This is a genomic window from Sphingopyxis sp. 2PD, assembly GCF_005503695.1.
GTDB lineage: Bacteria > Pseudomonadota > Alphaproteobacteria > Sphingomonadales > Sphingomonadaceae > Sphingopyxis.
Map to the genome: position 1 here is coordinate 1 of NZ_SCMU01000016.1, position 57671 is coordinate 57671.

A 57671-nucleotide genomic window follows, 5' to 3' on the forward strand; every position below is an offset into this window, starting at 1 on the left:
TCCTTCAATATCGCGATGATCTGCTCTTCGCTGAACCTGCTTCGCTTCATTCTGTCCGACTCCTTCGTGTCGGACTCTACTCAAAATCGGTCACATTTCAGGGGAGCACGTCATGATCTTAATATGATCGCCAGCAACGTCATCAACTGGAGCCGGGGACAACCTGAAGCCCTCAAGCAAAGGCCCCTCGCATACATTGATTGCCTCCTCAGTCAGATGGCCGAGAATGGCGACTTTACGTTGGAAAGCCTGCCGGAGGAGGTCAATGGGCTCGTTCCGTGGCTGGCTCTGGAGGACTGTGTGCCCTTAGTTGGCCTGTACCTTGATGGCCTGAAGAAACCAGCCTGACGGACCTCATACCCCCCGCCAGTTTCGACTGGCGGGGTCACCATGCGCTTGGCGCCGCTTAGCGAAGCGCCGACCATCAACATCAAAATGGAGTAACGGAAATGGAGCATCCATTGCCGGACGCCTTCGCTTTGCCCGTCGAAGCGGACGTCTCGATATCCTGGACAACCCTCGGGTTCGATCCATCAACCACCACTGACGGCAACCTGCAGGGCACGGTCCCTTCGGGCGTAATCATTGTGGCCGCCAAGACGCCGGACGCCAACGGCGCCCTCAGATCGGTGGGCGAATTGATCATTACAGCCATGCCGTTCAGCTTTGAGCTCGCTGGCTGTCGTCATCTCGCATACGCGCTGAACGAGGGCTCGACCTTACCAGAAACGATCTATCTGCCTGAAGGAGTCGCAGCGTTGGCGGCCGGGGCACGCGTGTCATTACCGAGCGAACCACCTCAGCACGCGTTGCCGTCGATCGGTCAGGAGGAACTTGCAAAACTGGCTTCGCCGCGGCCTGACCCTGCCATCACCGACAGCCCGCTCGGTCGATTTTCGCTTCGCGGAAAGGCCGAGGAGTTCGAAAAACTCGCCGTCAAAGCCACGCCTTTGCTTGGCGATCTGTGCCTTGCCGGACAGGCGACGGTCTGGTTCGCACCCCCGAATGCCGGGAAAACCCTCATTGCCCTCAAGCTCTTGGGCGATGCGATCGCGGACGGCAAGATCACGCCCGACAACGTCTACTATATAAATGCCGACGATAGCTCGGAGGGGTTTGCTACCAAGATTAGGCTGATGGACGATATGGGCGTCCATACGCTGGCGCCCGGCTATCAGGGGTTCACGGCTCGTATGTTGCCCGAGTTGTTCCACGCGATGGCCGAGGGCAAGAAGGCAAAAGGCACCTTGGTGATCATCGACACGATCAAGAAGGTGGCCAGTATCATGGACAAGACCAAGGCCAGCGAATTCACCCACGCGTGCCGCAGCGCGGTGATGGCGGGGGCGACGATCGTTGGCTTCGCGCACACTAATAAGCAGCCGCAGGGCAACGGCAAGCTGCAATACGGTGGCACCACCGACCTTCGTGATGACTTCGATGCGGCGTATGTCATGGGGCCGATCGAGCTCAACGGGTTCGTCGGTGACAAGGTGGTCGCTTTTGAGTCGATCAAGGCGCGCGGGGCAAATACCAGGTCGGTTGCCTACGTCTACGCTGACGGTGAAGGCGTTTCCTATACCGAACGGCTCGCGTCCGTCCGCAAGCTCGACGACGAAGAACTCTCCGGGTTCCGGAAGATCGAAGACGAAAAAGCAGACGCCGATATCATCGAAGCAATCACAGCCTGCATCGATGAGGGTGACTTTGCCAAAATGGCTCTGTCGCGAGCGGTGGCAAAGCGCATTGGTATCAGCGAGCGAGCGGCTTTGCGCACGATTGATAAATATACCGGTACCGATCCCGAAACGGCAAAGTGGCATTATCAACGCAAGGCGCGGGGTGCCATGATCTACGCGCTCCTGCCCTCGCCCGCCGAAGTGCCAATCTTGGCGACCTGACGGGAACAGCGCCTCAGGTCCTCAGGGTCGCGTCGGGGCACAGCATCGCAGGGTAGCAGCTTTCCAGTTTCGCGGGGGTGCATCACAACGCCTCGCGTGGCGCGGCGCTGAAATTCTGCGGCGCTGCCGAACCGCCTCTCGAACCTGCCCCGGCCCCCGCGCCCGAACTGCCCGAACTTTGCCGACAGAGCGCGAAGGGGAGCCTCCCCCGACCGCCGCCTCACCTGACGCTCGCCGGGCCGGGGCGGTGCTCTGCGACCTCAATCCTCCATCCTAAAGATGAGAAAGATAATCACCATGTCGAATGAGAAGAGTATTTCCGCCTTTCCCCGCCGCGCAGTGGAAACTGCCTCATTGTCGTCCGATGCGCCTGACGCTGATGTAAATGCCATCTTCGAACGGCTCCGGGGGCTCATGAAGGATTGCGGACGTCCGGGCGCAAACAAGCATGACCGCATGCTCGTGCTCATCGCCGCTTGTATTGACGAAGGAATCAATACCGGACCGCGGATCGTCGGCGTTGCGAAGCGCTTGAATTTCGACGGCCAACACGCCGGGATCACCCTCAGTACCGGCGTCGGAAAATACTGGGAACGCGGCGAGAACGGAACATATCGCAATCTGATCTGACGCGATTGCTGCTGCTCAACGCCCGCGATTCCAACCTCAAATCATCCAGACAAAGGAGACCGCAATGCCGGTTGTTAAACTTGATGCCGCCTTCTGCCTGACCGCCCGCTGCGAACCGGGCAAAGGCAAGACAGTCTACCGTGACAAGGCCATAACCGGCTTTGCGCTTGAAGTTCGCAGCTCTGGGGGTGCGACCTACTATTTCATCTATCAAGATCCTTACGGCAAGCTCCAGACAACGAAGATCGCCCGATATGGCGACATCACGTTCGACCAAGCGAAAAAGGAGGCCAAGCGGCGCCTGTCCGAAGTCACTCTCGGTGGCGACCCGGCCGCAAAGAAGAAGGAGAAGAAAAACATCCCGACCTACGCATCACTCGCCGCGCAGCATGTTGAGTACGCCAAGACCTACCAACGCTGCCCGAGCAATACGGAATCGGTCCTCCGGTGCCACGTTCTACCCCGCTGGGGAAAGCAGAGGCTGAATGAAATCACGACCCAGGATATCGCCAAGTGGTTCGCGGAGAAGATCGCACATGGTCTTGCCCCTGCCACGATCGAAAAGATCAGGGTTGTGTTCAGCCGCTCATTCGAACTCGGTCGGCAGTGGAATATCCCCGGCGCCGATCAGAACCCCGTCCGCAATGTCCCGCGCCGCAGATTCAAAAATGCGCGGACAAAATATCTTACGACCGACGATGCAAAACGCCTGTTGAAGGCAGCGGGCGAATCCAGCAACCCACAGTTCCAGAACATAATCGGTCTCTTGCTCCTTACCGGTGCACGGAAGACCGAACTGCTTCGGGCGCAGTGGCAGCACATCGACCTCGAACGGAAGTCTTGGCACATCCCGACGACAAAGACCGGAGTGCCGCGCTACGTCCCGCTTTCCCAAGCTGCCCTCGACATCATCAACGAACTACCTAGGTGGGACGGGTGCCCTTGGTTGCTGCCGAACCCTCTAACCCGCAAGCCCTATGCCGATCTCAAGCGGCCGTGGGATACGGCAAGAGATGCTGCGGGGCTGGCCGATTTCCATATCCACGATCTCCGGCATTCGGCAGCATCATTTATGATCAATGCCGGGATTGATCTCTATGCTGTCGGCCGCATCTTGGGCCATGCCGACCACCAATCGACCATGCGCTATAGTCATTTGGCAAACGAGACGCTGATGGCGGCGGTCGAAGCGGGAGCGGCCAAGATGTTGGGGGCAAGGCTGTCGATCCCTAACCTTTAAAGAACAACTACGTCGCCGGGTCTGAGCTTCAGTGTTCTGACCCGGCGAAACGCCCAATTTTTTCGGTTCGTGACGCGCTTTCGGTCTAGCGAAGTTGGTTGTCACTCGCCCGGCATGGTGTTGGTCGATGAATAATCTTTGAACTTGTCCGTGAAGTTCGCGTGATAATCGTCAACCTGCATTTCGGCGTTGTCGGCTGCATCGGCAGCAGAGTCCCCGCCAGCACGATTTGCAGCGGTGACCGCCGCTTTGAATGCGTTCTGCTCCGTCTCACAGGCAGACTTGACCGACAGCGAGAACTCACCCTCACTGACTTTTGCCTCAAGTTGCTTCTTCAGATGGTCACGCAGGCATTTAGTGAACGCGGCACGGGTGCTGTCGACGTTAGCGGCCGGTGCGGGCGCCATAGCGATCATGAGAATTGAAGCGATAAACATCCTGCGACTCCCCGTTTGCAGTTGTGTTGTCCGGCGAAATTATCCCACGCGATAGAAAAATGGGAGTATCAATTTGTTGGTCTCGTTTTGGTTCGCCCCGCACCTCCCTGTGCACATTGCAACCAATTGCCGATCCGCGCGATGATAGCTGCGAGACCACAGATTTTAGGAAATTCGACGTCAGCCAAATCGGCCGACGCGATGGGCGCCCGGCATCATGCTTCTAACCCCCTTTCGGAGCTGGGCCGGGTGCCAATCCTATTTCGTAGGGAACCGAGGAACAGGGGGTTTCCTACAATATTTTGCGATGGCATCGATCGCTACATGAAGAGAGCAGATTCAAGATCGCTAGAACTCGCGCAGGCCATCGAGTATTGGATTGCGGCACTATTTGTGTCGGGCGCGTTCATTGCAGGCATCGTGGAAGGATTCTCAATTCTAGCGGGCGGCTGAAGGACGCTGGGAGGACCCCGCAGAAATTTCACATCATCTCATCGAGCGAAGCCAGCATGTCCGTGAGTAGGCGCTTTAGCGAAATCAGGCTTGCCCCTAGCGACATTTCCGGTCTGTCAGCAACGAGCATTAGCGCCTTGAGTATCGCGTTGGATTCTCGCGCCAGGAGCACGAGATGCGCGCCGCTTGGAGCATGGGTTCCGTTCAGCCAATTCTTGGCGGTGCGCTGGCTGGCACCCGTCCACTTCATGATTGTTTTTGCGCCATGGCGCGTCGAGCCAAACTCGATCTTCAATGCCGAAGCGATGATCTGAGCAAATTCCGTGTCGGTTAGGATGTCCCTTCCGATTGGAAACGAACTGCCCTTCTTTGGAAACATGTTGCCTCTCCTTTGCTGTTACGTCGGGAGGCCACGCCGCCAGTGACATTTTGCGGGCTTTCCCAAGGCGCTCCGATGGTCATCGAATGGACGACAGACGACGACGGCCAACCCGGCAAACCGCCGAAGAAGCGGGCAGCCGAATATGTCCGTATGTCCACCGAACATCAAAAATACTCGACTGATAATCAGGCGGCCGAGATCAGAGCCTACGCCGCGCGTCGCGGGTTCGAGATTGTTCGCACCTATGCCGACGAGGGCAAGAGCGGGCTCAGCGTTGACGGCCGGGCGTCCCTGCAACGCCTTTTAGCCGACATCGATTCCGATAACATCGATTTCGAGGCGTTGCTGGTGTACGATGTCAGCCGACTGGGCCGGTGGCAGGACACCGATGAGGCCGCTTATCACGAACTGCGGTGCAAGCGCGCGGGCATCACGGTCCACTACTGTGCCGAGCAGTTCGAAAACGACGGCACCATAGGCTCCTCAATCATCAAGACCGTCAAAAGGGCAATGGCTGGCGAGTATAGCCGCGAGCTCTCGGTGAAAGTGTTCGCCGGACAGTCCCGCCTGATCAGCTTGGGCTACCGTCAAGGCGGCGCTCCCGGCTTTGGTCTGCGGCGTATGTTGGTGGATGAGCAGGGCCAGCAGAAGGGCATGCTTGAGCGGGGCGAGCACAAAAGCATCGCAACCGACCGGGTCGTACTCGTCGAGGGACCGGCCGAAGAGGTCGCGATTGTGCAGGAGATCTATCACCAGTTTGTCGAAGGTCAGCGCTCGGAGCGCACGATCGCCGAATGGCTAAATTCGCAAGGAATTCTGTCGGACCTCGGCCGTCCATGGACACGCGGCGCGGTGCATCAAATCTTGATCAACGATAAATATGCGGGCCATAACGTATGGGGGCGCACGTCGTTCAAACTGAAATCGAAACATATCCGCAATGATCCGGCCGACTGGATCAGGCACGATCAAGCGTTCCCCGCGATCGTGTCGCAGCTGCAGTTTGATCGAGCGAGGCTCATTATCGAGCAGCGGTCGAAGCGGCTAACTGACGAAGAAATGCTCGCGCAGCTTGCCCGCATTCTTGACGCCAGTGGGTACCTGTCAGGCCTCATAATCGACGAATTTGATGAGAGTCCTTCGAGCAGCGCGTACCGATCCAGGTTCGGCAGCCTGCTCCGCGCTTACGCCCTCGTTGGTTTCGATCCTGACCACGACTACCGCTATCTGGAAATCAATCGGGCGCTTCGCCAACTGCATCCCACGATGGTGAAGAGCGTCATTGAAGGCATAATCGCCGCTGGCGGCACCGCGGTGCAAATGCTGGAAAGCGATGCACTTCTGATCAACGATGAGATATCGGCATCGGTCGTAATCGCACGGTGCAAATTGACGCAAGGGGGTCGCAGGCGCTGGAAAATTCGGCTCGAACAAAGTCGCCAGCTCGACCTAGCAATCTGCGTCCGAATGGACGCGGAAAACGCGAAACCCCACGACTACTACATTCTGCCCCGAATGACGCTTGCCGAAAGCGTGATGAGACTGGCTGAGCACAACGGGCTGTCGCTGGATGCCTTTCGATTTGACACCTTGGACGGGCTGTTCGCGTTAACGGAACGCGTACCGATCCGGCGGCAGGCGGCTTAGCCATGGCCCTTCCCGCGCAGCGTGTTGAAATGATCCCCATCGATTGCATTACAATCGTCAATCCGCGGTTGCGCAATAAGAAAGGGTTCAAGGACATTGTCGACAACATCGCGGACATCGGCCTCAAACGACCTATTACCGTGACAGCCAGACAGGGGCCGGACGGGCCATTATACGACTTGGTCTGCGGTCAGGGACGGCTAGAAGCCTTTCGCCAGCTCGGCCAGACCGAAGTGCCCGCGCTGATTGTCACGGCCGATGCCCAAGACTGCCTCGTCGCAAGCTTGGTCGAAAACTGCGCGCGCCGCCAGCATCAAGCCGTCGATCTGCTTCAAGACATAGTGGGGATGAGAAAACGCGGCCACTCCGACAGCGACATTGCGGAAAAGACGGGGCTTACTACCTACTACGTCACCTCAATAGCGAAGCTTTTGGAACAGGGCGAACGTAGGCTCGTTGCTGCCGTTGAAGCGGGGTATTTGCCGATCTCCGTTGCCTTGGAAATCTGCGAATCCGACGATCAGGGTGTCCAGGCTGCATTGCACAAGGCGTATGAAGGCAAGCTATTGCGCGGCCGAAGCTTGATCGCGGCCCGCCGTCTCGTGGAGGTTCGAAAGCGATCGGGCAAATCGACTAATCTTGCGAAACAATTACGCAAGCAATCTATGACGCCCGAGGCGCTCGTGAAGGCTTTTCAGGAAGACACCGAGCGAAAGCGCATGATCATCAAGAAGACCGAGGCGACCCGTAATCGGCTCGTTTTTGTCGTAGAGGCGCTCGGTCAGCTGGCAAACGACGAAACCTTCGTCGCCCTCCTGGAGGATGAAGGGCTGGAGACCATGCCCAAACGACTTGCCGAACGCATACAAAATACGCGGGTCATAGCGTCGTGAAGTCGCCCACCTTGCATCCGAAAATTCGGTTGGCCTTCGAGGAAACCAGTTTGCGGATTGCGCTTGCCGATATCGAGCCATTGCGAGAGGTGACGGCGGCCGTCAGAAACTCCAAAAAGTTCGCGCAGATTGCAGCATCAATCCGGGAGGTCGGAATCATTGAGCCGCCGGTCGTCGTCCGGCTTCCAGGAGCAGACGATCGATATCGGCTTTTGGATGGCCATTTGCGCCTCGACATTTTGAAAGACCGTGGCGACGTCGACGTGGTGTGCATAGTGGCGACCGACGATGAGGCGATCACGTACAACAAGCGGATCAGTCGAATAGCGATCGTTCAGGAACATAAAATGATCCTGAAAGCGATTGAAAAGGGAGTTTCGGAAGAGCGGCTTGCACGCGCCCTCAATGTCAACATTGCCAGCATTCGGAACAGGCGTCGCTTGCTCGACGGGATTTGTGATGAAGTGGCCAAACTGCTTGAGGAACGGATGGTCCCGATCATGACGTTCCAAGAGTTGCGGAAGCTGCGCCCCATGCGACAAATCGAAGTTGCCGAGACCATGATCGCCATGAACAGGTTCTCTTGGCCATACGCGCAGTCGCTCGTCGCAGCGACGCCACAGGGTCAACTCGTTGACGAGCAGCGGAAGGCGATCCGCGGTCTGACCGACGAGCAAATTGACCATATGGAGCGTGAGGCTGGCAACATCGATCGCGAGTTCCGAATGGTCGAACAGTCTTATGGGACCGATCATCTCGATCTGGTTTTAGCGATGGGCTACGTTTGTCGGCTGATCGAGAATGTACGCATCGTCCATCATCTGGCAAAATGTCACCCAGAGCTATTGGCTGAGTTTCAGCGTATCGTTCTATTGAGAAACGCGGCTTAGTGCAGGCCAGAGTGCCGCTAAACCTGGTTTTCCTAATTGTTTCAAACGGGTCTGGCCGGGGTCGTTTTTCCGAACTTAATCGGACCAAAGATCGTTCGAAAGGGAAACACCAAATCCCGAACTCCATTGGGTTTAGGAACCGTTTGGGTCGAGCCCAATTTGGGGGTTTTGAATTGGCCTAACCACCTAGTAAAGATTGAATTTTGTTCATCAGTAAAAGGTCTTCGTAATGATGGGGTCACAGGTTCGAGTCCTGTAAGCGGCACCATTTTTCCTTTGCGGGGATTCCGCAAATGCCCGAAAATCGAACGTCCTTTGCGGGCATTGTTCAACGCCTTCGCCGACGTGGTCGCTGCTCGATCGCGGCGATGCGTTAACGGCCGCGGACCGCGTTGGCCTCGTGTTTTCAGAGACCGGGAATCGTCGCCTGGTTGGCGCGCGCACGGCGTTTCGACGCCCGATATTCTGGCCGACAAAAGCGGTCTGAATCTATGCGGTTAAATCCCTCAACTTATATGAACTAGCACATTTCCTTTCCTAGTGGTGCGGCGTCCCCGCTCCTAGGGTCCGCCGCGGGCGGTCTTGGTCATTTGATGGACCCCGTGGGGACGGAATATTATGAAACTGGCGGTTTTGCGCGTGGCGATGGCGCGGTGGATGGCGATTGCGGTGCTTGTCGTGCTGGGCGCGTTGTTGCCGCAGTCGGCGAGCGCACAGCATACGTCGGCGGAATGTCCGCCGCAGAGCGCGACCGTAACGAGCGGTGGTACAGTTTCGATCAATATTTCCGATTGCCAATTTCAGAGCGGATTTGGGGGCATTGGCGATATAGATGGCGGGTCTTTCGGTCCTGCAGACTTTGAGGATCACGGCACCGCAACGACGAGGCATACGGGCGGGCAATGGTTTCTGGACTATAGCCACAATGGCTCGACCGGAATCGGTTCGACCGACGTCTTCGAACTTGCCGACGGCTCTTTGGCCGGGTCGGGCGACGTTCAGGTTACGATCACGATCAACGCATCGGCATCGCCGATCACGGTAACCCCAGGTTCCTTGCCGACTTTGACGGCCGGCACCCCATTTTCGCAGACTTTGTCCGCAAGCGGGGGGCTTGCTCCCTATAGCTACAGTCTGCAATCAGGCGTCCTCCCGCCCGGCCTGTCGCTCACGACGGGTGGGATATTGTCGGGGACGCCAACGCAGCGCGGCGCCTATTCGTTCAGCGTGCGGGCCACGGACAGCACGTCGCCGACGGCGCAATTCGTTGACAAGGGATACACCGGAACCGTCCAGAACCCCAGTCTATCGCTCGCAACGCCGACGGTCACGTTGGTGTCGGGGCAGGCGGCATCGGCGCAGCTCGCGACCAATGGCGGCGTGGCGCCCTATATTTATGCAACCGAGCCGCCGGGGACGCCCATGCCCTTCGGGCTCAGCCTGTCATCCGGCGGTCTTATCTCGGGAACGCCCAGCAGCACCGGCACGGCCAACATCCTGCTGCGCGTGACCGACGCCAGCACCGGCCCCGGACAATATTTCGAAGCGGAGACGCTGACCATCAACGTCATTGCGGCGCCTACCGTCACGATTGCGGTCGCGCCTGCGTCGGTGTCCGAAGATGGCGCGACCAATCTGGTCTATACCGTCACGCGCAGCGCCGCGAGCGCCAGCGCGCTGACCGTCAACCTGACGACATCGGGAACGGCGACCAGCGGGACCGACTATACCGGCGGCGTGGCGTCCGTCACGATTCCGGCCAATGCCACGACCGCGACCGTCACCATCGACCCGACGGTCGATGGCACCGTGGAAGCCGATGAAACGGTCACACTGACCGTCGCGGCGGGGGCTGGCTATGTGGTCGGCGTCCCGGCATCGGCGACCGGAACCATCCTGAACGACGATGTACCGACCGCTTCGATTACAGTTTCGCCGGCAAGCGTCGTGGAAAATGACGGGCCGAACCTGGTGTACACGATTGCGCTGAGCTCCGCGGCCGTATCGCCGCTGACGATCAATTACACGATCGGCGGGGACGCGATTAACGGCACCGACTATGGACCGATAGGAACTTCTGTCGTCATCGCCGCGGGTGCGACCAGTCAGACGATCATCGTCAATCCCAACAACAACGGCACCATCGAACCCCACGAGACGGTGATCCTCACCCTGGCGGCGGGCGCCGGTTACACGATCGGCGCGCCGAACAGCGCCACCGGGACGATACTGAACGATGATTTCCCCAGCGTCGCTGTGAGCAGCGTCACGGCAAATGAAGGCAACAGCGGCACGACGAATATGGCCTTTACGGTCGACCTGTCGGCGCCCGCCGCGACCGGCGGCGTGACTTTCGATATCGCGACCTTCAACGGTACCGCCACCGCGGGTCAGGACTATGTCGCGAACAGCCAGACCGGCGTCGTGATCCCCGCCGGGGCGACGTCGGCGACGTTCACCGTCCTCATCAACGGCGATATGCTGAACGAGGCGAACGAGACCTTCTTCGTCCGCATCGCCAATGTGACCGGCGCATTCGTCAACGGGTCGCAAGGCACCGGCACGATCACCAACGACGATGCGCAGCCCACGCTGTCGATCAGCAGCCCGTCGATCGTCGAGGGTAATATCGGCACGCGGACGCTAAACTTCGTCATGGCGCTCGACGCGCCGAGCGGCCTTGGCGTGACCGTCAATGTGGCGACCGCCAATGGCACCGCCACCGCAGGCAGCGACTATGTTGCGGCGAGCGGAGGATTCTCTTTCGCGCCCGGCGAAACCAGCAAGACGTTTCCGGTGACCGTCAACAGCGACACCGCCCCGGAAGGCGACGAAAGTTTCACCGTCACCATGTCCGGCGTGACCAACGCGACGATCGGCGCCAACCCCGGCACGGGCACGATCACCAACGACGATGTGCCGCTCGACATCCAGCCGGTCAATCTGCCCAGCGGGACCGTCGGCATCCTGTACAGTGCGATCCTGACCACCAGCGGCGGCGTTTCGCCCTACAGCTATGCCGTGACCGCGGGCGCCATTCCCACGGGGCTGAGCTTCAATCCGAACGGCACCCTTTCCGGCACGCCGGTGGCCGCGGGCAATTTCAACTTCACCATCACCGCGACCGACAGCAGCGGCGCACCCGGACCCTATACGGCCAGCCGCGCCTATACCGTGGCGATCGCGGTGCCGACGATCGTGCTCGATCCGGTGACGCTGCCGAACGCGACCTTTGGCGTGGCATATAGCCAGACGATTACCGCCGACGGATCGATCGCGCCCTACGGCTTTGCGGTGACCTCTGGATCGCTGCCGCCCGGCCTGACGCTGGCGCCCGGCGGAACGCTGTCGGGCACGCCGACCCTCAGCGGCAGCTGGGGCTTCACGATTACCGCGACCGATGCGACGGCGGCGCCCGGACCCTATGCCGGTGCGCGCGCCTATTCGATCACCGTTGAGCGGGTGCCGCTTGTCCTGCCGCCTACCACGCTGCCCGACGGTGCGACCGACGTCGCCTATTCGGCGCAAATCGCTTCGGCCAGCGGCGGCGTTGCCCCGTACAGCTATGTCGTGACGTCGGGCGAACTGCCTTACGGCCTGACGATGTCGGCTTTGGGTGTGATCACCGGAACCCCGACGACTGCCAATCTGTTCAGCTTTGTCGTCACGGCGACCGACAGCGACGGCGGCGTCGGGCCGCAGGTCGTCCAGCAAAGCTATTCGATCAACATCGTCAACACGCCGCCCGTCGTCGGCGCGGTTACGGCCAATGTGGCCTATGGCGCAGGGTTGACCCCGATCCCGCTCAGCATCACCGGCACCGCAAACTCGGTCGCGGTGGTCACGCCGCCGACCAACGGGCGCGCAATTGTCGACCGGATGACGATCAGCTATATTCCCGATACCGGCTTTGCCGGGACCGACAGCTTCACCTATCTCGCCAGCAACAATGGCGCCAATTCGGCACCGGCCACCGTGACGATCAGCGTCGCCAACCCGGCGATCACGATCACTGCGGGCGGACCGCTGACGGCGACGGTCGGGGTGCCTTATGGCGACACCTTTACCTTCAATGGCGGGACCCAGCCGTTCACCAATTATCAGGTCACCGGCCTGCCAGCCGGGGTGCAGGTCGGGAGCAGCGGCGCGAATACGGTTGCGATCATCGGAACGCCGACCAGCGCGGGCAGCTTCCCGATCACCGTATCGGCGACCGATGCCTCGACCGGGACGGGGCCGTTCAGCACGAGCCAGGTCTTCACGCTTGTCGTCGCAGCACCGACGCTGAGCATGACTCCCGGGGCAGGGACGCTGACCGCCGCCTATAACACCCCGTTCACGCAGGCCTTTACCGCCAGCGGCGGGGTCGGGCCGTTCACTTATGCGCTCACCGGTGCCTTGCCCGCCGGGCTGACCTTCGCGGGCAACAGCCTCAGCGGCACCGCGACCGCGCCGGGCAGCTATCCGGTAACCGTCACCGCGACCGATACCGGATCGACCGGCGCCGGATCGCCGTTCACCATCGCGCAGAATTACATCATCAACGTCCCCGCGCCGACGATCATGATTTCGCCGGAAAGCCTGCCGAACGGCACCGTCGGTGCCAGCTACAGCCAGACAGCGAGCGCGTCGGGTGGGGTTGCGGCCTATGGTTATGCCGTAAGCGCGGGCGCGCTGCCGCCCGGGCTTACCTTGTCGGCTGGCGGCGTCATCGCGGGTACCCCGACGGCGGGTGGCAGCTTCAATTTCACGCTGACCGCAACCGACGCCAATGCCCAGACGGGCAGCCGTGCTTATACCTTGACCATCGGCGCCGCGGTGGTGTCGCTGCCCCCGACGACGCTTGCGGGCGGGCAGGTCGGCTTTGCCTATAATGCGCCGCTCAATCCCGCGAGCGGCGGCACCGCACCGTACAGCTATGCGGTGACAGGCGGCGCATTGCCGGGCGGGTTGACCCTGTCGGCAGGTGGAACGCTGTCGGGGACGCCGACCGCCTTTGGCACCTTCAACTTTGCGGCGACCGCCACCGACAGCAGCACAGGCAGCGGGCCTTATGCGGCGACGCAGAATTACACGCTGTTGGTCGAACAACCGGCGCCGATTGCCAACCCCGTATCGGCAACGGTCGCTTATGGCAGCACCGCCAACCCGATCGCGCTCAACCTGACCGGCGGCGCGGCGGCGAGCGTTGCGATCGTGACGCAGCCTGCAAACGGGACCGCGGTCGCCAGCGGCACCAGCATCACCTACACCCCGAACGCCGGTTATGCGGGCGGCGACAGCTTCACCTACACCGCGACCAACGCGGGCGGGACATCGGCACCGGGAACGGTGACGATCGCCGTCGCCAATCCGGCGATCGCGATCACCGCGGACGGGCCGCTGACCGCGACGGTGGGGACGGCCTACAGCCAGACCTTCACCTTCAGCGGCGGTGCACAGCCCTTCTCGGGTTATCAGGTCACGAACCTGCCGAGCGGGCTGGCGATCAGCGGCAGCAGCGCGAACAGCGTGACCATCGCGGGTACGCCGACGGCGGCGGGCAGCTTCGCGCTCGCGGTGTCGGGCACTGATGCCTCGACCGGCAGCGGGCCTTTCAGCACCAGCCAGACCTTCACCCTGGCCGTCAGCGCGCCGACGCTCGCGCTGACCCCCGCAACGGGCAGCTTCACCGCCACCTATGCGGCGGCGTACAGCCAGGCGATCACCGCGACCGGCGGGGTCGGTCCCTATAGCTACAGCCTGACCGGCAATCTGCCGGCGGGCGTTACCCTCAATCCGTCGACCGGACTGCTTTCCGGGTCGCCGACGGCGTCGGGGAGCTTCAACTTCGCGGTGACCGCGACCGATACCGGATCGACCGGGGCAGGGGCGCCGTTCACGGTGCTGGGCAATTACAGCCTGACCGTCGCGGCGCCGCTCGTCACGGTGACCCCGACCACCCTCCCGGTCGCAACCGCCGGCGCCGCGTACAGCGCGACGCTGACCGCTGCGGGCGGGGTCGGGCCATATCGCTTCGTGTTGAACGGCGGCGCGCTGCCCGCTGGACTGGCGCTGTCGCCAGGCGGCATCGTGTCGGGAACGCCGACGGCGGCGGGTGCCTTTGCCTTCACGGTCAACGTCACCGACGCCAATGGCCAGACGGGCGCTGCCAGCCTGACGCTGAACGTCGCCAATTCCGCGATCACCGTCACGCCGGTCACGCTGCCGGGCGGCACGCAGGGGGTCGCCTATAGCCAGCGGATCACCGCAGCGGGCGGTATCGCGCCGTACAGCTTCGCGGTCAGCTCGGGCGCGCTGCCTGCGGGCCTTGCGATCAATGCGACCACGGGTGTTATCGCCGGGACGCCGAACGGATCGGGCGACGCGACCTTTGCGATCACCGTCACCGACAGCACCGGCGGCACGCCATCGACCGCGACGATCACTTACACTTTGCGTATCGTGGCGCGGCCCAACCCGGCGAACGATCCCGAAGTGCGCGGGCTGGTCCAGGCACAGGTCAATTCGGCCCGCCGTTTCGTCGATATCCAGATCGGCAATTTCAGTCGGCGGCTCGAAGGAATGCGCCGCGGCGGTGGCAGCGGCGGGTTCAGCAACTCGCTGCGGATCAGCGCATCGGATCATTGCATCGACACGGTCACCGCATGGACCAATCCGATCTGCGCCAATAGTGGCGGCAACGCCATGGGCGGGGGCACTCGTCAACCGGGCGGCTTTGGCACCAACCCGCACGGCGGTCCGGTGACCGGCGGCACGATGGGCGGCGGGCTGCTCGGCGGCGGGGCGATCGGCGCGGCGCCGACTGGCGACGGCAGCGACGCGGCGGCCAACGCCAATGGGTCGGGGGGCAGCGCCCCATCGCCGCTGACCATCTGGGCGGGCGGCACGATCCGCTGGGGCGACCGTGACGAAAAGACCGGGCGCCCCTCTGAACGCTTTGAATCGGAAGGCGTGACCTTCGGTGCCGACTATCGCTTCAACCCGTCCTTTGCCGCCGGTATCGGCATCGGCCTCGGGCGTGAGACGACCGATGTCGGCCGCAACGGGTCGCAGAGCGAAGGCGAGGCGAAAACGCTGGCGATCTACGGCAGCCACCTGCTCGGCGGCGGGCTCTATCTCGACTGGCTCGCCGGTTATCAGTGGCTCGATTTCGACCTCCGCCGCTATGTCACGCTGTCGGGTGCGATGGTCAACTCGTCGCGCAGCGGCCGCCAATGGTTCGGCTCGGTTTCGGCGGGCGCCGACATCGAAAGCGGCAACTGGCGCTTTACGCCCTATGCGCGGATCGATGCGCAGCGCGGCACGCTGAACGGCTATACCGAAAACAGCGGTTCGGTGTTCGACCTCACCTATCGCGATCAGGACGTGGCCTTCACGTCGATCGGGGCCGGGGCCAAGTTCGATTATCGCATCGCGGTCGAAAACGGCTTCTTCCTGCCGCGGCTGCGGCTGGAATATCAGCGCGACATCGAACGCGACAGCGAGGCGTTGGTCGCCTATTTCGACCAGCTCTCGGGACCGTTCAACGCTGTGCCGCTGACCGGCTACGCCCGCAGCCGGTTCCTGATGGGGCTGGGGGTCGAAATGATGATCGGCGATCGGACCGCGGTCGATGTCGAATATTCGCGGCGCGACAACAGCGGGGCGGGGGTCGATCATGGCGTGTTGATCAACCTCAAGCAGGCGTTCTGATCCGCAGCCATGATGGCGCAACGGCGCCGCGATGATCTCGCGGCGCCGTTTCCCCGATCGCGGCAAGCCTCAAGCTGTGCAGCCGCATCGCACCCGCCTGTCAGCGCCCGCAGCCATGCAGGACGCTGCTGGACGGACCCCACCGCACCGCCGCGGCAAAATGTCATGGTGCATCGGAACGCTTGCGCCCGCCGCTCCCGCACCGGCACATTCGTTCGCTGCGGCCGGGCATCGCTTGGCGACTAAATCCAGAGACGGGTCGTAGATGCGATACGGGCAAATCGCCGCCGACATGGGTGCAGGTGTGCGGGGGCTGTTCCAGCGCGCGAACAGCACGCCGCTAGAAGACGCGCTGGAAGGTAAACAGTCGTGGATCCGCCTCGCGCTGCTGGTGCTGATTTCGACCTACGCCACCGTCGCCAGCATCATCGTGTCGCCCGATCACCGGGTCGAGCCTTGGGCGGTCGCCGTGCTGGGCTATTTCGCGTGCTACACGCCGCTCGCGATCGGCCTGCTCTACGTCATCCGGCGCTATCCCGGCCATTATCCGGCACGCCGTCTGTTCTCGATGGCCAATGACTATGCCGGACTCGGGTTCGCGATCATCGTCGGGTGCCAGGTGATGCTGCCGATGTATGCGATGATCATGTGGGTCACGGTCGGCAACGGGCTGCGTTTTGGGTCACGCTACATGATCGTGGCGGCGGTCATGGCGCAGATCACGCTCGCGATCATCACGATGCTGACCCCCTATTGGCAGGCCAATCCGCCGCTGGTCGTCACGTTGTCGCTGACCACGCTGATCGTCCCACTGTATATCCGGACCCTTCAGCGCAGCACCGAACAGGCGCGCCGCGACGCCGAGGAGGCCAACGCCGCCAAGTCGCGGTTCCTGGCACAGGCCAGCCATGATTTGCGCCAACCCGTGCATGCGATCGGGTTGTTCCTCAACAGCCTGACGCAGACCGGGCTGGCCCCCGAACAACGCGGCATTGTCGATCGCATCGACCGCTCGCTGCAGGGCGTCGCCGAACTGTTCCGATCGCTGCTCGACATCTCGACCCTCGACAGCGGCGCCGTGACGCCGACGCTCGAGCCGGTTGCGATCCGCCAGCTGTTCCGGCTGCTCGAGCAACAGAATCAGGCGAGCGCCGAATGGGCGGGCGTCGATCTGCGCTTCGTGCCGTCCGACCAGGTCGTTCTGGCTGACAAGACGCTGTTGCTGACGATGCTGCAAAATCTGGTATCGAACGCGATCAAATATGCGCCGCGCAGTCCGGTGCTGATCGGCTGCCGACGCCGCGGCGCTGCCATGTCGATCTGGGTCATCGACCGCGGCCCCGGCGTGGCGGCGGAACATCTGCCGCGGCTGTTTGACGAATTTTACCAGATCCGCAAACTCGGCGGTGCCGACACCCAAGGGGTCGGCTTGGGACTTTCGATTGTTCGGCGGCTAGGTGCGTTAATGGGGCTTGCTGCGGAAATTCATTCGCGGCCCGGCTATGGTACGGCGGTGGCGATCCACGGGCTGACACCAACGTCCGTCGCGGTGCGCGAGACGGGCGGCGATAGCGGCTATGCGGCGCCGCTGCACGATTTGCGCGTCCTGCTGGTCGAGGACGATGTCGACGTGCTCGATGCCACCGCGCATCTGCTCCGTTCTTGGGGCGCGGTCGTGACGGCCTGGTCGACCGTCCCGCCGCAGGCTCAGCCGTGCGACCTGATCGTCACCGATTTCGATATCGGCGGCGGGCTGACCGGTGCCGATTGCATCGCGCTGCACCGGCACCAAATGCCGCGGCCGATGGCGATCGTGATGACGGGGCATGACGAAATGGCGATCGAAGAGATCATCGCCGACACCGCGGTGCTGATCCTCAAAAAACCGGTGCAACCCGCCGCGTTGCGGTCGGCGATCGCAGCGTTACGCCGCCGTGGTGCGCAGGGTTAGAGTCTGCCCTGTTCAAGCTGATCCGTAGCCCTGAGCTTGTCGAAGGGCGCTTATCGGCGCGAAGAGCCCTTCGACAGGCTCAGGGCTACGGTGATATGATTCAGCCTGAGCAGGGCAGAACTCTAGTGCAGCCCGAGCGCGCTGGCCTTGGCTGCGGCCTCGCTCCGCGTTTGGGCACCCAATATTCGTAGCAGCGCCGACACATGGATGCGCACGGTGAACGGCGATATGTCGAGCTGGCGTCCGATTTCCTTGTTGGTTTTGCCCATGGCCAGTTGCGTCAAAACATCGCGCTGGCGGGGTGTGAATTCCTGGATGCGGCGCGGCCATGCGGGCTGCGGAACGATGGAGGCGGTCGTGGGAACCAGCACCAGCGTGTCGCCGCCGCACACCGCCTTGATCGCCGACAGCATCGTCTCGGACGGCATCGCTTTGCCGATGAACGCGTCGGCGCCCTGCTGCATCACCCGCGCGATCGTTTCGGTGTCGTCGGTCATCGAAATGATGATCAGCGACGATGTGGGAAACTGGCCGCGCAGCGTGGCGATCGTCGTCTGCGGATCCATGCCGGGAAACAACAGGTCGAGGATGAACAGCGTCGGCGCTGCGCCGCCACTGACCAGTGCCAGCATTTCATCGACGCTGCCCGCTTCGACGATCTCGGCATGCGGAAACGCGCCGCCGACCAGGCGGCACATCCCGTCGCGAAAAATGGGGTGGTCGTCGGCAACCAATATTCGTTCGGCGGTTGGCATCTGCATCGGGCGCTGAAACTCCGCTGCCATCACGATCACGGCGGCAGTGGCGGCTTGGTCGCGCAATGCGGGAGCGGATGCCAGCCCGATTAGGTACCGGTTCGCCTTTTTTGGTGCAAAAGGAAGGGGCCTGCATTGCTGCAAGCCCCTTCGCCACCAAGCGACCCTTTGGCGGACTTGAGCCTCTGGTGCCGCCGCGCTTGCAAATGCAAAAAATGCCAACAGAAATGCGCAATAGCGGGACAACAAGCCGATGCGCCAAATAGCCGCCAACGGCGGCGCGCTGCAACCGATGCGATGGGCTAGCACGTCAAGGCGGCGCGGGCGGGTTGCGAAGGCAAAACGGCGTACCAGTGCATCGTTCGATGTTGTCTTTGGCAGGCCAAAGGCGCTTGTCGGTGGGATGGCGATTTTGAACAGGATGGCCGCGAAACCAGCGCGCGCTGCGCTCGAATGCTGCGCTTTCCTGATTGCCGCGTCGGCGACCGATCGCGCCCCCGCCGATCCGCCGACCGTCGCGATCGCCAGCGAGCAGGATGAGCGAAGCGTCGCGACGTGGATCGCTGCAGGATCGAACCTCGAAGGATTGCGCGTGCTGCTCGATGCCGGGCGCGATCCACTGCGCCCAGATCGCGACGGCGATACCGCAGTTCACGCTGCCGCGATGGCCCGCGATCCCGCCTATCTGGAATTGCTTCTCGCGCGCGGACTGAGTCCCAATGTCCGCAATGCGCGCAGCCAGCGCACTCCGATCATGTCGGCCATGATGGCAGATCGCGACCGGCAGTTCGCCATGCTGATCGCCGCAGGCGCCGATCTCGTTCAGGCCGATGCCATGGGCAACACGCCGCTGCACGTCGCGGCGCAGATCAACCAGCCGCATTATGTGTTGGCGCTGCTGCGCGCGGGCGGTCCCCCCGCAGCGCGAAATGCGCAGGGACAGACGTTCCAGCGCTACCTGTTCATGACCCCGGGCCATTTGCTGACCGAAGAAAACTGGCGGGCGCGGCGCGCGGTCGCGGACTGGCTGCGGCGAAGCGGTATCGTGTTGGAGGTGCAGGTGCCATGATCGGAAAACTGGGCCTGTCGTGTCTCGTCATGCTCGGCCTGCTGTTCACCGCGTCCGCGCACGCGACACTGCCGCCGCCGACCCCGCCCGAATATGGCGCCTATGGCCCGCGGGTCGTTTGCGAAGGCGACCTGTCGATCGCGGTGCGCGAGGACGAGGCGGTGCATCTGGTCGGCCCGATTTTTCGGATCATCGGCGATGATCATCTGATCGCCGCCACCCCGATGCTGATGCCGCCCTCGGCGCTCTCGCTGTTCAATGGGCCGGTCAGGCACGGGATTTTCGCGACCGGCGGTCTGCCGAACAATCCTGCGATCGCCTTTCGCTATTCGGGCGACTTGCCGCCTGCCGCGGCGTCCTATGCGATTTTCGCGCGCGATGGCTTCGGCAAAGACGCGGTGCGTTATGCGATCGAGACGCGCGTCGGCGCGGCATCATCCGCCGACATGCTGCCGATGCTGATCGTCGCGTCGCCTTCGTTCGACGGGACCGACGCCGACAAGGCGATTCTGGCGCGATTTCAGATGGGTGCCGCTGCCGTTCCCGACTGCGTTCGGCCCGCGGACCTCGGCGCAGGCAAGGCCGATTATCGTGCAGCAGGTTTTGAACGATCGTTCGACAACCCCTATTACGCCGGGCTGTACCCCGCGCAGCCCGATGTCGGGCCGGGCTATCATTGCCTGGGGGGCATCGGTTTTGCGGTTGCGGCGGGGGAGCAATTGCGCCGCCCCTGGAAGTCGCAGCGCGCCGGGCAATCCTATCTGATCAGCGGCGGCGTGACATTGACAATATGGGGGCCGGTCGCGCCGATGCGGCCGATCGATCCCGACGATCGCGTCGAGCACCCCGCGGGGCAATTGCACCGCAGCGCGCTCACCTTTTACCCCAGCCGCGGTGTCGGGCCGCCTAATGCGGCGCCGGGGGTGCGCGAAGACGGCAGCTGGCTGGTCGAGCTGGGTCAGGACAGGAATAGCAGGCTGCAAATCCGCTTTCCGGCGGGCGACAAGGCGGCGCTGGGGTTTTCGCTGATCGAGCGGCTGGAATTTGTCGCCGACGATGACCCGCGATGCGGAATTTCGCCGCGCTGATGCGAGCAGCGCGAAGGCGCCTCATGTACCGGTTCACGCGGTCGATTGGGTTCGCGGTTGCCCTCCGCTAGGGTGTGGACGTCGATAAATTTCCACGGGATTGCATCGATGCAGGGGCTGAAATTTCATCATCTTGCGCTCGGGCGAGCGCCGGATCCGGGCGATCATGGCCGACGTTCAGGCGCGCGCAGCCTATGCCGCCGCGCCGTCGGTGCGGTTCGTCACGGCCAAGCCCGCTGGCGGCTACGCGGCCAGGGTGTTGGGATATGTCGGCGCGGTACGCTCGGGTGTCAGCGACCGCCGCATCGCCCGGCGGCAGGGATAACCCAGAATGCGCAGGATGTTGGAAACATGGTTGCGCACCGTGAAATGCGACAGCCCGAGCTTGCGGCCAATTTCCTTGTTCGACAGGCCGCGGAGCAGATAGTCCAGAATCTCGCGCTGGCGATCGGTGAGCGGGGAGGGCGGTGCCATGGGGCCGGGCGTCGTCGCCCTCGCGTCGCGATCGACGTAGAGCTGCGACAGGTTGATGATGTCCGAGTCGGGAAGCGCGGACTTTATCCTCGAAATGATGTCGTCGCCGCAGTGCCGCGATATGGTGACCAGCACGATGGTACGGTCTTCGGGGGCGAAGCTATCCGTCGCCGACATCGGCGCGGGATAGACTGACGGATTGATAGGTTTCATGGCGCAGCGATGCTATCGCAGTGTCGGCGAACGATGAGGGGGGAAACCGGCGATTGGCTTATTGGGGGCAATGAACGGGTGGGGTTTTCTACCAATGGCTTGTCGGCGACGACCAGCGTTAAGAGGCAAAAGGCGGAATCGTCGATGACACCGCCCGAAATTGCGCGCCCGCACGCCGGATCGTCGCTCGCCGCGGGGCAGGAGCGCCGGGCGATTACCGCGACGACGGTGAAGCTTGCGGCGCTTTTCTGGTTCTGCGTGTTCGTCACCGACAGCTTCTTGTGGGGTCTGGCGGGCGTCGATCCGATCAAATCGGCGCTCGGCAAATTGATCACCAACAGCTTTGGCGTCGCGCTGACATTGATCGTCACGGCGCTGCTGTTCCGGCTGCACCGCGTGTCGATTTTTGCCAAAGTGGCCATCGCCTTCACCTTTTCGATTCTGGCGGCGGCGATCCTCAGCGGGATCGATATTCTGGTTTATATCGCGTTCGTGCGACCCGCCACTTGGGCGTTTGACCAAGTGGTGTTCGGACATACGATGATCTCTGCCACCGGCATGTTTTTCGGCTGGTCGTGCCTGTATGTTGCGCTCCTTTACAGCTTCGAGGTCCGCGACCGCGAACGGAGCCTTGCCCTGGCGCGCGAAGAGGCGCTGTCGGCGCAAATGCGCGCGCTGCGATACCAGATTAATCCGCATTTCCTCTTCAACACGCTCAATTCGGCCATGGGGCTGGTCGAGGAGGGCGCGACGGCGCGCGCGCAGCGCATGATGATGTCGCTGTCGACCTTTCTGCGCCAGACGCTCGAGCTCGATCCGCTGAAGGATGTGACGCTTGCCGCCGAACTCGAATTGCAGGAAGATTATCTCGAGATCGAACGTGAACGCTTTCCCGACCGCATGCGCTTCACGATCGACGTAGAGGAGGCGGCGTTGAAGGCGCTGGTCCCGAACCTGTTGCTCCAGCCGCTGGTCGAAAATGCGGTAAAGCACGGGATCGAACCATGCACGGGCGAAGTCGGCATCCGGATCACCGCGTGGCGCGATGGCGACCAGCTGTGCATCCGGGTCGAAAACGACCTTTGCTCGATCGATGAGGGCTCGCCGCGACCGGGGAGCCGGATCGGGCTGCGCAACGTCGCCGAACGGCTCGCGGCGCGCTTCGGGACGCGCAGTTCTTTCGAAACCAGATTGACCCCGGCGCTGTTTCGCGCCGAGATCAAGCTGCCATGGTCGGTCTGATGCGGGAATTTGCGATCCTGGTCGTCGATGACGAACCTTTGGCGCGCCGCCGCGTGGTGCGGCTGGCGCAGCAACTGCCGTGGGTCGGCGACGTCGCGCAGGCGGGCAATGTCGCGCAGGCGGCCGAGTGGCTGGCCAGTGCCCCGTGTCACATCATCCTGCTCGATATCCGGATGCCTGGGGGCAGCGGCTTCGACCTGCTCCGCCATTTGCCCGACCCGGCTCCGGCGGTGATCTTTGTGACCGCGTTCAGCGATCAGGCACTGCGCGCCTTCGATGCGCAGGCGGTCGACTATGTCACCAAGCCGATCGAGGCGGGACGATTCCAGACCGCAATGGAGCGCGCCCGCATGGCGGTCGAGCAAAAACAAAGCGCCGACCGCATCCGCGAACTGGAAGAGGTCGTCGCGACGCTGCGCGCGGCAGAGCCTGAAACGCGCAATCATCTGGGCGAATTATGGGTTCGCGCGGGCGGCGAATATGTCCGGATCAAGCCCGAGAGCATCTCGCACATCAGTGCCGAACGCGACTATGTCCGTGTGCATGTCGACGGCAACAGCTATTTATACAACGAAAATCTGGCAACGCTTGAGCGGCTATTGCCGGCCTTCCAGTTTCAGCGCATCCACCGCAGCACGATGGTGCGTATCGACGCGGTCGATCGCGTCAAGGCCGGGCAGTTTCACTCGCTGATCGCGGTGCTGAACGATGGCACCGAATTGCGCGTCGGCCGCACCTATACCGCGGCGATCCGGGCTCGGCTCGCGCGCCGCGGCTGACGCGGCCGTCGGTTCCCAGCCTCCGCAGCGCGAAGTTTTTCTTGCCCGCGTCGCAGGGCGAACCGCCTTGTTTCCGTTACGTCGCCGTGCAAGGGACGCGCTTGAAAAGCGGGAGAGCGAGCGATGCATTTTGACGTGGTGATTGTCGGGGCTGGCCATGGCGGAGCGCAGGTCGCGATCATGCTGCGTACCCAGAAATTCACCGGCAGCATCGCGATCATCGGCGACGAGCCCGAGCTTCCCTATGAACGCCCGCCGCTGTCGAAAGAGTATTTCGCGGGCGAGAAGGAATTCGAGCGCATCCAGTTGCGCCCCGCCAAATATTGGGACGAGCGCGAGGTGACGATGCTGCTCGGCAAGCGCGTCGTCGCGGTCGATCCGGCAGCGCATACGGTTACCACCGATGGCGGCGAGACGATCGGCTATGGCAAGCTCGTCTGGGCGACCGGCGGATCGCCCCGGATGCTTCCCATCCCGGGCGGCGACCTGCCCGGCGTACAGGGCGTGCGGACCCGCGCCGACGCCGATGCGATGAAGGCCGCATCGGAAACCGCAAAACAGATCGTCGTGATCGGCGGCGGCTATATCGGGCTGGAAGCGGCGGCGGTGCTGCGCAAGGCGGGCAAGAAGGTCGTCCTCCTCGAAGCGCTCGATCGCGTGTTGGCGCGCGTCGCCGGGACCGAGCTGTCGCGCTTCTACGAGCGCGAACACCGCGATCATGGCGTCGACCTGCGGCTCGGGGTCGCGGTCGAGGCGATCGAGGGCACCGATCATGTAACCGGCGTGCGGCTGGCGGATGGCGAGGTCATCGCCGCCGATCTGGTCATTGTCGGTATCGGCATCATTCCCGCCGTCGAGCCGCTGATCGCCGCGGGGGCCGAGGGGGGCAACGGTGTGCTGGTCGATCGCCTGTGCAAGACCAGCCTGCCCGATATCTATGCCATCGGCGACTGCGCCGCGCATGAAAATGATTATGCCGAAGGCGTCGTGATCCGCCTGGAATCGGTTCAGAACGCCAATGACCAGGCGAATGTCGTCGCGAAGGGCATCGTCGGCGACGAAGCGCCCTATCACGCGATCCCGTGGTTCTGGTCGAACCAATATGACCTCAAGCTTCAGACCGCAGGGCTGTCGACCGGCCACGACCGCGCCGTGATGCGCGGCGACCCCGCGACGCGCAGCTTTTCGGTGATCTATCTGAAGGCGGGCAAGGTGATCGCGATCGACTGCGTCAACGCCACCAAGGATTATGTCCAGGGCCGGATGATCGTCACCGCGGGACTGGTGGCAAGTGCCGAGCAGCTCGCTGATACCGAAACGCCGCTCAAGCAATTGTTGCCGGGCGCCGCCTAAGGTTTGGCCCAGAGGTTCGTCCCGAATAGACGGCATTATTCGTCGCCGTAGCCCTGAGCTTGTCGAAGGGCGACTATCCGAGAAGCGCCCTTCGACGAGCGCAGGGCTACGGTTCAGTTTGGCCAGAGTTGTCCCTAGGAGGGCGGTCCCCCGTCGGTTCGCGGAGCCTCATCGCCGAGCGCGCGTTTCAGCGTCGCCTTGATGTTGCGGAGCAGGCGGCGCAGCGCGATGATCACGACGACCGCGGCGACTGCCATCACGACCGCGATCAGGATTGCGAGCGGGGGGAAGGCGATCGCCAGCGCGAGCAGGCCGCCGGTCGCGACATCCTCGCCGGTCGAGACCACGGCATTGCTGAAAGGTTCGGGGCTGGCGTTGACGACGGCGCGCGTCGTCGCCTTGGCGCCGTGGCTCAGCAAGGCGCCGCCGCCGCCGAGCAGAAAGGCGATCACCTGCCAGGTCGGATCGGACGCGTCGACGAGCGCAAGCGCAAGCAAGGCGCCGCCGAGCGGGCGGATCACGCTGTGAACCATGTCCCACATCGAATCCACCCACGCGATCTTGTCGGCCAGGAATTCGGCGAGCGTCCCGATCGCCGCGACCCCCAGCACCCACGGGTTCGCCAGCACCTGCAACGCCGCGAGATGTTCGGGCAGCGGCAGCCAGCCGAAATGCATCGCGGTGCCGGTGGCCAATATGGTCAGGTACAGCCGCCAACCGGCGAGCAGGCTCAGGCTGCCGGCGACGCCCAAAATCTCGACGATTCCCAATGCCCTGCTCCCCTTTGTCGGTCGGCGGACATCTTGCACCCGCATCGCGGTCGCCGCAATGCCGGGATGACAAGGGGCGATGGCCCGGTTATCGCTTGGTCGATGAGCAGCCCCGTCCCATCATCACCGACCTCGGAAAATTTGCCAGACGGCGCGATCCCCGCGGCCACGCTGGTCATCATGCGGCCGTCGGACGACGGCGGCCCCGACGAAATCCTGATGGTCAAGCGCTCGACGAACATGGCCTTTGCTGCCGGCGCGGTCGTTTTCCCCGGCGGGCGGGTCGATCCCGACGACTATCTGGTGGCGCGCCAGCACGCGCCCGATCTTGCCGAAGCCGACGGCGCGGCGCGGGTGGCGGCGCTGCGCGAAACGCTGGAGGAAACCGGGCTCGCGGTCGGCTGGCCAGGGCTGACGGACCGTGACGTTCCCGACGTGCGCCGCGCCTTGCTCGCCGGCACGCTGCTCTCGGACATGCTGGCGGCGCGCGGCGATCGAATCGCGTTGGATTCGTTGGTCCCCTTCGCGCGCTGGTGTCCGAACTTCAAGGAGGCGCGGACATTTGACACGCGATTCTATGCCGTTAGCGCGCCGCCGCACAGCCACGAACTGACGGTCGAGGAGGCCGAGCACAGCCATATTTTCTGGGCCACCGCGACGAACACGCTGGCGATGGCCGACAGCGGCGAGGTCTCGGTCATTTTTCCGACCCGTCGCAATCTCGAAAAATTGGCGCAGGAACCTGATTTTGCTCGATTTTCGGATCATGCGAGGCAGTTTCCGATCGATCTGGTAACCCCATGGATCGAGGATCGCGACGGACAGGCGTTTTTGTGCATTCCGGGGCATTTGGGATACCCGGTGACAAGCGAATCTTTCGAGCGTGTTCGCCGGGGCTAGTGACCTTTTTGCAACAAGTTTCTCTCTATTTAGCAATTTGGTAAGAATTGCCGGACTAGGGCAAATCGTCGTTGCATTTGCTGAACGCTGTGCCTAAGACGGCCTCGCAGATGAGTGTTGGGGATTTTCCCGGTGCGATTCGACAAGACTAATCCAGTGGACGGAGAATATAATGAACCTGCTCAAAAAGGCTGCGATCTCTCTCGCAGCGACCTCGATGATTGCAGCCCCGGTTGCGGCGTCGGCCGCTCCCGCAGCCCGTGCAGCTTCGGCCGTTGACGGCCAGAGCGAGCTCGAAGGCGGCACCAGCTGGATCATCGCTATCGTCGCGCTGGCTGCCATCATCGGCGGCATCATCATCGCGTCGGACAACAACGACGACTCGCCGACCAGCCCGTAATTTTCGGCTGATCGCTAAAGATACCGAAAGGCTCCGAGCTTCGCTCGGGGCCTTTTGTGCGTCTGTAGTAGATGTACTGGCGGCGCAGACGTTTGCCGACCCTGGCCGCATGGATCCCGAAAGCGCGATTGCGCATCGCCTATAATGTGATGCCGCGCATCTCCCGGGAACGGTCCAGGGGAATCGCTTGTCGGGCGCGGTCCGTCGCAGCGCTGTCGATCGGCGCCGAGACGATGCGATACCCCGCTTCACCCTCGACCGTGCCGCCATCTGCTAGCACCGCCCCCCACGGATCGACGATTAGGCTGTGGCCATATGTCGCGCGGCCATCGTCATGAAGCCCGCTTTGCGCCGCTGCCAGGATATGGCAGCCGGTTTCGATCGCCCGCGCCCGCATCAGCACATGCCAGTGCGCTTCGCCCGTCGACACCGTGAAGGCAGCGGGGATTGCGACCAGCGTCGCCCCCTGACCGACCAGCGCTCGGTAAAGTTCGGGAAACCGCAAATCATAACAGATGCTCAGGCCTAACCGGCCAAGCGGGGTATCGATAACCGCCAGTGTATCGCCCCCGGCATAGGCCGCCGATTCGGTCCAATTCTCACCCGATGGCAAGGTCACGTCGAACATATGGATCTTGTCATAGCGCGCGCGGATGCTGCCGTCGGCGGCGATCACATGGCTGCGGTTGACGCGCCGCTGTCCATCGTCGGCAAGCAGGGGCATCGACCCCGAATGGAGCCACAGCCCATGCTTCTGCGCCATGTCCTGCAGCGCGGTGGGCCAGGGGCTATCGGCCTCGCGGACGATATGCGCGCCCGAGCGTGCCCGATCGCGGTCGAGCAGCAGCGACATTTCGGGCAGGAAAGCCATCGCCGCGCCGCGCGACGCCGCATCGGCCATCGCGCGATCGATCGTCGCCAGGTTGCGCTGTGGGTCGGTACCGCTCGTCATCTGGATGAGCGCAGCGATCGGCGGGGATGGCGGTGAAGCAGTCATCGTCACTGGCTAGGCCACCGCCGCCGACAGGACAAGCGCCGCGACAGTTCAGTGGCCAGCAAGGTTGGAACGGGTTAAGATGGCGCAATGTCCTATGCCCCCGCACGCGCGTCGCTTCGTTTTTCTCGATCCTTTTTGTTTGTCGGCGTCGCTGCGCTGCTGCTGGCCCCGCTCGCAGCGAACGCACAGGGCAGCGCGGCGCTGACCATGGCGACCAGCCAGTCGGCCAACAGCGACTGGCTCTATGCGGGCAGCGACATCCCGCGCGACATCGCCTGGCAGTTCGGCGTTCTCCCCAATGGCGTGCGCTACGCAGTGCGCAACAATGGCGTGCCGCCCGGGCAAGTGTCGATCCGGGTGCGGATGGACGTCGGATCGATGTTCGAAACCGAACAGGAGCGCGGCTACGCGCATTTGCTCGAACATCTGACCTTTCGCGGTTCCGAACATATTCCCGACGGCGAAGCCAAACGTATCTGGCAGCGGTTCGGGGTGACCTTTGGCAGCGATTCCAACGCGCAAACGACGCCGACGCAGACCGTGTACCAACTAGACCTGCCCAGCGTGACGCCCGCCAATCTCGACGAAAGCATGAAATTGCTGTCAGGGATGATCCGCGAACCGCGAATCTCGGAACTCGCGGTCGCCGCCGAGCGCGGCGTGGTGATGTCCGAACTGCGCGAATCGGACGGCCCGCAAAAGCGGATTGCCGACGCGACCAACGCGCATCTGTTTGCGGGGCAGCTGCTCGGTGACCGCTCGCCGATCGGCACCACCGCATCGCTCGGCAAGGCGAGCGCGACGTCGGTCGCGGCGTTTCACAACCGCTGGTACCGCCCCGAACGTGCGGTGGTGGTCATCGTCGGCGATGCCGAGCCCGCCGAACTGGCGCGGCTCGTCGCCAAATATTATGGTGACTGGCGCGCGGAGGGACCGAACCCCGTCGATCCCGATTTCGGCAAGCCCGACCCGGCGGCGCCCACCGCGCGCGAGATTGTCGAGCCGAACCAGCCGCTCGCGCTGACACTGGCGATGGTGCGGCCGTGGCAGCGGCGCATCGATACGGTGGAGAACACCCGGCGCCTGTATCTGGAATTCATCGCCCAGGCGCTGGTCAACCGGCGGCTGGAAAACCGCGCGCGCAGCGGCGGCAGTTACCTGGTCGCCACCGTCGAACAGCAATATGTCAGCCGCAGCGCCGACGTCACCATGGCGTCGATCGTCCCCCTGAGCGACTGGAAAGCTGCGCTGGCCGACGTGCGCGGGGTGATCGCCGATGCCGTCACCAACCCGCCGTCGCAGGCCGACATCGACCGTGAAGCCAACGAAATCGAAGCGTTCCTGCAAAAGGAACTGGAAAATGCGCGCAACGAACCCGGCGCGCGGTTGGCCGATGACATGGTCCGCGCGGTCGACATTGCCGAAACGGTAACCAGCCCGCAGGGGCAGGTCGATATGTTCAAGGCGATCCGCGCCTCGGCGACGCCGCAGGTGATGCTCGACATCAGCAAGGCGATCTTTGCCGCGCCGGTCACCCGCGCGGTGCTGACCACCCCGACTGCGGCGGGGGGTGATGCTGCGGTGCTCGCGGCGCTGAAGGCGCCGGTCACCGCGCGCGACGACCGGCTGGCGGCGGTCCAGGCCGATTTCAAACAGCTGCCCGCGTTCGGGACGCCCGGCACGATCACCTCGACCACCAGCCTGCTCGGGCTGCGCGCCGAACGGATCGAATTCGCCAATGGCGTCACCGCGCTGGTATCGAATAACAAGGTCGAACCCGGCAAGGTGCGCGTCAACGTCCGCTTTGGTACCGGCAACCGCAGCGTCGCCGCCGACGCGCCGAACTTGCTGTGGACCGGCGATTATGCGCTGGTCGCCAGCGGCATCGGGCCGTGGGGCCAGAATGAGATCGACCAACTGACCAATGGCCGCCAGATCCAGCTGAATTTTGCAATCGATGACGATGCGTTCGAATTGTCGGCGGAAAGCAAGCCCGCCGACCTCGCCGACCAGATGCGGCTGATCGCGGGCAAGCTGGCGTTGCCGCGCTGGGATGCCGCGCCGGTCGAGCGTCTGCGCATCGGTTATCTCACCGGCTACGATCTTAACGACGCGACCCCCAATGCGGTGCTCGACCGCAATCTGCGCGGCTGGCTGACCGGCAATGACGCGCGCTGGGCGGCGCCCGACAAGGCTGCGATCGCGGCGCTGACCCCCGCCGCTTTCCGCGCCTTCTGGGAACCGCGGCTCGCCAGCGGCCCGATCGAGGTGCAGATTTTCGGCGATCTGGAAGCGGTCGATTATCGCCAGATTCTGGCGAATACGCTCGGTGCATTGCCGCCGCGAAAGATACTGGCACCCGCCGGCGGCCAGCGCGTCGATTTTGCCAAGCCCGCCAAAACCCCGGAGATCGCCTATCATCGCGGCGAACAGGGGCAGGCGGCGGCGATGACCGCCTGGCAGACCGGTGGCGGCCTTGCCAATCCGGGCGACGCGCGCGGGCTGGAGGTGCTCGCCGCGGTGTTTAACGATCGGCTGTTCGACCGGCTGCGCGCCGAACAGGGCGCGAGCTACGGCCCGGTGGTCGACAGCCATTGGCCGACGGGGTTCGACAGCGGCGGCTACCTGCTCGTCGGCAGCCTGCTTGCGCCCAAGGATCTGGACCGTTTTTATGGCATCGCGCGCGACATCGCCGCCGATCTGGTTGCCACGCCGGTCAGCGCCGACGAACTGACGCGTAACGCCGTCCCGATCCGCGAACAGGTCGCCCGCGCGTCGACCGGCAATGTCTATTGGATGTTCCTGCTCGAGGGCGCGACGCGCGATCCGCGGGTGACCGCCGCCGCACTGTCGATGCAGGACGATATTGCCGCGGTCACCCCCGCCGACGTCCAGCGGCTGGCGCGCCAATATCTGACCCCGCAGCGCCAATGGTCGCTGGCGATCCTGCCCAAGGGGATGACGCTGGCCGACGCATCGGCGCTGGGCGCGGCGACGGCAGCGCCATCGGCGGGTGGGCGTTAACATCGGACCCGTTCAAACGATCCGTAGCCCTGAGCTTGTCGAAGGGCGGCTATCCGAGAAGCGCCCTTCGACAAGCTCAGGGCTACGGATATGGGGAGCCGAAGTGCGTTAAGCCGCTTCCTCGCCCGTCGCCGGACGGCGTACCTTGCGAATGCGCGGTTCGCGGTCCAGTTCGCCCTTGGTCATGATGTCGCGCCGCATCTTGGCGCGCACGTCGTGGATCGATGCGATCACCGGGCCCATCGCAACGCCGAGGTCGATCAGCACCGCTTCGGCGAGTTGCAATGAGCTTTCGAGCGTTTCGGGCACCGCGTCGCTTGCCCCCGCCTGATACAACGCTGCGGCATGGTCGGCGTCGCGCGCGCGGCTGATGATCGGTAGCTCGGGAAATTTCTGCCGCAACTGCTTGGTCATCCGCAACTGCTGCACCGGATCGTCCATCGTCAGCACGATCGCGTCGGCGCTTTCGATCCCCAGCTTGTCGAGGCTGCCCGACCGCGCGACATCGGCGAACCGCACCGAAAAACCGTCACGCCGCGCCACCGCCACGCTATCGATATTGGCATCGACGGCGATATAGGAGCGGCCATGCTCGCGCAGCAGCTCGGCGACGGTGCGCCCGACGCGGCCGAACCCAACGATCACCGTCCGCGCCACGGCAGGCTCGTCCTCGGGCGTGTCGTCGCTGCGCATTTCGATCCGCCGCGCCATGTCATGCCCGATGCGCGCCAGAAGCGGCGTGATGGTCAGCCCGATCGCCGTGACCAACTGCCAGAAACTGGCCGTTTCGGGGTCGATAATGCCTGCCGTCAGAGCGGCGGTCAGCACGATCAACGTCGTTTCCGACGGGCTGGCCATTAACAGGCCGACTTCAGCGGCGGTGCCGCGGCGTGCGCCGGAAAAGCGGAGCAGCGATGCGGTGACAATCGCCTTGACCAGCACAACGCCGACAACCGCGGCGATCAGCAGCGGCCATTGCGCTGCAATGCTCTGAAGGTTCAGTCCCATGCCGACGCTGATCAGGAACACCCCGAGCGCGAGGCCCTTGAACGGCGCCGTGATCGCCTCCACCTCGCCATGATATTCGGTTTCGGCGATCATCAGGCCCGCGAGCAACGCCCCGACGATCGGCGACAGGCCGACGGCGGCGGTGGCGAGCGCGGCGACGATGACCACCAGCAGGCTGGCGGCCAGAAACAGTTCGGGGTCCTTGGCGCGCGCCGCCTGCGCGAAAATTCGGGGCAGCAGGAACCAGCCCGCGACCGCGAGCACCGCGACGACCAGCGCGCCCTGCCACAGGGTGGTCAGCAGCAATTCGGTGTTGTCGCCCGCCGGATTGGGGGCGAGGGCACCGAGGACGAAGATGATCGGGACAATCGCCAGATCTTCGAACAGAAGCATCGAAAAGGAGGCGCGGCCGACCGCCGATTTGGTTCCGACCATGGGCAGCACCAGGGCCGTCGAGGATAAGGCGAGGGCGATCCCCAGTCCGAACGCCGCGGGCGTCGACAGATCGCCGAGCAGCCACAGCCCGCCGCCCAATATCGCCCCGCCGATCAGCAACTCCGCGGCGCCGACCCCGAACACCAGCTTGCGCAGCGCCCACAGCCGCCGGAATGAGAGTTCGAGCCCGATCGAGAACAACAGCAGGATGATGCCGAATTCGGCGAAAAGCGCGATGTCCTCGGTCGATCCGATCGTGACATGCTTCAGCCACGGATAATCGCCCGCCAGCGACCCCAGCCCCGATGGCCCGACCAGCAGGCCGACCAGGATGAACCCGATCACCGGCGGCAGGCGAAAGCGCGCAAACGCGGGGATGACGATGCCCGCGGCGCCGAGAACCACCAGAGCGTTGCCGATGGCCGATGTTTCTGTTTCCGATACCATAAGGGCCGACCTTATGCAGGCCGGCCCCGATTGGCTAGGTGGTTATGGGAAGCACCCGGTAAACGTCGCCCCCGCGAAGGCGGGGGCCGCTAAAGGGATGGCGCATGGTAGCCAGCGGCCCCCGCCTTCGCGGGGGCGACGATGACCTTAGCTCCCCATCTTGGCGTCAAGATTCTCCACGATCGCCTCAAAGAAGCCCTCGGTGGTCAGCCAATTCTGGTCGGGGCCGATCAGCAGTGCCAGATCCTTGGTCATCTTGCCGCTTTCGACCGTCGCGACGCAGACCTTTTCCAGATCGTCGGCGAATTTGATCAGCGCGTCATTGCCATCGAGCTTGCCGCGATGCTTCAGGCCGCCGGTCCACGCGAAGATCGACGCGATCGGATTGGTCGAGGTCGCCTTGCCCTGCTGGTGCATGCGGTAATGGCGGGTTACGGTGCCGTGCGCGGCCTCGGACTCGACGGTCTGGCCGTCGGGGGTCATCAGCACGCTGGTCATCAGGCCCAGCGAGCCAAAGCCCTGCGCCACCGTGTCCGACTGGACGTCGCCGTCGTAATTCTTGCAGGCCCAGACGAACTTGCCCGACCATTTCAGCGCCGAGGCGACCATGTCGTCGATCAGGCGATGTTCGTAAACGATGCCGAGCGCGTCGAACTTGGCCTTGAATTCGGCGTTGAACACTTCCTCGAACAGATCCTTGAACCGCCCGTCATAGGCTTTCAAGATCGTGTTCTTGGTCGACAGATACACCGGCCATTCGCGGGCGAGGCCATAGTTGAGGCTGGCGCGCGCAAAGTCGCGGATCGAATCGTCAAGGTTGTACATCCCCATCGCGACCCCCGAGGTCGGGAACTGGAACACTTCCTCGTCGATCACGGTGCCGTCCTCGCCCTCGAACACCAGGCGCAGCTTGCCGGGGCCGGGGACGCGGAAATCGGTCGCCTTATACTGGTCGCCGAACGCATGGCGGCCGACAACGATCGGGTCGGTCCAGCCGGGGACGAGCCGCGGGACGTTGCGCATCACGATCGGTTCGCGGAACACCACGCCGCCCAGAATATTGCGGATCGTACCGTTCGGCGACTTCCACATTTTCTTCAGGCCAAATTCCTCGACGCGGGCTTCGTCGGGGGTGATCGTCGCGCATTTGACGCCGACGCCATATTTCTTGATCGCGTTCGCGGCTTCGACGGTGATCTTGTCGTCGGTGCGGTCGCGTTCCTCGATGCCAAGGTCGTAATAATGCAGGTCGATGTCGAGATAGGGCAGGATCAGCCGTTCGCGGATCCATTGCCAGATGATCCGGGTCATTTCGTCGCCGTCGAGTTCGACGACCGGGTTGGCTACCTTGATCTTGCCCATGCGTTCAGCCTTTATCCTTGGGGAGTCGGAGTTGCAGCGGGCCTTAGGCAAAGCGGCGCCATTGATCAATGGGCGTGGTGGCGGCGGTCCGGAACCCGGGACGTGCCTTATCCATTGTCAGTATCAGGTGCGCCCCCTAGAAGAACGGCCATGTCCAATATCATCTCTTCGAACCGCCCGGGCGGCGGCATCAAATGGCAATGGCCGTCGATCCATCCCGAAGGTCGCAAGTTCCTGCTTATCGCTGGCATCATCACGCTGTGCTTCTGGCTGCTCGGTTGGGAGATTGTCGGCTGGCTGATGTTCGGGGTGACCTTGTGGGTCGGCGCCTTCTTCCGCGATCCGGTTCGCGTCACGCCGACCGGCAGCGATGTCGTCATCGCGCCTGCCGACGGGTTGATCACCCAGATCGCCGAAGTCGCGCCGCCGCCCGAGATCGCGGGCGCCGACGGCCTCGGCGACGCACTGATGCTGCGCGTGTCGATCTTCATGAGCGTGTTCGATGTCCACATCAACCGCACGCCGGTGGCAGGAACGCTGCGCAAGCTGGTGTATATTCCCGGAAAATTCCTCAACGCCGATCTCGACAAGGCGAGCGAGGAGAATGAACGCCAGCATTTCGTCGTCGAGCGCGCCGACGGGGTGCGGATCGGCTTCACCCAGATCGCGGGGCTGGTCGCGCGGCGGATCATGCCGTTCGTCACCATGGGCAACGAGCTCGCCACCGGCCAGCGCGTCGGCCTCATTCGTTTCGGCAGCCGCGTCGACGTCTATCTGCCCGTGGGGACCACGCCGCAGGTGCTACTCGGACAGCGGACGCTGGCGGGCGAAACCGTGATCGCGCGGATTGGCCAAGCGGCAATGATCGACGGCATCGGGCAATAGGGTGAGCGAAGACCAGCAGATCGCCCCCGACGCCGCCGGGCGACGCATCGGCGGCATCAGCCTGCGCGCCTTTGCGCCCAATGCGATCACCGTGCTGGCGCTCTGTTTCGGCCTGACCGGGGTGCGCTTCGCGATTGGCGGGCAGTTCGAGCTGGCGATCGCCGCGGTGATCTTTGCCGGGGTGCTCGACGGGATGGACGGGCGCATCGCCCGGCTGCTGCGCGCGCAGAGCAAATTCGGCGCCGAGCTTGATTCATTGTCCGATGTGATCGCATTTGGCGTCGCCCCGGCGATGATCCTGTTCCTCTGGTCGCTGACCAACGCCCCCAAATTCGGCTGGACCGCTGCGCTCGCGCTGGCGGTCTGCTGCGCGCTCCGCCTTGCGCGTTTCAACTCGCGCATGGATGCCGATTTTCAGCCACACAAGTCGGCGGGCTTCAACACTGGTATTCCCGCCCCGGCGGGCGCCGGCCTGTCTTTCGTCCCCGTCTATCTGTGGCTGACGACGGGCAATGAATTCTTCCGCGAATGGTATGTGGTGATGCCGTGGGCGCTGGCCGTCGCGATGCTGATGATTTCGGCAATCCCGACTTACAGCTGGGCCTCGATCCGTCTGCGCCGGTCGTGGCGGCTGTTCGCGCTGGCGGGGGTCGGGTTGCTCGGCGCCGCGCTAGTGACGGCGCCGTGGCTGACCCTGCTGGCGGTCTGCGCAATCTATGCGGCGACACTGCCTTTCGGGCTGGCCAGCTATGCGCGGGTCAGGCGGCGCGGCTGAACTGCGGACGAACCGTCATGGCGACGGGCATCCGGCGCGGCACAGCGCGGCGCGCATTTGTCCGGTGGATCGGCAGCGCGGAAACGGCGGGGTCCGATTCGGGTGACGTGGCGACCGGGAAAGCGCCTTCGCCAAGCAGCGCCGACAGGATTGCGGTCTCGTTCGATTTCAGCATCGCCAGGATCACCGTGATGCCGAGGCCGACGGCGAGGGCAAAGAGGAGTGCGGCTGCGACCTGAACCATGATCTGTCCTTCCGGGTTTTCGTTAACGAAACCTTTCCAACCAAAATGACGGTTTCGCTTGGCTTTTGGTTGCATGTTCTTGGTTTGTTCTCAACTGTTTTGCGACGAACCGAGTCAAATTGTCGCCGGATCGATCGACGCCGCGCGCCCGCGGCTCGTCGCAAAGCCGTGCTCGACGCTTGCTTTTGACCGCCAAGGCCGCTAACGGGCCGCCCATTCCACATGGAAGGCGCACATAAACCGGTGCCGGGATCGTCGCTTGCGACACCTGGTTCTTGCTTTCCAGAGGACCAACCGGAAGGAGAAAGACCATGGCGGCACCTGTCGTCACGATGCAGAATCTTATCGAGGCTGGCGCCCACTTCGGCCACCAGACCCACCGCTGGAACCCGCGCATGAAGCCGTACATCTTCGGCGCGCGCAACGGCATCCACATCCTCGACCTGTCGCAGACCGTGCCGCTCTTTGCGCGCGCGCTCGAATTCGTCGCTTCGTCGGCGGCCTCGGGTGGCAAGGTGCTGTTCGTCGGTACCAAGCGCCAGGCGCAGGGGCCGATCGCCGACGCCGCACGCGCTTCGGGTCAGCACTTCGTCAACCACCGCTGGCTGGGCGGCATGCTCACCAACTGGAAGACGATCTCGAACTCGATCAAGCGGCTCAAGACCCTCGAGGAACAGCTTTCGGGCGACACCTCGGGCCTGACCAAGAAGGAAGTGCTCAACAAGACGCGCGAACGCGACAAGCTCGAAATGAGCCTTGGCGGCATCCGCGACATGGGCGGCATTCCCGACGTGATGTTCGTGATCGACGCGAACAAGGAAGAGCTGGCGATCAAGGAAGCCAACGTCCTTGGCATTCCGGTCGTCGCGATCCTCGATTCGAACGTCTCGCCCGACGGCATCGCCTTCCCGGTTCCGGCGAACGATGACGCCGCCCGCGCGATCCGTCTCTACTGCGACGCGATCGCTCAGGCAGCGACGCGCGGCGGCCAGCAGGCGCGCGCCGATCGCGGCGAAGATCTGGGTGCGGCGGTCGAACCCGTTGCCGAACCCGTGCTCGTCGAAGCGGCTGTGACCGAAGATGAACAGGTTCCGGCCGAAGCGGCCGCCGAAACCGAACGCCAGAGCGACGCTTAATCCGCTTTGCGCATGACGGGACGGCGCGGCTCTGCCCGACGCTGTCCCGTCATCGTTTTGACTTGTCGTCCCGCCATGCGCGCGGACGTCCCGCGGGCCGAAACGGGCCCGCCCTTTTGGAAAGGAATATCCCATGGCTGAAATTACGGCCGCTCTCGTCAAGGAACTGCGCGACCGCACCGGCGCCGGCATGATGGACTGCAAAAAGGCGCTTGCCGAAAATGGCGGCGACATCGAAGCGTCGATCGACTGGCTGCGCACCAAGGGTCTCGCCGCCGCCGCCAAGAAGGCTGGCCGCGTCGCCGCCGAAGGTCTCGTCGGCGTTGCCACCGATGGCACCCGCGGTGCGATGGTCGAAGTGAACAGCGAAACCGACTTCGTCGCCAAGAACGAACAATTCCAGGGCTTCGTCCGCGACGTCACCAATGTCGCGCTCGCCGGCAGCATCACCGACATCGAAGCGCTGGGCGCCGCCGCTTATCCGACCGGCGGCACCGTCGCCGAGGCGCTGACCCAGAATATCGCCACGATCGGTGAGAACCAGTCGCTGCGCCGCACCGCGATCGTGTCGGTCGGCTCGGGCGTCGTGACCGGCTATGTCCACAATGCGGCTGCGCCCGGCATGGGCAAGATCGGCGTGCTCGTCGCGCTCGAATCGACCGCGGGCGCCGATGTGCTCGAACCGCTGGGCAAGCAGCTCGCGATGCACGTCGCCGCCGCGAACCCGCTGGCGCTGAACGGCGACGATCTCGACGCCGACCTCGTCGCGCGCGAACGCGCGATCGCCGAGGAAAAGGCCGCCCAGTCGGGCAAGCCCGCCGACATCGTCGCCAAGATGGTCGACGGCGCGATCGCCAAGTTCCGCAAGGAAAATGCGCTGCTGTCGCAGCTCTTCGTGATGGACGGCAAGACCCCGGTTGCCGAAGTCGTGGCCGCTGCCGGCAAGGATGTCGGCGCGACGATCACGCTCAAGGGTTTCACCCGCTTCCAGCTCGGCGAAGGCATCGAGAAGGAAGAAAGCGATTTCGCGGCGGAAGTCGCGGCGGTCGCCGGCGTTTGATTGCCAAATCCTCCCTGTGGCGAAGCCATGGGGAGGTGGCAGCGGCGTAGCCGCTGACGGAGGGGCCTTGGCGCAAGCGTCGCTGGCCCCTCCACCACCGCTTCGCGGCGGTCCCCCTCCCCACGGCTACGCCGCAGGGAGGATGGCGCGGCAGTCCGCTTGGCAATGGCGCGCGCCTTCACTAGGGTGCGCGCCATTCGCGTATCTAATTCCCAAAGAGGTTCCCCCCGACATGGCTCTACCCGGCATGAAACGCATCTTGCTGAAACTGTCGGGCGAGGCGCTGATGGGATCGACCCCCTTCGGCATCGACCCCGAAACCGTCGCCAGCATGGCCGCCGAGGTCAAGGAAGCCAAGGATCGCGGGCTCGAAATCTGTCTCGTCATCGGCGGCGGCAACATCTTCCGCGGCATGGCGGGCGCTGCCAAGGGCATGGACCGGGCGCAGGCCGATTATATGGGCATGCTTGCGACCGTGATGAACGCGCTGGCGATGCAGAATGCGCTCGAACAGCTGGGCGTCCAGACGCGCGTCCAGTCGGCGATCGAGATGGACAAGGTATGCGAGCCGGTGATCCGCCGCCGCGCCGAACGCCATCTGGAGAAGGGGCGCGTCGTGATCTTTGCTGCGGGGGTGGGCGCCCCCTATTTCACCACCGACAGCGGCGCCGCGCTGCGGGCCGCCGAGATGAAGTGCGATGCACTGCTCAAGGGTACCAGTGTCGATGGCGTCTATAATGCCGACCCCAAAAAGGATAAGTCCGCGGTCCGTTACGACACGCTGAGCTACGACCGGGTGCTCGCCGACAATCTGAAGGTGATGGACGCGAGCGCGGTGGCGCTGTGCCGCGACAATCAGATCCCGATCGTCGTATTCAACATTCGCGAAGCCGGCAATCTGGCGCGCGTGCTGGCGGGCGAGGGGGTTTCGACCGTCGTCACCGATGCCGCCGCGACCGCCTGAGCCAAAGCAAAAGAGAGGACAAGACGATGGCGAAATATGACAAGGCCGACCTCGAACGCCGCATGCACGGCGCGGTCGAATCGCTGAAAAGCGACCTTTCGGGCCTGCGCACCGGGCGCGCGCACACCGCGCTGCTCGATCCGGTGACGGTCGAGGTTTACGGCAGCCACATGCCGCTCAACCAGGTCGCGTCGGTCAGCGCGCCCGAACCGCGCATGCTGTCGGTGCAGGTGTGGGACAAATCGAACGTCGGCCCGGTCGACAAGGCAATCCGCTCGGCCGGGCTCGGGCTCAACCCAATCGTCGACGGCCAGATGCTGCGCCTGCCGATCCCTGAAATGACGCAGGAGCGCCGCAAGGAGCTGTCGAAGCTCGCCGGCCAATATGCCGAAAAGGCGCGCGTTGCAGTGCGCAACGTCCGCCGCGACGGCATGGACAATCTGAAGGCCGACGAGAATAAGAAGGAAATCAGCGAGGACGAGCGCAAGCGCGCCGAGACCGAGGTCCAGAAGCTGACCGACGCGACGATCGCCGAAATCGATGCCGCCGCGGCTGCCAAGGAAAAGGAAATCCTGGGCTAAGCCGATGCGCGACGGTGCCGCCATCGCGATCCTCCCCGGAACGGGGAGGGGGACCATGCGAAGCATGGTGGGGGGGCACCCTCTATCATACGCCGCGCGTGGCCTCGCGTGCCCCTCCACCACCTTCGGTGGTCCCCCTCCCCGTTCCGGGGAGGATCTATGAGTCACGGCGCACGCCATGTCGCCATCATCATGGACGGCAATGGCCGCTGGGCGAAAAAACGCCTGCTGCCCCGCGTCGCCGGTCACAAGGCCGGGGTCGAGGCGGTGCGGACGATCGTGCGCGCTGCGGGCGACCTCGGGATCGAGGCGATGACGCTCTACGCCTTCAGCTCCGAAAACTGGAAACGGCCCGAGGAAGAGGTCAACGACCTGATGGGGCTGATGAAGCGGTTCATCCTCAGCGACCTCGACGAATTTGCGGCGAATGACGTCCGGCTCAAAGTGATCGGCAACTGGCGCGCGCTCGCGCCCGATGTCGTCGCGCTGATCGACAATGCGCTCGAACGCACGTCGGGTAACAAGCGCACGACGCTGGCGGTCGCGCTCAACTATGGCGCGCAGGACGAACTGGTGCGTGCGGCGACCGCCGCCGCGGCCGAGGGGCCGATCACCGAGGAAACGCTCGCCGCGCATCTCGACACCGCCGACATGCCGCCGCTCGACCTCTTGATCCGCACCTCGGGCGAAGTGCGGCTGTCGAACTTCCTGCTCTGGCAATCGGCCTATGCCGAGCTCTATTTCACCGACAAGCTGTGGCCCGATTTCACGCCCGCCGATCTGAAAGCCGCGCTCGACCATTTCGCGCGCCGCGACCGTCGTTACGGGGGGCTGTGAGGTGATGGACCATGCTTCGAACCAAGCACCGTTCCCCCGCGAAGGCGGGGGTCCATCACCGATCCCCTCGAAATTCGACCAGCGGCAGCGAAACGGAGAGAGGGCAGGTGATGGACCCCCGCCTTCGCGGGTGAACGGGTTGATTTATTTGGATTTGGTTGGTCAAGGCGGGGAAGTGTGAAGTCATGACTACCGCGACAAAATCGGACCTGTGGACCCGGATCGGGTCGGCGATCATCCTGTTCGCGATCGCGGGCACCGCGCTGTGGTTCGGCGGGCTGGCGTTCGGCTTGCTCCTGCTCGTCGGCGGCGCGCTTGTGCTGGTCGAGTGGTTTCAGCTCGTCAAGCGGATGACACTTGGCGGCGGCGCGAAGGCCGCGCTGAACGCGCTCGGCCCGATCCTCGTGCTCGGCGCGATGGCGGGGCTGTGGTTCATCCGCGACCAGCTCGGCATGACCGCGGCGCTGTGGGTATTCGGCATGGTGTGGGCGACCGACATCGGCGCTTATTTCGCGGGTCGCGCCTTCGGCGGCGCGCGCCTCGCGCCCAAAATCAGCCCGTCGAAAACCTGGTCGGGGCTGGTCGGCGGCATGGTCGCCGCGCTGATCGCCAGCGCCACCATCGGCGACCGCGCCGGCATCGCCGGCGTGCCGCTGTGGATCGGCCTGTTCATGGGGCTGCTCGCGCAAATGGGCGACCTCGCGCAAAGCTGGATGAAGCGCCGCGCGGGCGTCAAGGATTCGGGCAAGCTCATCCCCGGCCACGGCGGATTGTTCGACCGCGTCGACGGCGTGCTGCCCGTGGCGCTGCTGCTCGGCGCGCTGGCGTATCTCGGGCAACTCAGCGTCGGGACGGCGGGCTGACATGACGCAGCGCCGCCTTTCGCTGTTCGGCGCCACTGGGTCGGTGGGGCAATCGACCCTCGACCTGGTGCGGCGCGACGGCGCGGCGTGGCGGGTCAACGTGCTCACCGCGAACAGCGACGTCGCCGAACTGGCACGGCTCGCCCGGGAATTTCGCCCCGATGTCGCGGTGATCGCCGATGCGGCGCGCTTTGGCGAGCTTCGCGATGCGCTGGCCGACACCGACATCGACGTTGCGGCCGGAGCCGATGCCTTGGTCGAGGCCGCGCAGCGCCCGACCGATCTGGTCATGGCGGCGATCGTCGGCACCGCAGGGCTCGCCCCGACGATGGCAGCGCTGGCCGCCGGGTACGATGTTGCGCTCGCCAACAAGGAAGCACTGGTATCGGCGGGCGAATTGATGACCGCCGTTGCGCGGACCTCCGGCGCCACCATCCTGCCGGTCGACAGCGAGCATAATGCGATCTTCCAATGTCTCGCTGGCGGCAAGATCGAACAGGTGCGTCGCATCATCCTGACCGCGAGCGGTGGCCCGTTCCGCACGATGAGCGCCGATAAAATGGCGGCCGTCACCCCGGCGCAGGCGGTCGCGCACCCCAACTGGTCGATGGGGGCCAAGATCAGCGTCGATTCGGCGACGATGATGAACAAGGGGCTCGAACTGATCGAGGCGCATCACCTGTTCCCCGTCGGGCTCGACCGCATCGAAATCCTCGTCCACCCGCAATCGGTGATCCACAGCCTTGTCGAATATATCGACTGCTCGACGCTCGCGCAGCTCGGCTCGCCTGACATGCGCATCCCGATCGCCAGCGCGCTCGCCTGGCCGCAACGGATGGCGACGCCGTGCGCGCCGCTCGACCTCGCGGCGATCGCGCGGCTCGATTTCGAGGCGCCCGACGAGGTGCGTTTTCCCGCGACCGCGCTCTGCCGCGCCGCGATCGCCGCAGGCGGCGCGCGCCCGGCGCAGCTCAACGCCGCGAACGAGGTGGCGGTGGCCGCCTTCCTTGCGGGTCGCATCGCTTTTCCGGCAATCGTCGATACGGTGCGCCGCGTGATCGACGCCGATGCACCCGCCGCGCCGTCATCGCTTCAAGATATATTCAGCGTCGATGCCGCATCGCGTTCGGCTGCCCAACGCTTTGTGGACCAATATGAACATGCTTGACGTTCCGCTTTGGCTTTATCCGATCGCATTTCTGGCGGTGCTCGGCCCGCTCGTGTTCGTGCACGAATATGGCCATTACATCGTCGGACGCTGGTGCGGGGTGAAGGCTGATACCTTCTCGATCGGCTTTGGGCGCAAGATCGTCAGCTGGACCGACAAGCGCGGCACCGAATGGAAGATCGGTTGGCTGCCGCTCGGCGGCTATGTCCAGTTCGCCGGCGACCGCGATGCGGTCAGCCAGCCGGACGCCGAGTGGCAGCATCTGCCCGCCGAACAGAAATCGCACACTTTTCCCGCGCAGCCGGTGTGGAAACGCGCGCTGATCGTCGCGGCGGGGCCCGTGACCAATTTCCTGTTCGCCATATTGATCCTTGCGGGCTTTGCCTGGGTGGGCGGAACGCTAGTGACGCCCCCCGTTGCGGGCGGGATCGAGGCGGGATCAGCGGCGGACGCCGCTGGCCTGCGTCCGGGCGACCGGATCGTCGCGATCGATGGGCGCAGCATCGACGTATTCAGCGATATTCCGATGGCGGTCGCCCACCGTCCGGGCGAAACGATGCAGGTCCGCGTCGCCAGCGGTGGCAGCGAACGGACGATCGCGCTGACCCCGCGGCTGGTCAAAGACAAGGATCCCTTTGGCAAGGAATATGAACGGGCGATCATCGGGCTGGCGCCGCCGCCGGTTCAGATCCAGTCGGTCAGCTTGCTCGAGGCGCCCGCCGTCGGCTTGCGCCAGACCTGGCAGATCGTCCGCCAGACCGGCGAGGTGCTCGGCCAGTTCCTGACCGGGCGCCGGTCGATCAAGGACATGAACGGCCCTGTCAAGATTGCCGAAGTGTCGGGGCAGGCGGCCACGCTGGGGCTGGCGTCGCTGATATTCTTCATCGCGCTGATTTCCATCAATCTGGGGTTCATCAACCTCTTGCCATTGCCCATGCTTGATGGAGGCCATTTGCTTTTCTACGCCTATGAGGCTGTGCGGCGCCGCCCGGCGCCTGCGCAGGCACAGGAATGGGCGTTTCGATTCGGCTTTGCGGCGATCGTCACGCTGATGCTGGTCGTGACTTTCAACGATTTGGGCTCATTGGGCCTGTGGGACGGGATCGCGCGCTTGATTGGCTAGCGAGTCTGGGGCAGGGAGTTGCGCGCGAACCCGCGGTCAGGCGGGCTTGGCGCTTTTGAGTTATTTTTTCGGGATGAACAGCGTGGCTTCACACAAATTCTCGGCGCGGACACAGCTGTCGGCCCTCCTTTTGGCAGGAACGATGCTCGGAGCGCCGGTGATGGCGCAGGAGGTCGCGCCGCCGACCGTCCCAGCGCCCGTTCCCGAAGCGGCGCCCGCCGCGACCACGGTCCAGTCGATCACCATCGTCGGCAACCAGCGGCTCGAGGCGCAGACAATCCTGTCGTACCTTCGCCTGCGCGTCGGTCAGCGTTATGACCGGTCGATCCTTGACCAGGCCTTGAAGGACCTTGCCGCGACCGAGCTGTTCAAGGATTTCCAGATCACCGACAACAATGGTGCGCTGACGATCGAGGTCACCGAAAACCCGGTGATCAACCGCGTCATCCTGGAAGGCAACAAGCGCCTGAAGGAAGACAAGATCCGCCCCGAGATCAAGCTCGCGCCGCGCCAGATCTTCACCCGCTCAAAGGTCCGCGCCGACGTCGCGCGCATCATCGAACTCTACAAGCGGCAGGGCCGCTTCGCCGCGACCGTCGAGCCCAAGATGGTGTCGCTCGACCAGAACCGCGTCGACGTCGTGTTCGAAATCAACGAAGGGCCGAAGTCGAAGGTTCGCCAGATCAGCATCATCGGCAACGAAAAGTTCAGCGACGGTGACCTGAAGGACGAGATGGCGACCAAGGAGTCGGGACTGCTGACGATCCTGTCGTCGAACACCAGCTACGACCCCGATCGCCTGGCCTATGACCAGCAGAAGCTGCGTCTGTTCTACCTGCAGAACGGCTATGCCGATTTCCGCGTCATTTCGGCGGTCGCCGAGCTGACCAGCAACAAGCAGGACTTCATCATCACCTATGTGGTCGAGGAAGGCGAACGCTACAAATTCGGCGACGTCGATGTGAAGAGCGAATTGCGCGATTTCCAGCCCGAGATGCTGAAGACGCTGCTGCCGATGAAAACGGGCGACTGGTATGATGCCAAGCTGGTCGAGGACACGGTCGAAAGCCTGAGCGAAACCGCCGGTCTGTTCGGCTATGCCTTTGCCGACATCAATCCCGAATTCCGCCGCGACGCCGAAACGCGGACGATGCAGATCACCTTCAACGTGGCCGAAAGCCCGCGTACCTATGTGGAGCGCATCGACGTCAACGGCAACACGCTGACCCACGACAAGGTCGTGCGCCGCGAATTCCGTTTGAACGAAGGTGACGCCTTCAACAGCTTCGGCATCAAGCGTACCGAAAACCGCATCAACAGTCTGGGTTATTTCCAGGAAAATCTCGAGATCGAGCGCAAGGAGGGCAGCGCCCCCGACCGCATCATCCTGGAAACCAATGTCGAGGAAAAGCCGACCGGCGAATTGTCGCTGTCCGCGGGTTTCTCGTCGATCGAGAATTTCCTGCTCCAGGCGTCGATCCGCCAGCGCAACTTCCGCGGCCTCGGCCAGCAGTTGCAGGCTTCGGTCAACTATTCGAGCTATTCGAAGTCGGTGGAGCTCGGCTTTACCGAACCCTATCTGTTCGACCGCAATATCTCGGTCGGCGGCAGCATCTATCGCCGCGATTTGAACTCGTTCAACTTCATCAACAATGATCGCCAGACGACGTTCCAGCAGGTGACCACCGGGTTCCAGCTCAACGCCGGCGTGCCGCTCACCGAATTCATGTCCTTCTTCGGACGTTACAGCCTGAATTATGACGATGTGACGCTCGACCGCGGCATCTATTTCTTCGGCAACCAGTGCGACCCGCTCGTCGCCGGGCGCTATCTGTGCGACGCGATCGGCAAGCGCACGACCTCGCTCATCGGTTACACGCTCGCCTATGACGACCGCGACAATCGCATCCGTCCGACGCGCGGCCAGTCGCTGTCCTTGAGCCAGGATTTCGCGGGCCTTGGCGGCAGCGTCAAATATGTCCGCACCCGCGCCAATGCGTCGAAGCACTTCAACCTGGGTAGCCGTTTCGTCCTCAACGTGTCGGCCGAGGGCGGCTATATCTATCCCTTCGGCAGCGCCCCGACCCCGGGCAGCGACAAGGTGCGCCTGACCGACCGCTTCTTCCTCGGCGAACCGCAGATGCGCGGTTTCGACATTCGCGGCGTCGGCCCCCGCGTGATCCGCTATTCGGTCGACAATACCGACCCCGCCAATCCGATCGTGATCACCGAGGGCGACCGCGACCGGGGTCAGATCGACGACGCGCTCGGCGGCCGCGCTTATTATCAGGGCCGCCTGGAACTCGACATCCCGCTCGGCACCGGGGCCAAGGAACTGGGGCTGCGGCCGTCGATCTTCCTCGACGTCGGTTCGGTGTTCAGCGTGAAACGACCGACGCTGACCACGCTCGCCAATTTCCGCGAAACCAACCCCGCCGCGCCGGGCTTTGGCCTGATCAAGTCGCTGTGCCGCAACGCGACGACGGGAACCAGCCAGTTCGCCGATGAAACGACGACGACGCCGCCGGGCGGCGTGCCGACGGGCACCGGCCAATATACCAGCTGTCCGACCGGCTTCTCGCGCCTCGATCCGTTCGAGGAACGCTTCTTTGGCGACAGCTGGATGCCGCGCGTTGCGATCGGCGCCGGGGTCAACTGGAACTCCCCCTTCGGTCCCTTCCGGATCGACTTCGCTTACGCCCTTCGCAAAGAAGAGGGCGATGATACCAAACGCTTCTCATTCAACGTAGGAACCCAATTCTAATGAAGAAAATTCTTGTCGCCTCGGCGCTGGCCATCGCCACGCTGTCGGTTTCGCCGATCGTTTCCGCACCTGCGATCGCGCAGGCAAAGGGCGTCGGCGTCGCCGACGTTCGCGTCGCCGCCGCGCGCTCGAACGCCTTTACCGTCGCATCGCAGCAGATCGAAACCACCTACAAGGCCCAGATCGATCAGCAGCAGTCGCGCGGCCAGACCCTGCAGGCCGAAATCAACGTCCTGATCGCCAAATATAATGAAGAGGCGAAAAAGACCCCGCAGAACCAGGCCGCGCTGCAAGCCGCCGGCAAGGCCGTTCAGGACAAGCGCCAGGCGGCGCAGGCCGAACTCGGGCAGATCGGCGCGCCGATCGAACTCGCGATCGCCTATGTCGAAGACCAGATCAGCATTCGCATGAACGAAGCGATCCGCGCCGCAATGGTCGCGAAAAAGATCGACCTGCTGCTCAACCCCGATGCGGTGCTGGCGCGCGAAAACAATGTCGACATCACCGACGCGGTCGTGACCGAACTCAACCGCATCCTGCCGACCGTCTCGACCGCGGTTCCCGCCGGTTACCAGCCGGGCCAGCTGGTCCAGCAGCGCAACCAGCAGCTGATGGACGCCGCTCGTGCCGCGCAGCCGGGTGCCACGCCCGCCGCACCGGCGCCGACCGGCACCGCGCCGACGACGCGTTAATATCGTGTCCGACGGGGATAAAGCAGCAGGGGCGATCGGGGCGGCGGACGTCCGCCGGATCCTGACGCTGCTGCCGCATCGTTATCCGATGCTGCTCGTCGACCGGGTGGTTTCGATCGTGCCCGACACGTCGATCCACGCGGTCAAGGCGGTGACGATGAACGAGCCCTTTTTCCAGGGCCATTTCCCCGGTCGGCCGATCATGCCGGGCGTATTGATCGTCGAGGCGCTGGCGCAGGCCGCCGGCGTCCTCGCGATCGAATCGATGGGCCTCGCCGGGACCGGCAAGCTCGTCTATTTCATGGCGATCGACGGGGCGAAGTTCCGGAAGCCGGTCGAACCCGGCTGCCTGCTCGACCTGCACGCCACGATCATCCAGGCCAAGCGCAGCGTCTGCCGTTTCGAGGGCAAGGCGATGCTCGACGGCGTCCTGGCGGCCGAGTGCCAGTTCACCGCGATGATCGCCGACCCGCCGAGCGACTAAGCCAACACGCCTTCTCGTCATCCCGGCGAAGGCCGGGATCTCACCCGCGCATCCTTACGCCCCGGCCGGATCCCGGCCTTCGCCGGGATGACGGAAGGGCGACCCGCAAGCCCACTTGCGGAATTGGGATTTCGCCACTAAAGGCCGCACCTTCGCGTTTCCGGACGCACAGACTCACGCTGCTGGTCGGTAACCAGCGGCACAGGAGCTTAAGACATGAAAAAAGACATTCACCCCGACTATCACATGATCACGGTCAAGATGACCGATGGCACCGAATATCAGACGCGCTCGACCTGGGGCAAAGAGGGCGACACCATGACGCTCGAAATCGATCCCACCGCGCATCCGGCCTGGACCGGCGGCACCGGACGCCTGCTCGATGCGGGTGGCCAGGTTGCGAAGTTCAACAAGCGTTTCGGCGGTCTGTCGCTCAAGCGTTGATGGCCGTCGCCCCCGCGAAGGCGGGGGCCGCTATCGACATAGCGCAAGGCCGACTGCGGCCCCCGCCTTCGCGGGGACGGCAATCAGCCCAAAATCTTTGCAAGCGCGCTTTGCCACCCGGCAAGGCGCGTTTTGCGTTTTTCGGCAGCCAGCGCAGGGGTGAAGCGCGTCGTCGTACCGCGCATCGCTTTCGCCGCGCTCGCCAGATCGGTAAAAAGCCCCGCGCCCGTCGCCGCGAGCATCGCGGCGCCCAAAGCCGTGCTTTCGACAAAATCGGGCCGTTCGACGGTCAGGTCCAGCATATCGGCTAGGTCCTGCGCCATCCAGTCGTTCGCCGCCATTCCGCCGTCGATGCGCAGGTCCGCCCAATCGACCCCATCGGCGGCAAATGCCGATTTCAGGTCGTGCGCCTGATACGCCTGCGCCTCCAATGCAGCGCGCGCGACATGCGCCTTGGTGCTGGCAAAGCTGAGGCCCGATATCGCCGCGAGCGCATCGGGCCGCCAATGCGGCGCACCAAGCCCGGTGAGGGCAGGGACCAGATAGACCCCGCCATTGTCCGCGACCGACCGCGCCAGTCCCTCGCTCTCTCCCGCGCTGGCGAGCAGCCCCAGCCCGTCGCGCAGCCATTTGATCAGGCTGCCGGCGACGAACACTGATCCCTCCAATGCGTAGGAGCGCACGTCGCCTTCCTGCACCAGCACCGTCGCGAGCAGGCGATTGGTCGAATGCGGGCGGACGGTGCCGCTTGCCGACAGGATGAAGGCGCCGGTGCCAAAGGTCGCCTTGGTCTGACCCGGCGCAAGGCACGCCTGGCCGATCGTCGCCGCCTGCTGGTCGCCCGCCATGCCGCAGATCGGGATCGCGCCGCCGAACAGCTCGGGATCGGTCGCGCCGACGCTGGTCGTGCAGCCGGTGATTTCGGGCAGTAGCGACAACGGGACACCAAGCAGATCGCAAAGCCCCGCATCCCAACCGCCCGCGCCATTGATGTTCATGAGCAAGGTGCGCGACGCATTGCTCGCATCGCTCACGTGCACCCCGCCGGTCAGGCGATAGACGAGATAGGATTCGATCGTCCCGACCGCGAGCCGGTCGCCCGCGTCGTGCAGCTGCGGCCAATGCTTCAGCGCCCAGCCGATCTTGCTCCCCGAAAAATAGGGATCGAGCAGCAGGCCGGTCGTCTCCTGCACCGCAGCCTCGTGCCCCGCATTCTTCAGCGCCGCGCAATCGTCGGCGGTGCGGCGGTCCTGCCACACGATCGCGGGCGCCAGTGGCTCGCCAGTGGCGCGGTCCCAGAACACCACCGTTTCGCGCTGATTGGTAATCCCGATCGCGGCGACCCGGTCGGCACCCCCGGCCTTCTTGATCATCGCGCGGGTGCAGGCGAGCGTGGCCTCCCAGATTTCGGCGGCATCATGTTCGACCAGCCCGGGGCCGGGATAATGCTGCCGAAACTCGCGCTGCGCGCTGCCCAGCGGGGTGCCGTCGGCGGCGAAAAGCATCGTCCGGGTCGAGGTCGTCCCCTCGTCGATTACGATGATCTTGTCCGCCATGATGCTCTCCCGCTTTGGCCGCAACCTTGCCGCAGCGCCGCAGGCGACTCAAGAGCGAGGCGCGAGTCAGATCGTGTCGAGCGGGATGCGCAGATAGCGTCGCCCGTCGGGGTCGGGCGGCGGCAGTTCCCCGGCGCGGATATTGACCTGCAACGACGGCAGGATCAGCTGCGGCGCGGCCAGTCCCTTGTCGCGCGCGCTGCGCATCGCGACGAAATCGGCCTCGCTGACCCCGTCATGGACATGGATGTTCGCCGCGCGCTGCTCGGCGACGGTTGATTCCCATTCGGGTTCGCCGCGGTCCCTGGTCGGATAGTCGTGGCATGTGAAAATGCGTGTTTCGGCGGGCAGCGCGAAAATCTTGCGGATCGACCGATAAAGCGTCGCCGCGTCGCCCCCCGGAAAGTCGGCGCGCGCCGTACCATAGTCGGGCTGGAACAGCGTATCGCCGACGAAGGCCGCGTCACCGATCCTATAGGTCACGCACGCCGGCGTATGTCCCGGCGTGTGGATCACGCCGATCGTCAGCTCGCCGAGCGGCAAGCTGTCGCCTTCGTCGACCAGCCGCGAAAAGGCGCTGCCGTCGGGAACGACGTCGCTGGCGGCGAACAGCGGCGCGAAGATGCGCTGTACGTCTCCGATATGGCGGCCGATGACGATCGGGGCGCCGGTGCGTTCGTGAATGTGATGCGCCGCGGTCAGATGGTCGGCATGGGCGTGCGTTTCGAGTATCCACGCCAGGTGCAGCCCGCGCGCTTCGATCGCGGCCAGCAGGCGGTCGGCGGCGGCGGTCGAGGTTCGCCCGTCGCGCTGACTGAAACCCAGCACCGGGTCGATGATCGCGGCACGGCCGCTCTGCGGATCGGCGACGATATAGCTGATCGTATTCGTGTCTTCGTCGAAATAGCCGGTGACGTCGGGGGCGGGGGTCATGGCGAGTCTCCTTTGTCCATATATTAGGTCTTGCTAAATTAGAATCAACTAATATATTGGCGCCATGTTCGACCTGACCCGTTTTGACCTCAGCCTCTTCGAAGCCAGCGCTGGCCGCGCCGCGACGTTGCTGCGTCTGCTCGCCAACGAAAAAAGGCTGATGATCCTTTGCCAGCTGGCCGATGGCGAATTGGCCGTCGGCGATATCCAGTCGCGCGTCGGCCTGTCGCAATCGGCGCTGTCGCAGCACCTCGCGCTGCTTCGCGCCGAGGGCATCGTCGCAACGCGCCGCGAAGGGCAGGCGATTTTTTACCGGCTCGACGATCCTGCCGCGATGCGGGTGATCGAGACGCTCGCCGAACTTTTCTGCCCCCCTGAAATGAGGACGTCCTGATGCCCGCAACACTCACCAGCCTCGCTCCGGCGGAGGTTCGTGCCCGCATGACCGGACGCGGCGCGGTCCTGGTCGATATTCGCGAAGCCGACGAATTTGCGCGGTCGCACATTGCGGGCGCGGTGTCGCAGCCGCTCTCCGGCTGGGAGCAGGCGCATCTCGCGATCGACCCCGCCGCTGACGTCATCTTCACCTGCCGCTCGGGAATGCGGACGGCGGGGGCGTGCGACCGGCTCGCCGCGCGCGTGACCGGCGAGGCGTTCGTGCTCGAGGGCGGGCTTGACGGCTGGCAGCGCGCAGGCTTTCCGGTGGCGACCGATCGCTCCGCGCCGCTCGAAATCATGCGGCAGGTCCAGATCGCTGCGGGTATGCTGATCCTGATCGGTGCCTTGCTCGGCACCCTGGTCGCCCCCGCCTGGTTCGGCCTGTCGGCTTTTGTCGGCGCCGGGTTGCTGTTTGCCGGCCTTAGCGGCTTTTGCGGCATGGCGCGGCTACTGATGCTGGCGCCGTGGAACCGGCAACGGGCGACCTGACATGCGCGCCGCCCGGACTTTCCTGACCGCGTTGGATCGCCGCCTGTGGCGGCCGCGCCGACAAAGCTGATGGAAGCGCTGCTGCTTGCGCTGCTCGGCGGATTGCTCGTCGGGTTGCTGCTGACGCTGTTCGGGGGCGGCGGGTCGGTGCTGGCGACGCCATGGCTGATCTATGTCGTCGGGGTTGCCGACACCCATGCCGCGATCGCGACGTCGGCGGCGGCCGTCGCCGTCAACGCCGCGACGGGGTTGTTGGCGCAAGCAAAGGCAGGCCGCGTGAAATGGCCCTGCGCGTCGGTGTTCGCCGTTGCCGGGCTGCTCGGATCGGTGCTGGGCGCGCGGCTCGCGATGACGATCGACGGCGATCAGCTGATCCGCGCCTTTGGCGCCGCGATGATCGCGATTGCCCTGTCCATGCTGATCCCCCGCAAGAGCGAAGGCAATCCGGGGGTGCGCCTGACGCCGATCATGGTGTGGAGACTGGCGCCCGTGGGCCTGGCCGCGGGCCTCGCGGCGGGATTTTTCGGGATCGGCGGCGGCTTTCTGATCGCGCCGGGGCTGATGGCGGCGACGGGCATGACGCTGGCCAACGCGTCGGCTTCATCGCTGGTGTCGGTGACCTTGTTCGGCAGCGCGACCAGCGCGACCTATGCCGTGCATGGTCAGCTCATATGGTCGCTGTTCGCCGCGCTCGTGATCGGCGGCGCGCTTGGCACCCTCGCCGCGATGCCGATCCTGCGCCGCATCGAAGCGCACGCGCGCATCCTTCGTCTTGCGTTCGCGCTGCTGGTGATCGCCGTCGGTCTGTTTATCATTTTTGGCTAGCATCTTGCCAATCGGGCCTTTTCATGCCATATATTGTGCAGCGCAGCATGGCGGGCCTATCCGCCGCAACCACCGGCAGCGTGATTTCCCGCCCATTTTCAGGCGCGGGCGAGCCGGACCAGCGCTTTGTCCCCAGAGGCACCCTTTCACGCGGGTCGTTTCGAACCCGCGGCCCGTGCGCCGTCCGTTCGATCCGAACGGATGTGCCTGCGCGTCGCCCTATGTGAGTATTTTATGACGACTTTTAATGACTTTGGCCTGCACGCCGACATCAATCGCGCGCTTGCCGCCAAGGATTATTCCGTCCCGACCCCGATCCAGACGCAGGCGATCCCGCCGTTGATGAAGGGCCGCGACCTGTGCGGTATCGCGCAGACCGGTACCGGCAAGACCGCGGGCTTTTCCTTGCCCTCGATCCATCACCTGATCACCTATCCGCACAAGACCAACCCGCGCAGTTGCCGCATGCTCGTGCTGGCGCCGACGCGCGAACTCGCCGCGCAGATTGCGCAAAGCTGCCGCGACTATGGCCGCTTTACCAAGCTGCGCGTCACCACCGTGTTCGGCGGCGTGCCGATCAACAAGCAGATCCGCGAGCTGTCGCAAGGGGTCGAAATCCTTGTCGCCACGCCGGGCCGCCTGCTCGACCTGATCGACCAGCGTGCGCTGCGCCTCGACGATGTCGAAATCTTCGTCCTCGATGAAGCCGACCAGATGATGGACATGGGCTTCATCCATTCGCTGCGCCGCATCGCCAAGCTGCTGCCGTCGCGCCGCCAGAACCTGTTCTTCTCGGCGACGATGCCGAAGGAAATCGCGCATCTCGCCGAGCAGTTCCTTGAGGATCCGGTGACGGTTTCGGTGACGCCTGCCGCGACCACCGTCGAAAAGATCAGCCAATATGCGACCTTCGTCGAACAGAAGGAAAAGCAAGCGTTGCTCCATGCGGTGATCGCGAGCGAAGATATCGACCGCGCACTGATATTTACCCGCACCAAGCATGGCGCCGACCGCGTCGTGCGCCATCTGGCCGGCGCGGGGATCAAGGCGATGGCGATCCATGGCAACAAGAGCCAGTCGCAGCGCACCCATGCGCTGCAGGCGTTCCGCTCGGGCGACATCAAGCTGCTCGTCGCGACCGACATCGCCGCGCGCGGCATCGACGTGTCGGGCGTGTCGCACGTCATCAACTTCGAAATCCCGAACGTCCCCGAACAATATGTCCACCGCATCGGCCGCACCGCACGCGCCGGGGCAGAGGGCAAGGCGATCAGCTTCATTGCGCCCGATGAGCGGCCCTATATGCGCGACATCGAGCGCGTTACCCGGTCGAAGTCCGAACCGATGCCGCTGCCCGAGAACTTCAACGAACTGGTGCGCAACCTGCCCAAGCCGGTCGCGCCGCCGCGCGACACCGGCAGCCAGGGGCGTGACCCCAATCGCCAGCGCCAGGAGGCCAATCGCGGCCGCGGCGGTGCCAAGCCGCAGGGCGAACGCGGCCTGCGCCGCGACGGCGCCGCGGGCGAAGGCGCCGAAGGCCAGCGCAAGCGCCGCTTCCGCCCGCGCAACAAAAGCGTCGGCGCACATAAGGGTGCAGTGAAGCGCGTCGGCTGACGCATCGAACAATATTCTCTTTCTCCGTTTGTGCTGAGCTTGTCGAAGCACCGTTCTTTCCTTTAGCGTGGCTGAAAGAAGAACGGCCCTTCGACAGGCTCAGGGCGAACGGGGGAAGAGAATGACCGAGCAATTCGCTACGCCCATCGACACCCGCCAGAGCGAGCGCAAGGTCATCCTCGCCTCGTCGCTCGGCACCGTGTTCGAATGGTATGATTTCTACCTCTACGGCCTGCTGGCGACGGTCATTTCGGCGCAATTCTTCTCGGGCGTCAACGAAACCACCGGCTTCATCTTCGCGCTCGGCGCCTTCGCCGCGGGCTTTGCCGTAAGACCCTTTGGGGCGATCGTATTCGGGCGCATCGGCGACCTCGTCGGGCGCAAGAACACCTTTCTCGTCACCATGGGCCTGATGGGCGTGTCGACCTTCCTTGTCGGCGTGCTGCCCAGCTACGCGGCGATCGGCGTCGCCGCGCCGATCCTGCTCGTGCTGCTCCGCCTCGTCCAAGGGCTTGCGCTTGGCGGCGAATATGGCGGCGCCGCGACCTATGTCGCCGAACATGCGCCCGAGGGCAAACGCGGCCTGTTCACCAGCTTCATCCAGACCACCGCAACGCTTGGCCTGTTCGCGGCGCTCGGCGTCGTCATCGTCATCCGCTCGGTAATGGGCGAAGCGGCGTTTGCCGACTGGGGCTGGCGAATACCTTTCCTGATCTCGGTGATCCTGCTCGGCGTGTCGTTGTGGATCCGCCTCCAGCTCGAGGAAAGCCCGGTCTTCAGGCAGATGAAGGCAGAGGGCACGACGTCGAAGGCGCCGCTGACCGAAGCGTTCGGGCGCTGGGCGAACCTCAAATGGGTGCTCGTCGCGCTGTTCGGGGCGGTCGCGGGGCAGGCGGTCGTCTGGTACTCGGGGCAATTTTACGCGCTCTTCTTCCTCGAAAAGACGCTGAAGGTCGATGGCGCAACCGCGAACATCCTGATCGCCATCGCGCTCGCGCTCGGCACGCCCTTCTTCATCTTCTTCGGCTGGCTCAGCGACAAGGTCGGGCGCAAGCCGATCATCCTCGCGGGCTGCGCGCTCGCGGCGCTCACTTACTTTCCCGCGTTTCAGATGCTGACCAGCGCCGCCAACCCGGCGATGGCGAAGGCGCAGCAGAATGCCGCGGTGATCATGGCCGCCGACCCCGGCGCCTGCTCGTTCCAATTCGACCCGATTGGGCGCAACAAGTTCGAGGGCAGCGGCTGCGACATCATCAAGTCGACGCTGGCCAAGGCGGGTGCGACCTACACGGCGTTCACGCGCGAACGCATGACGGGCGATCCCGCGCGCGTCCGCATCGGCTCGCGCGTCCTCGCCGCGCCCGATCCCTGGCGCCTTGCCGAAGAGGATCGCGCGGGAGCGATCGCGGCCTTCCGCTCGGACCTCGAACGGGCGCTGACTGACGCGGGTTACCCTGCCAAGGCCGATCCGGCGGCGATCAACAAGCCGCTCGTTGTTGCCATCCTCTTCTACCTCGTGCTGCTCGTGACGATGGTTTACGGCCCGATCGCGGCGCTGCTGGTCGAGCTCTTCCCCAGCCGCATTCGCTACACCGCCATGTCGCTGCCCTATCATATCGGCAATGGCTGGTTCGGCGGCTTCCTGCCGACTACGGCGTTCGCGATGGTCGCCGCGACGGGCAACATCTATTACGGCCTGTGGTATCCGGTCGTCGTTGCCGCGCTGACCGTCGTCATCGGGCTGTTGTTCCTGCCCGAAACCTTTCGCCGTCCGATCCACGAATAGCGTGCATTGACGCGGCGCGTCGGCGCGCTAGGTTCGCCCCGCCTTGAGGGGGGCGTGACATGATGATCGACGACGACGAATTTGACCCGCCGCTGCCGCGGCGCCCGTTGTTCCGGCGCAAGCGGGTGCTCATCCCGCTTGGCCTGCTCGTCGCGATTCTCGCGCTCTTCTTCGCGCTGCGCACCTCCGATACCGACCGCGACGCGATGATCGCCAAATATGGCGGGCCGAACGCGACCTTTGTCGCGGGGCCCGCCGGCCAGCGCATCCATTACCGCGACCAGGGCAAACGTGATGCCCCCGCGATCATCCTGCTTCACGGCTCGAACAGCAGCCTGCATACGTGGGAACCGCTGGTGCAGCGGCTGGGCGCCGACTATCGCATCGTGACGCTCGACCTGCCCGGGCATGGGCTGACCGGCGGGACGCCTGACAAGGACTATGGCGCCGACGGCATGGCGGCGGCGGTCGATGTCGTCGCGGCCAAGCTCGGACTCGATCGCTTCATTCTCGGCGGCAATTCGATGGGCGGCTGGGTGTCGTGGCGTTATGCGCTGGCGCAACCGGAACGAGTCGATGCGTTGCTCCTGCTCGACGCCGCGGGGATGCCGCTCCGCAAGGGCGAAAAGGCGCCCGAATCCAATATCGGCTTTCGCATCCTTAAATATCCTGCCGGACGCTGGCTCGCGACGCAGATCACGCCGCGCACGCTGGTCGAACAGTCGCTGCGCGGTTCGGTCGCGAAGCAGGCGATCGTCGATGAAGCGATGATCGACCGCTATTGGGAACTGCTGCGCTTTCCGGGCAATCGCGAGGCGACGGTGCTGCGCGCGAGGCTGGACCGCGAGCCCGCGATGGCGGCGCAGGTCGGGCAGATCAAGGCGCCGACATTGATCCTGTTCGGTGACAAAGACCGCTTGATCAACCCCAGCGCCGCGCAGACCTTTCACGAACGGATCGCGGGGTCGGAGGTCGTCCTGCTCAAGGATATCGGTCATTTGCCGATGGATGAAGACCCCGATGCGACCGCTGCGGCGATCGCCGACTTCCTTAAGCGGCGGCTTGCCGCGCCGTCGCCGGCTGCTCCAGAAACGCGCTGATCCGCGCCGCGATGGCGGCGGCGTGGGTAAAGGGGAACAGGTGCGATCCCGGCACCACCTCCAGCACAGCGCCGTCGATCAGGCTGGCGAGCATCTGACCATAACAGGCGGGCATCACGCCGTCGCGCTCGCCGGTTAGCACCAGTGTCGGCACCTTCTTCAGCCCCGGCAGAAACGCCGCGCTGCTCCACCCCGCCATGGCGGCGGTCTGATACGCGATGCCGAGCGGCGTCGCGGTCTGGATCTTCAGCCCGCTCGCCAACATGTCGTCGTCGAACAGCGCGGTCCAGCCGATACCCGGGGCACCCATCACGGGCGTCGTCGCCATCAACACCAGGCGGCGAACGCGCCCCGGGAACTGGATCGCGATCTGCTGCGCCAGCGCGCCGCCCCAGCTGAACCCGGCGATATCGAGCATTTTGTGACCCAGCCGCTCGGCGATCTCCATCACCACCGCGGCGATCGTCGATGCGCC

The 57671-nt window shown here is 64.1% G+C and carries 49 protein-coding genes (1 of these 49 running past the window's edge); 37 read left to right on the forward strand and 12 right to left on the reverse strand.

Translation table 11 applies throughout. The features are described 5' to 3' along the window. The 4 genes from FFS18_RS17610 to FFS18_RS11680 form a co-directional block, all read left to right on the forward strand. Positions 1-348: hypothetical protein (locus FFS18_RS17610; RefSeq protein WP_212743045.1), on the forward strand; the 348-nt coding region annotated here is incomplete at its 5' end. Positions 349-449: 101 nt separating this feature from the next. After that, complete coding sequence (locus FFS18_RS11670) at positions 450-1901, forward strand: AAA family ATPase (RefSeq protein ID WP_137870977.1); 1452 nt, start codon at positions 450-452, stop codon at positions 1899-1901. A 297-nt stretch (positions 1902-2198) separates the two neighbouring features. Next, positions 2199-2531 (forward strand): hypothetical protein, encoded by a 333-nt coding sequence (locus tag FFS18_RS11675; protein ID WP_137870978.1) that lies wholly within the window; start codon positions 2199-2201, stop codon positions 2529-2531. Positions 2532-2595: 64 nt separating this feature from the next. Further along, entirely contained in the window at positions 2596-3771 is a 1176-nt protein-coding gene (locus FFS18_RS11680; RefSeq protein ID WP_137870979.1) for a tyrosine-type recombinase/integrase, read from the forward strand. Positions 3772-3872: 101 nt separating this feature from the next. Here the strand turns inward: FFS18_RS11680 and FFS18_RS11685 are convergent, their stop codons facing one another. Then, positions 3873-4208 (reverse strand): hypothetical protein, encoded by a 336-nt coding sequence (locus tag FFS18_RS11685; protein ID WP_137870980.1) that lies wholly within the window; start codon positions 4206-4208, stop codon positions 3873-3875. Positions 4209-4689: 481 nt separating this feature from the next. After that, the gene (locus FFS18_RS11690; protein WP_137870981.1) at positions 4690-5040 is read right to left on the reverse strand and encodes a hypothetical protein; all 351 of its coding nucleotides are present in this window, start codon (positions 5038-5040) and stop codon (positions 4690-4692) included. A 75-nt stretch (positions 5041-5115) separates the two neighbouring features. Between FFS18_RS11690 and FFS18_RS11695 the strand changes: the two genes are divergently transcribed. The 5 genes from FFS18_RS11695 (at position 5116) to FFS18_RS11745 (ending at position 18119) form a co-directional block, all read left to right on the forward strand. After that, positions 5116-6690 (forward strand): recombinase family protein, encoded by a 1575-nt coding sequence (locus FFS18_RS11695; protein WP_137870982.1) that lies wholly within the window; start codon positions 5116-5118, stop codon positions 6688-6690. Positions 6691-6692: 2 nt separating this feature from the next. Continuing rightward, positions 6693-7583: a plasmid partitioning protein RepB C-terminal domain-containing protein gene (locus tag FFS18_RS11700; protein WP_137870983.1), complete on the forward strand. Its 891-nt coding sequence runs from the start codon at positions 6693-6695 to the stop codon at positions 7581-7583. Then, positions 7580-8473 carry a plasmid partitioning protein RepB C-terminal domain-containing protein gene (locus FFS18_RS11705; RefSeq protein WP_137870984.1) on the forward strand — a complete coding sequence of 298 codons (894 nt, stop codon included), beginning with the start codon at positions 7580-7582 and terminating at the stop codon, positions 8471-8473. The genes FFS18_RS11700 and FFS18_RS11705 overlap by 4 nt, the downstream gene beginning before the upstream one ends. Before the next feature lie 618 nt (positions 8474-9091). Beyond that, a complete protein-coding gene (locus FFS18_RS17615) occupies positions 9092-16168 on the forward strand; it encodes a putative Ig domain-containing protein (RefSeq protein WP_212743046.1) in 7077 nt (2358 codons plus the stop codon). A gap of 265 nt (positions 16169-16433) precedes the next feature. Further along, positions 16434-18119, forward strand: coding sequence for an ATP-binding response regulator (locus FFS18_RS11745; protein ID WP_137870985.1), 1686 nt, complete (start codon positions 16434-16436; stop codon positions 18117-18119). A 122-nt stretch (positions 18120-18241) separates the two neighbouring features. Here the strand turns inward: FFS18_RS11745 and FFS18_RS11750 are convergent, their stop codons facing one another. Continuing rightward, positions 18242-18904 (reverse strand): LuxR C-terminal-related transcriptional regulator, encoded by a 663-nt coding sequence (locus tag FFS18_RS11750; RefSeq protein ID WP_212743047.1) that lies wholly within the window; start codon positions 18902-18904, stop codon positions 18242-18244. A 391-nt stretch (positions 18905-19295) separates the two neighbouring features. Here FFS18_RS11750 and FFS18_RS11755 point away from each other — a divergent pair, with 391 nt between their 5' ends. Further along, complete coding sequence (locus FFS18_RS11755) at positions 19296-19943, forward strand: ankyrin repeat domain-containing protein (RefSeq protein WP_171005299.1); 648 nt, start codon at positions 19296-19298, stop codon at positions 19941-19943. Beyond that, on the forward strand, positions 19940-21031 hold the full coding sequence (locus FFS18_RS11760; protein WP_137870987.1) for a hypothetical protein: 1092 nt from the start codon (positions 19940-19942) through the stop codon (positions 21029-21031). Before FFS18_RS11755 ends, FFS18_RS11760 begins: the two co-directional genes overlap by 4 nt. 243 nt (positions 21032-21274) lie before the next feature. Here FFS18_RS11760 and FFS18_RS11765 read toward each other — a convergent pair whose 3' ends face one another. Then, positions 21275-21718 (reverse strand): helix-turn-helix transcriptional regulator, encoded by a 444-nt coding sequence (locus FFS18_RS11765; RefSeq protein ID WP_137870988.1) that lies wholly within the window; start codon positions 21716-21718, stop codon positions 21275-21277. Positions 21719-21862: 144 nt separating this feature from the next. On the opposite strand from FFS18_RS11765, the gene FFS18_RS17620 reads away from it, so the two are divergent. The 3 genes from FFS18_RS17620 (at position 21863) to FFS18_RS11780 (ending at position 25092) form a co-directional block, all read left to right on the forward strand. Continuing rightward, positions 21863-22960: a sensor histidine kinase gene (locus FFS18_RS17620; protein ID WP_197715637.1), complete on the forward strand. Its 1098-nt coding sequence runs from the start codon at positions 21863-21865 to the stop codon at positions 22958-22960. Next, positions 22948-23739 (forward strand): LytR/AlgR family response regulator transcription factor, encoded by a 792-nt coding sequence (locus FFS18_RS11775; RefSeq protein WP_212743048.1) that lies wholly within the window; start codon positions 22948-22950, stop codon positions 23737-23739. Before FFS18_RS17620 ends, FFS18_RS11775 begins: the two co-directional genes overlap by 13 nt. Before the next feature lie 123 nt (positions 23740-23862). Further along, positions 23863-25092, forward strand: a complete 1230-nt coding sequence (locus tag FFS18_RS11780; protein WP_137870989.1) for an NAD(P)/FAD-dependent oxidoreductase — start codon at positions 23863-23865, stop codon at positions 25090-25092. A gap of 134 nt (positions 25093-25226) precedes the next feature. Here the strand turns inward: FFS18_RS11780 and FFS18_RS11785 are convergent, their stop codons facing one another. Next, on the reverse strand, positions 25227-25862 hold the full coding sequence (locus FFS18_RS11785; RefSeq protein WP_120216936.1) for a DUF4126 domain-containing protein: 636 nt from the start codon (positions 25860-25862) through the stop codon (positions 25227-25229). Between the two features lie 102 nt (positions 25863-25964). Here FFS18_RS11785 and FFS18_RS11790 point away from each other — a divergent pair, with 102 nt between their 5' ends. Further along, positions 25965-26762: an NUDIX hydrolase gene (locus tag FFS18_RS11790; RefSeq protein WP_120216935.1), complete on the forward strand. Its 798-nt coding sequence runs from the start codon at positions 25965-25967 to the stop codon at positions 26760-26762. A gap of 172 nt (positions 26763-26934) precedes the next feature. After that, positions 26935-27162: a hypothetical protein gene (locus tag FFS18_RS11795; RefSeq protein ID WP_120216933.1), complete on the forward strand. Its 228-nt coding sequence runs from the start codon at positions 26935-26937 to the stop codon at positions 27160-27162. Between the two features lie 139 nt (positions 27163-27301). On the opposite strand, the gene FFS18_RS11800 is transcribed toward FFS18_RS11795, so the two are convergent. After that, a complete protein-coding gene (locus tag FFS18_RS11800) occupies positions 27302-28159 on the reverse strand; it encodes a carbon-nitrogen hydrolase family protein (protein ID WP_137870990.1) in 858 nt (285 codons plus the stop codon). 135 nt (positions 28160-28294) lie between these two features. Between FFS18_RS11800 and FFS18_RS11805 the strand changes: the two genes are divergently transcribed. Further along, positions 28295-31183, forward strand: coding sequence for a M16 family metallopeptidase (locus FFS18_RS11805; RefSeq protein ID WP_249340384.1), 2889 nt, complete (start codon positions 28295-28297; stop codon positions 31181-31183). 108 nt (positions 31184-31291) lie between these two features. On the opposite strand, the gene FFS18_RS11810 is transcribed toward FFS18_RS11805, so the two are convergent. Together FFS18_RS11810 and FFS18_RS11815 are read right to left on the reverse strand one after the other, a co-directional pair. Beyond that, positions 31292-33073, reverse strand: coding sequence for a cation:proton antiporter domain-containing protein (locus FFS18_RS11810; RefSeq protein WP_120216927.1), 1782 nt, complete (start codon positions 33071-33073; stop codon positions 31292-31294). Positions 33074-33220: 147 nt separating this feature from the next. Beyond that, a complete protein-coding gene (locus FFS18_RS11815; protein ID WP_137870992.1) occupies positions 33221-34435 on the reverse strand; it encodes an NADP-dependent isocitrate dehydrogenase in 1215 nt (404 codons plus the stop codon). Positions 34436-34585: 150 nt separating this feature from the next. Here FFS18_RS11815 and FFS18_RS11820 point away from each other — a divergent pair, with 150 nt between their 5' ends. Next, complete coding sequence (locus FFS18_RS11820) at positions 34586-35320, forward strand: phosphatidylserine decarboxylase (RefSeq protein ID WP_137870993.1); 735 nt, start codon at positions 34586-34588, stop codon at positions 35318-35320. A gap of 1 nt (position 35321) precedes the next feature. Then, entirely contained in the window at positions 35322-36095 is a 774-nt protein-coding gene (locus tag FFS18_RS11825; protein WP_171005300.1) for a CDP-alcohol phosphatidyltransferase family protein, read from the forward strand. Here the strand turns inward: FFS18_RS11825 and FFS18_RS11830 are convergent. Continuing rightward, positions 36079-36339: a hypothetical protein gene (locus tag FFS18_RS11830; protein ID WP_137870994.1), complete on the reverse strand. Its 261-nt coding sequence runs from the start codon at positions 36337-36339 to the stop codon at positions 36079-36081. The genes FFS18_RS11825 and FFS18_RS11830 overlap by 17 nt on opposite strands. Positions 36340-36650: 311 nt before the next feature. Between FFS18_RS11830 and rpsB the strand changes: the two genes are divergently transcribed. The 12 genes from rpsB to rpmE all read left to right on the forward strand — a co-directional run bounded on the left by rpsB (position 36651) and on the right by rpmE (position 48455). Beyond that, the gene (gene rpsB / locus FFS18_RS11835) at positions 36651-37475 is read left to right on the forward strand and encodes a 30S ribosomal protein S2 (RefSeq protein WP_137870995.1); all 825 of its coding nucleotides are present in this window, start codon (positions 36651-36653) and stop codon (positions 37473-37475) included. A gap of 133 nt (positions 37476-37608) precedes the next feature. Next, positions 37609-38535 (forward strand): translation elongation factor Ts, encoded by a 927-nt coding sequence (tsf, locus tag FFS18_RS11840; protein ID WP_120216919.1) that lies wholly within the window; start codon positions 37609-37611, stop codon positions 38533-38535. 232 nt (positions 38536-38767) lie between these two features. Continuing rightward, positions 38768-39499, forward strand: coding sequence for a UMP kinase (gene pyrH / locus FFS18_RS11845; RefSeq protein WP_137870996.1), 732 nt, complete (start codon positions 38768-38770; stop codon positions 39497-39499). Between the two features lie 26 nt (positions 39500-39525). Continuing rightward, on the forward strand, positions 39526-40080 hold the full coding sequence (gene frr / locus FFS18_RS11850) for a ribosome recycling factor (RefSeq protein WP_137870997.1): 555 nt from the start codon (positions 39526-39528) through the stop codon (positions 40078-40080). Between the two features lie 159 nt (positions 40081-40239). Further along, complete coding sequence (gene uppS, locus FFS18_RS11855; RefSeq protein ID WP_137870998.1) at positions 40240-40917, forward strand: polyprenyl diphosphate synthase; 678 nt, start codon at positions 40240-40242, stop codon at positions 40915-40917. Positions 40918-41102: 185 nt separating this feature from the next. Beyond that, complete coding sequence (locus tag FFS18_RS11860; protein ID WP_137870999.1) at positions 41103-41780, forward strand: phosphatidate cytidylyltransferase; 678 nt, start codon at positions 41103-41105, stop codon at positions 41778-41780. Position 41781: 1 nt separating this feature from the next. Continuing rightward, positions 41782-42948 carry a 1-deoxy-D-xylulose-5-phosphate reductoisomerase gene (locus tag FFS18_RS11865; RefSeq protein WP_137871000.1) on the forward strand — a complete coding sequence of 389 codons (1167 nt, stop codon included), beginning with the start codon at positions 41782-41784 and terminating at the stop codon, positions 42946-42948. Then, positions 42941-44071, forward strand: a complete 1131-nt coding sequence (rseP, locus tag FFS18_RS11870; RefSeq protein WP_137871009.1) for an RIP metalloprotease RseP — start codon at positions 42941-42943, stop codon at positions 44069-44071. Before FFS18_RS11865 ends, rseP begins: the two co-directional genes overlap by 8 nt. Before the next feature lie 73 nt (positions 44072-44144). Next, on the forward strand, positions 44145-46835 hold the full coding sequence (gene bamA / locus FFS18_RS11875; RefSeq protein WP_120216909.1) for an outer membrane protein assembly factor BamA: 2691 nt from the start codon (positions 44145-44147) through the stop codon (positions 46833-46835). Continuing rightward, positions 46835-47527 (forward strand): OmpH/Skp family outer membrane protein, encoded by a 693-nt coding sequence (locus FFS18_RS11880; RefSeq protein ID WP_120216908.1) that lies wholly within the window; start codon positions 46835-46837, stop codon positions 47525-47527. The genes bamA and FFS18_RS11880 overlap by 1 nt, the downstream gene beginning before the upstream one ends. Positions 47528-47531: 4 nt before the next feature. After that, on the forward strand, positions 47532-48011 hold the full coding sequence (gene fabZ, locus FFS18_RS11885; RefSeq protein WP_120216907.1) for a 3-hydroxyacyl-ACP dehydratase FabZ: 480 nt from the start codon (positions 47532-47534) through the stop codon (positions 48009-48011). A gap of 216 nt (positions 48012-48227) precedes the next feature. Beyond that, complete coding sequence (gene rpmE, locus FFS18_RS11890) at positions 48228-48455, forward strand: 50S ribosomal protein L31 (protein ID WP_120216905.1); 228 nt, start codon at positions 48228-48230, stop codon at positions 48453-48455. Positions 48456-48538: 83 nt separating this feature from the next. Here the strand turns inward: rpmE and FFS18_RS11895 are convergent, their stop codons facing one another. Together FFS18_RS11895 and FFS18_RS11900 are read right to left on the reverse strand one after the other, a co-directional pair. Next, positions 48539-50011 (reverse strand): glycerol kinase, encoded by a 1473-nt coding sequence (locus tag FFS18_RS11895; protein WP_137871001.1) that lies wholly within the window; start codon positions 50009-50011, stop codon positions 48539-48541. Positions 50012-50077: 66 nt separating this feature from the next. Then, complete coding sequence (locus FFS18_RS11900; RefSeq protein ID WP_137871002.1) at positions 50078-50944, reverse strand: MBL fold metallo-hydrolase; 867 nt, start codon at positions 50942-50944, stop codon at positions 50078-50080. A gap of 64 nt (positions 50945-51008) precedes the next feature. Between FFS18_RS11900 and FFS18_RS11905 the strand changes: the two genes are divergently transcribed. From FFS18_RS11905 to FFS18_RS11930, 6 genes are all read left to right on the forward strand, one after another. Then, positions 51009-51338, forward strand: coding sequence for an ArsR/SmtB family transcription factor (locus FFS18_RS11905; protein WP_120216899.1), 330 nt, complete (start codon positions 51009-51011; stop codon positions 51336-51338). Beyond that, on the forward strand, positions 51338-51871 hold the full coding sequence (locus tag FFS18_RS11910; RefSeq protein WP_137871003.1) for a rhodanese family protein: 534 nt from the start codon (positions 51338-51340) through the stop codon (positions 51869-51871). The genes FFS18_RS11905 and FFS18_RS11910 overlap by 1 nt, the downstream gene beginning before the upstream one ends. Positions 51872-51916: 45 nt before the next feature. After that, a complete protein-coding gene (locus tag FFS18_RS11915; protein ID WP_249340385.1) occupies positions 51917-52696 on the forward strand; it encodes a sulfite exporter TauE/SafE family protein in 780 nt (259 codons plus the stop codon). 234 nt (positions 52697-52930) lie between these two features. Then, positions 52931-54310, forward strand: coding sequence for a DEAD/DEAH box helicase (locus FFS18_RS11920; RefSeq protein WP_137871004.1), 1380 nt, complete (start codon positions 52931-52933; stop codon positions 54308-54310). 121 nt (positions 54311-54431) lie between these two features. Beyond that, positions 54432-56096, forward strand: coding sequence for an MFS transporter (locus tag FFS18_RS11925; protein WP_137871005.1), 1665 nt, complete (start codon positions 54432-54434; stop codon positions 56094-56096). A gap of 59 nt (positions 56097-56155) precedes the next feature. Further along, the gene (locus FFS18_RS11930; RefSeq protein WP_249340386.1) at positions 56156-57196 is read left to right on the forward strand and encodes an alpha/beta fold hydrolase; all 1041 of its coding nucleotides are present in this window, start codon (positions 56156-56158) and stop codon (positions 57194-57196) included. On the opposite strand, the gene FFS18_RS11935 is transcribed toward FFS18_RS11930, so the two are convergent. After that, on the reverse strand, positions 57147-57671 hold the 3' portion of the coding sequence (locus tag FFS18_RS11935; protein ID WP_137871006.1) for an alpha/beta fold hydrolase. Its footprint extends 231 nt past the window's final position; only the last 525 of its 756 coding nucleotides appear in the window; its start codon lies off the right edge, out of view; it ends in the stop codon at positions 57147-57149. The two genes, FFS18_RS11930 and FFS18_RS11935, sit on opposite strands and share 50 nt — an antisense overlap.

What these genes read in the sequence shown, in the direction of transcription:
- FFS18_RS11750 (WP_212743047.1), bottom strand. Translation starts at nt 18,904, where the DNA reads ATGGCAGCGGAGTTTCAGCGCCCGATGCAGATGCCAACCGCCGAACGA.
- FFS18_RS11765 (WP_137870988.1), bottom strand. Translation starts at nt 21,718, where the DNA reads ATGAAACCTATCAATCCGTCAGTCTATCCCGCGCCGATGTCGGCGACG.
- FFS18_RS11895 (WP_137871001.1), bottom strand. Translation starts at nt 50,011, where the DNA reads ATGGCGGACAAGATCATCGTAATCGACGAGGGGACGACCTCGACCCGG.
- FFS18_RS11900 (WP_137871002.1), bottom strand. Translation starts at nt 50,944, where the DNA reads ATGACCCCCGCCCCCGACGTCACCGGCTATTTCGACGAAGACACGAAT.
- FFS18_RS11815 (WP_137870992.1), bottom strand. Translation starts at nt 34,435, where the DNA reads ATGGGCAAGATCAAGGTAGCCAACCCGGTCGTCGAACTCGACGGCGAC.
- bamA (WP_120216909.1), top strand. Translation starts at nt 44,145, where the DNA reads ATGAACAGCGTGGCTTCACACAAATTCTCGGCGCGGACACAGCTGTCG.
- FFS18_RS11865 (WP_137871000.1), top strand. Translation starts at nt 41,782, where the DNA reads ATGACGCAGCGCCGCCTTTCGCTGTTCGGCGCCACTGGGTCGGTGGGG.
- FFS18_RS11755 (WP_171005299.1), top strand. Translation starts at nt 19,296, where the DNA reads ATGGCCGCGAAACCAGCGCGCGCTGCGCTCGAATGCTGCGCTTTCCTG.
- FFS18_RS11745 (WP_137870985.1), top strand. Translation starts at nt 16,434, where the DNA reads ATGCGATACGGGCAAATCGCCGCCGACATGGGTGCAGGTGTGCGGGGG.
- FFS18_RS17615 (WP_212743046.1), top strand. Translation starts at nt 9,092, where the DNA reads ATGAAACTGGCGGTTTTGCGCGTGGCGATGGCGCGGTGGATGGCGATT.
- FFS18_RS11795 (WP_120216933.1), top strand. Translation starts at nt 26,935, where the DNA reads ATGAACCTGCTCAAAAAGGCTGCGATCTCTCTCGCAGCGACCTCGATG.
- uppS (WP_137870998.1), top strand. Translation starts at nt 40,240, where the DNA reads ATGAGTCACGGCGCACGCCATGTCGCCATCATCATGGACGGCAATGGC.
- pyrH (WP_137870996.1), top strand. Translation starts at nt 38,768, where the DNA reads ATGGCTCTACCCGGCATGAAACGCATCTTGCTGAAACTGTCGGGCGAG.
- FFS18_RS17620 (WP_197715637.1), top strand. Translation starts at nt 21,863, where the DNA reads ATGACACCGCCCGAAATTGCGCGCCCGCACGCCGGATCGTCGCTCGCC.
- FFS18_RS11925 (WP_137871005.1), top strand. Translation starts at nt 54,432, where the DNA reads ATGACCGAGCAATTCGCTACGCCCATCGACACCCGCCAGAGCGAGCGC.
- rpmE (WP_120216905.1), top strand. Translation starts at nt 48,228, where the DNA reads ATGAAAAAAGACATTCACCCCGACTATCACATGATCACGGTCAAGATG.
- FFS18_RS11775 (WP_212743048.1), top strand. Translation starts at nt 22,948, where the DNA reads ATGGTCGGTCTGATGCGGGAATTTGCGATCCTGGTCGTCGATGACGAA.
- FFS18_RS11695 (WP_137870982.1), top strand. Translation starts at nt 5,116, where the DNA reads ATGGTCATCGAATGGACGACAGACGACGACGGCCAACCCGGCAAACCG.
- FFS18_RS11830 (WP_137870994.1), bottom strand. Translation starts at nt 36,339, where the DNA reads ATGGTTCAGGTCGCAGCCGCACTCCTCTTTGCCCTCGCCGTCGGCCTC.
- FFS18_RS11905 (WP_120216899.1), top strand. Translation starts at nt 51,009, where the DNA reads ATGTTCGACCTGACCCGTTTTGACCTCAGCCTCTTCGAAGCCAGCGCT.
- FFS18_RS11800 (WP_137870990.1), bottom strand. Translation starts at nt 28,159, where the DNA reads ATGACTGCTTCACCGCCATCCCCGCCGATCGCTGCGCTCATCCAGATG.
- FFS18_RS11920 (WP_137871004.1), top strand. Translation starts at nt 52,931, where the DNA reads ATGACGACTTTTAATGACTTTGGCCTGCACGCCGACATCAATCGCGCG.
- frr (WP_137870997.1), top strand. Translation starts at nt 39,526, where the DNA reads ATGGCGAAATATGACAAGGCCGACCTCGAACGCCGCATGCACGGCGCG.
- FFS18_RS11860 (WP_137870999.1), top strand. Translation starts at nt 41,103, where the DNA reads ATGACTACCGCGACAAAATCGGACCTGTGGACCCGGATCGGGTCGGCG.
- FFS18_RS11700 (WP_137870983.1), top strand. Translation starts at nt 6,693, where the DNA reads ATGGCCCTTCCCGCGCAGCGTGTTGAAATGATCCCCATCGATTGCATT.
- tsf (WP_120216919.1), top strand. Translation starts at nt 37,609, where the DNA reads ATGGCTGAAATTACGGCCGCTCTCGTCAAGGAACTGCGCGACCGCACC.
- rpsB (WP_137870995.1), top strand. Translation starts at nt 36,651, where the DNA reads ATGGCGGCACCTGTCGTCACGATGCAGAATCTTATCGAGGCTGGCGCC.
- FFS18_RS11690 (WP_137870981.1), bottom strand. Translation starts at nt 5,040, where the DNA reads ATGTTTCCAAAGAAGGGCAGTTCGTTTCCAATCGGAAGGGACATCCTA.
- FFS18_RS11780 (WP_137870989.1), top strand. Translation starts at nt 23,863, where the DNA reads ATGCATTTTGACGTGGTGATTGTCGGGGCTGGCCATGGCGGAGCGCAG.
- FFS18_RS11675 (WP_137870978.1), top strand. Translation starts at nt 2,199, where the DNA reads ATGTCGAATGAGAAGAGTATTTCCGCCTTTCCCCGCCGCGCAGTGGAA.
- FFS18_RS11790 (WP_120216935.1), top strand. Translation starts at nt 25,965, where the DNA reads ATGAGCAGCCCCGTCCCATCATCACCGACCTCGGAAAATTTGCCAGAC.
- FFS18_RS11880 (WP_120216908.1), top strand. Translation starts at nt 46,835, where the DNA reads ATGAAGAAAATTCTTGTCGCCTCGGCGCTGGCCATCGCCACGCTGTCG.
- FFS18_RS11760 (WP_137870987.1), top strand. Translation starts at nt 19,940, where the DNA reads ATGATCGGAAAACTGGGCCTGTCGTGTCTCGTCATGCTCGGCCTGCTG.
- FFS18_RS11930 (WP_249340386.1), top strand. Translation starts at nt 56,156, where the DNA reads ATGATGATCGACGACGACGAATTTGACCCGCCGCTGCCGCGGCGCCCG.
- FFS18_RS11670 (WP_137870977.1), top strand. Translation starts at nt 450, where the DNA reads ATGGAGCATCCATTGCCGGACGCCTTCGCTTTGCCCGTCGAAGCGGAC.
- FFS18_RS11820 (WP_137870993.1), top strand. Translation starts at nt 34,586, where the DNA reads ATGTCCAATATCATCTCTTCGAACCGCCCGGGCGGCGGCATCAAATGG.
- FFS18_RS11910 (WP_137871003.1), top strand. Translation starts at nt 51,338, where the DNA reads ATGCCCGCAACACTCACCAGCCTCGCTCCGGCGGAGGTTCGTGCCCGC.
- FFS18_RS11685 (WP_137870980.1), bottom strand. Translation starts at nt 4,208, where the DNA reads ATGTTTATCGCTTCAATTCTCATGATCGCTATGGCGCCCGCACCGGCC.
- FFS18_RS11680 (WP_137870979.1), top strand. Translation starts at nt 2,596, where the DNA reads ATGCCGGTTGTTAAACTTGATGCCGCCTTCTGCCTGACCGCCCGCTGC.
- rseP (WP_137871009.1), top strand. Translation starts at nt 42,941, where the DNA reads ATGCTTGACGTTCCGCTTTGGCTTTATCCGATCGCATTTCTGGCGGTG.
- FFS18_RS11810 (WP_120216927.1), bottom strand. Translation starts at nt 33,073, where the DNA reads ATGGTATCGGAAACAGAAACATCGGCCATCGGCAACGCTCTGGTGGTT.